The organism is Psychromarinibacter sediminicola (genome assembly GCF_029168335.1).
GTDB lineage: Bacteria > Pseudomonadota > Alphaproteobacteria > Rhodobacterales > Rhodobacteraceae > Psychromarinibacter > Psychromarinibacter sediminicola.
In genome coordinates this window covers 1-55,841 of the sequence record NZ_JARGYC010000004.1, presented here as the reverse complement: position 1 = coordinate 55,841, position 55,841 = coordinate 1, and the positions used below count along the sequence as shown (strand labels likewise).

Sequence of the window (55,841 nt, the reverse complement as noted above, 5' to 3'; positions counted from 1 at the left end):
ACATCGGGGGTGCAGCGCGCCGCCTATGTCCCGATCCTGTCCGGGTCGAGCTTCAGCTCGATCAGGAGCGGCCGCCGGCCCTCGGCGATCGCGGCCTCGACCGCCGCGAAGTCCGCCAGTTCGCGCACGGTCACGCCGCGCCCGCCCAGCGCCTCGGCCACCGGGGCGATGTCGGGCCAGGCGAACAGGCTGACCGCCGGGTCCATCTGCTTGTTGCGCAACTGCACGTGCTCGGCCCCGTAGCTGCCGTCGTTGGCGACCACGACCGTCAGGTCCAGCGCGTGCCGGACCGCCGTGTTGAACTCCGCCAGGCCGCCCAGCATGAAACCGCCGTCGCCGCAGATCAGCACCGCCGGCCGGTCGGGCGCGGCCTTGGCGGCCCCGACGGCATAGGCCATGCCCAGCCCGATGGCCCCGAACGAGGTCGTGTGGACATAGTGCTGCGGGTCGCCGGCCGTGACGTATTGCAGCGCATTGATCATGTGCCGGCCGCCATCCATCACGAAGGTCCGGGGCCGCGGCAGGAGCGCCTCCAGCCGCGACAGCGCCGCGACACAGTCCAGCCCCTCGGCCGGCGCCTCGGCCGCCGGAAAGTCGCCGAGCCCCCGGGGCGCAAGCTCTCCCCGGAAGCCCGACGGCGCGATCTCGGCCTCGTCCAGCCAGCGCAGCAGCGCCTCCACCGTCGGCGCCGCGTCGCCCAGCACCGCGACGTCGGGCCGGTGCCAGCACCCCAGGTCGGCCGCGCGCGGGCTGACCTGGACCACGCGCTTGCCCTCCACATACGCGCCGTCGGAGGTGGTGTAGCTCGACAGGCTCGCCCCGAAGGAGATCACGCAGTCGGCCTGCAGGATCGCCTCCACCGCGCCGGGCGCCGACAGGGTGCCGAAGATGCCGAGGTCCCAGTCCTCGCCGCGGAACAGCTCGCGCGCCTTCAGCGTCGTGGCCAGCGGCGCCTCCAGCCGGTCGGCCAGCCGCAGGAGCGCCGCGCGCGACTCCGCATCGCAGGCCCCCCGCCCGGCCAGCACCAGCGGGCGCTTCGCCGCCGCGAGGACTGCGACGGCCTCGTGCAGGTCGTCGCCCTCCTGCGGCACCACCGCGGGCGGCGTCGGCGCGATCCGGATCGCGCCCTGCGCCGCGGCGACGGTTTCGTGCTGCAGGTCGGTGGGCAGGTTCAGCGCATAGGGCCGCCGCTCGGCCGCCGCCGCCCGCATCGCGCGGATCAGATCGTCGCGCGCGGTCTCGGCCGAATGCACCTGCTCGAAGCCGGCGCCGGTGGACAGGACGGCCTCGCGCTGCGCGATGTTCTGCAGGTTCTGGCGGTCGGCAACGGCCGTGTCGCCGCAGATCAAGAGCGCCGGCAGGCCGGAGCGGACGCCATCGGCCAGGGCGGTCAACGTGTTGGTAACGGCGGGGCCGTGCGTGACCGTCGCCACGCCCACCCGGCCCGAGACCGAGGCATAGCCCAGCGCCGCCAGGACCGCGCCGTTCTCGTTCGCGGCCGCGACGTAGTCGCCGCCATGTGCGCGGATGAAGCAATCCACCAGATAGAGATTGGCATCCCCGACGAGCCCGAAGACGGGCCCCTGGTCCGCCGCGGCCAGGGCGCGCGCGAGTTCCTCGTATACTTTCGGCATGGTCGTTCCGCTCCTCCGTGCCCAGCTGCGCCACCGCCGGAGCGAACCTCCGGCGGCGGAGGCTATCCGCTCTGCGTGGCCGGACCCGGGCCGGCCCGGTCGCCCGTCGCGCGGGCGATCTCCTCGTCGATGATCGCCCGCCAGGTGCCGATCAGATCGTCGCTTACCTCGGGCGCATGGGCGGCGATCGAGACGGCGAAATCGGCCTGCCCGTGCGCCGTGCGCACCGCGACGCCGAGTCCGTAGGTCGAACTGTAAACCTGCCGCGCGCTTTCGGCATAGCCCCTCTCGCGCGTCGCTTGGACGGCGCGGCGGATGCGGTCCGCGCTCAGGTCGGCATACGCGTCGAGCTCGCCCTCGATCTCCGCCAGGATGCGCTCCACGGCGGCGTCGTCCAGTTCCGCCAGCAGCGCGGTCGCCCCGGCCCCGACACCCATGAACCGGCGCTGGCCCACCTCGACCGGGATCACCCGGATCACGGCGGTGCCGTCGGCCTTGTGGATGCAGACCGCCTCAATCCCGGAGCGGCGCATCAGGTAGGAGGTCGCCCCGGTCCGCGCCGCCACCCGGTCGACCGCCCGGCGCAGCGGCAGGAGGTCGAGCACCCGATCGGTGACCGCCAGGCCGAGCTCGTAGCTCAGCAGGCCGATCTCGTAGCGGCGGGTCTGCGGGTCGTAGTCGGCCAGCCCGGTCTCGGTCAGGCATTTCAGGATGCGGTGCGTCGTCGACCGCGGCAGGTCCATCGCCCGGGAAATCTCGCGCAGCGTCGGCGGCGCCGCCTCGGACACCCGCGCGATGCGCTGCAGGATGGCAGCGGCACGGCGGATGGCCTGGGTTCCGTCTTGCGCCATGGGGCTCGCCTCCGGTGCGTTGCGTTCTGACATCCCTAGACAGCGCCGCCCGGCCCGGCAAGTTCGGCGCGGGACGGGCGGGAGGACGGGCGCCGCGGTCATGCCGTCGTCCCCGTCCCGTGCATCGCGATCTCGCGCAGCTCGGCCTTCTTCACCTTGCCGACGGCGGTGACGGGCAGGCTGTCGACGATCTCCAGCCGCTCGGGAAACTTCTGCTTCGCCAGGCCGAGCGCCGTCAGGTGGGCGGTCATCGCGGCGAGGTCGAACGCCTGCCCCGCCCGCGGGACCACGAAGGCGACGACGAGTTCGCCGCGCTCGGTGTCGGGAATCCCGACGACGGCGGACTGGCGCACGGCTTCGTGCCGCGCCAGCGCGTTCTCGATCTCCAGCGGGCTGATGTTCTCGCCCTTGCGGATGATGATGTCCTTGATCCGGCCGGTGATCCGCAGGAACCGGCCCTCGATCAGCTGGCCCAGATCGCCCATGCGGACGAACCCGTCCGCGGTAAAGGCGCCCTCCTCGTCGGCCGGGTCGAGATAGCCCAGAAGCATCCGCGGCGCCCGCACCGCGATCTCTCCGGCCTCGCCCTCGGCGGCGGGCGTGCCGTCGGGGGCCAGCAGCCGCAGCTCCGCCGTGCATTCGCCGTCGGTGTCGGCCCGCCGCGCCGCCTCGTCCCGGGTCGCAATGCCGGGGCAGACCAGCGGCACCTCGGACGAGCCGTAGGCGCGCGAGACGACCGCGTTCTCGAACCGGTCCAGCCCGCGCAGCACCAGTTCCGGCGGCACGCTCGCCCCGCCGCAGATGAAGCGGCGGAGCGTCGGCAGCCGCGACCCCGCCCGTTCGGAGGCCGTCAGGAGGCCCGACAGGAACGGCGTGGCCCCGGCCATGAAGCTCGCGCCCTCCGCCTCGATCTCGCGCACCGCGCGGTCCGGATCCCATCGCTCGGCCAGCACGGCGCGGCAGCCGGTGATCCAGGGGAACTCGAACGCATAGATCGACCCGCCGATATGGCCGATGGGCGACGGCACGTAGAGCGTGTCCTGCGCGCCGATCTCCCAGAACGTCGCCACCTCGCGGATCATCGCGTCGAGGTTCGCGTGGCCGTGCAGCACGCCCTTCGGCTGCCCGGTGCTGCCGGAGGTGAAGAGCACGATCTTCGCGTCGTCGCTGTCCGGCAGCTGCGGCTCCGCCGGCGCCTCGCGCACCAGCGCGGCGAAATCCTGCGGGCCGCTGCCGCGGACCGTGAACACCTGCGCGGGCCGCCACGGCAGCCCGGCGACGAGCGAAGGATACGCCGTGTCCCCCAGCCGCTCGGGCACGAAGATCGCCGCGACCTCGCAGGCGGGCAGGATCGCGCCCAGCTCCGCCGCGCGGTAGATCGGCAAGAGCGGCACCAGCCGGAACCCGAACAGCGCCGCGGCCAGGTTGATCGCGCAGGCTTCCCACCAGTTGGGCAATTGCACCGCGACCGCCGCGCCGGGGCGCAGCCCGCGGGCCAGAAGCGCCCCGCCGAGCCGCAGCGCCATGTCCAGCATCTCGCCGCGGGTGACCGACCGCGCCGCCTCGCTGACGACCACGCGGTCGGGGTCGGCGGCCGCGCGCCGCAGCGCCAGCGTGCCCAGCCCCTCGCCCTGCGCCCGCCGCGTGCGCCCGGCCCGCCGCAACGCCGCCACCCTGTCGTCCAGCCGCGTCATCGGGACATCCTAGCCGCCCTTCTTCCGGGCGATCTCCTGCCGCATCGCGCGGACCGCGCGGGCATGGTCCTCGCTGCGCACCGACAGCGACTCGTAGGCGATCCCCGGATCCATCAGCGCATGCGCGATGCGCTTGAGCTCCAGGTTCACCACCGTCTTGGTCCAGCGGATCGCCTGCGTCGAACCGCCGAGCAGCTCGTCGCAGAACGCATCCACGCGCGCATCCAGCTCGGCGGCCGGAACGGCGTGGTTGATCAGCCCGATCTCCGCCGCCTCGGCCGCGGTCAGGAGCCGGCCGGTCATCAGGTATTCCTTGGCCCGCGCGAAGCCTATGAGCTGCGGCCAGATCACCGCGCCGCCATCGCCCGCCACCAGCCCGACCGTCACGTGCGGATCGCCGATCTTGGCGTGATCGGCGGCGAAGATCACGTCGCAGAGCAGCGCCAGCGTCGCGCCCAGCCCCACGGCCGCGCCGTTCAGCCGCGCGATCACCGGCTTTTCGATGTCGAGCAGCGTGAAGACGATCCGCTTGGCATCCTCGGCCTCGCGGTCGAACTCGGACGGGTCGGCCTGGAACTCCTCGATCCGCGCCAGGTCGCCCCCGGCCGAGAACGCCTTGCCCGCCCCGGTCAGCACGATCACGTCCGAGCCGTCGTCGCCCGCGGCGAAGCGCAGCGCGTCGACCAGTTCGGCATGCATCACCTTGCCGAAGGCGTTCATTGCCTCGGGCCGGTTCAGCGTGATGTCCAGCCGGCGCCCCCGGCGGGACAGCGTCAGCATCTCGAAGGCGGGCGGCTCGCTCATGCGGCTCTCCATTTCCGGCGCGCGACGAGCCCGAAATTGCCGCTCGGGCCGCCCAACGCGGATTTCAGCAGCCGCGCGCGATAGGTCCAGCGGTGCAACGGGTGTTCCAGGGTCAGGCCCATGGCGCCCATGAACTGGTGCAGGTCGTAGACCGCCGCCGTCGCGGCATTCTGGACATAGCCCAGCGCGACGGCGGAGTCGGCCGGATCCACGCCCTGCGCCGCGCGCAGCGTCATCCAGTAGGCCGCCTCGATCTTCGTGCCCGCGCCCGCGAGCCGGTGCTGAACCCCCTGGAAGCTGCCCAGCGGCTGGCCGAACTGGCGCCGCTCGCGCACATGCGCCAGCACGGCGTCCTGGCCGCCGCGCAGGGTGCCGCCCAGCTCGGCCGCCAGCGCGACGCGCCAGGCCTCGCGCACCGCGTTCGGGTCGGCGTCGAGCCTTTGCCAGTCGCCGATGGTCCGGGCGAACACCCCCATCGGATAGGCGAATAGGCTGTCCACCGGCCGTACGTCGCCCTCCGCCAGGACCGCCACGCGCACCGCGTCGCCCGAGAGCGACAGAACCGACGCCGCGACCGGCAGGAACCGGATCGGCGCCGCCGGGCTGTCGTCGATCACCGCGACCGGGCGCGGCAGGCCCTTGGGCAGGAACGGGCGCAGCAGGGCCGAGGCCGCGACCTCCAGCGTTACCGGCAGCCGCGCCAGCCGGTGCACCATCGCCGCCGCCGCCACGGGGCCGAGCGACTCTTCGGCCGCGCAATCGAAAAAGCCGTTCTCCTCCAGCGTCCGGTCGAGCCCTGCGGCCCACTGGAACCGCGACCAGTCGGCCGGAACCTCCCAGGCCGCGCCCGCGTCCTCGGCCATCTGGTCGAGGACCGAGAGGAACGTGGCCTGGTCTTCGTTCGGCTCGAACCGCATCAGGAGGCCACCTTCGGCAGATCGAGAAACCGGTGCGCGATCAGATTGAGCTGGATTTCCGCCGCGCCGGCCGCGATACCGGTCACGATGGCGCGCTCGTGATGCGACAAGTAGGCGGGCCGCGCCCCGCCCGAGAAGGCCTCGGGCAGGAAGTCGAGCCCGAAATCCATCACCGCGTTCTCGGCCGCCACCACCGCGACCCGCGCGACGCTGGCCTCGGCGCCCGGCGCCGCGCCGCGCGCCTTGCCGTCGACGACGCGGTAGGTCAGCATCCGCGCCGCCTCGCAATCCGCGGCCGCCGCGCCGGCGCGGCTTTGTATCACCGGGTCGTCGAAGCGCCCCTGCTGCCTGAGATCCTCCACCATCTGCTCCAGCACGCGGGCGGACAGCTCGTAGCGCGGGATGCCGACCCGCTCGTTCGCGAGCGCGAAGCGGATGATCGACCAGGCCTCGCCCTCCTCGCCCAGCCGCGCCGTCGCCGGCACGCGCATCCCGGTGAAGAACACCTCGTGGATGTCGCCGTGACCGATCAGGCTGGGAATCGCCCTGACCTCGATGCCCGGCGTGTCCATCGGGACGAGGAAGATCGCGATGCCCGCCTTGCCGCTCTCGGGCCCGCCGGTGCGCGCCAGCAAAAAGCAAGTCTCGGCCATCCCGGCATAGGAGGTCCAGATCTTGGTTCCGTCGATGACATAGTCGTCGCCGTCCCGCACCGCGCGCGTGCGCAACGCGGCCAGGTCGGAGCCGGCGTTCGGCTCCGAGAACCCCTGGCACCAGATCGCCCGGCCGGCCGCCATCGGCGGGATGTAGCGGCGTTTCTGCTCCTCGGTGCCGAAGCGCATCAGCGTCGGGCCGATCCAGTTGACGTTCATGTATTGCGCCCCGCGCGGCTCGCCGGCGGCCCACATCTCCTCGCCCAGGATGAAATGCTCCCAGGTCGGGCGGTCGGCGCCGCCCCAGTCCTCGGGCCAGTGCGGTACCAGAAGCCCGGCCTCGGCCAGCTTCGGGCAGAACTCCAGGCTGAAATCGGTCTGCGCCCTCGACCCCGGCCCGTGGCGCGCGATCTCCGGCCAGTCCGGCGGAAGCTCGCGGTGCAGGAAGTCCCGAACCCGTGCCCGATACGCGCGATCCTCCTCGGTCCAGTCGAAATGCAAGCGCGTCCTCCCCCCGCCTTATCCGATCGTTATCCCATTATTCGGGACGGCATTCCTGTCGGTGCAGTCCCCGAACCGTGCCGCGAGACCGTGCGCCTGTCAAGCTGAGCGGCGGCACATCGGAGTTGAACAATGCCGGTCAGGGCTTTACCCTTCCGGCCGGCGCTGCCGGACGGGTGGCGGCCAGCACGGTCCATATAATGGGATCGCGAACGGGAGGAAGGATTTGCGCATGTCGTCGACCACCGGCCAGCCCGGAGTCACATGCGGCGCGGGCGTCCGCGGGCGCCGCCGGGCCGCCCCGGCCGGAAGGCGCTGAGCCCGCAATGCGCCTGGACATCACCGAGGACGACGAATGCTTCCGCCGCGCCGCCCGCGACTGGCTGGCCGACAACGTGCCCGCGGCGCCTGCGCCCTACGACGGCCAGCCCGCCCGCGACTATGCGCTCGACTGGCTCGCGACCTGCCACGCGGGCGGCTGGTCCGGCCTCGGCTGGCCCCGCGAATACGGCGGCCAAGGCGCCCCGGGGGAAAAGCTGATCCTGTGGTACGAGGAATACGTCCGCGCCCGGGCGCCCTCGGTGCTCGACTGCACCTTCGTCGCGGTCAACCATGCCGGCCCCACGCTGATCGCGCTGGGCAGCGACGCGCAGAAGGCGTTTCACCTGCCCCGCATCCTGGAGGGCCGCTCCGTCTGGTGCCAGGGCTTCTCGGAACCCGGCGCCGGCTCGGACCTCGCGTCGCTCGCCGCGACCGGCCGCGTCGAGGGCGACGAGATCGTCGTCAACGGCCAGAAGATCTGGACCAGTTTCGCCGACATCGCCGACTACCAGGAACTGCTGATCCGCACCGATCCCGACCAGGACCGCCACCGCGGCCTGTCCTGGGTGATCTGCGACATGACGGCCCCCGGCATCACCGTACGTCCGATCCGCAACATGGCCGGCGTGACGCATTTCGCCGAAGTGTTCTACGACGACGTGCGCATTCCGCTGTCGAACGTCGTCGGCGGCCTCCACGACGGCTGGCGCACCGCGATGACGACCCTGGGGTTCGAGCGCCGGACCGCCGCGATGGGCGTGCAACTGGCCCTGTCGATCAAGGTCGAGGACCTGATCGCCCGGGCCGAGCCCGCCCCCGGCAGCGCCACGGCCGAGCGGCTGGCCGATCTGCGGGCCGAGGCCGCCGCGCTGCGCGCCATGACCTACCGCACCGTGTTCCGCGACTCCGCCACATCCTCCGACGGCTCGCTGATGCGCCTGGTCTTCGCCGAACTCGCCCAGCGCATCGCGCAGGCGTCGATGGACATCCTGGGGGCCGAGGCGCTGACCGACACGCCGCCGACCCACGACTACCTGGAGGCCTATTCGGAAACGATCGCCGGCGGCACCGCCGAGATCCAGCGCAACATCATCGCCGAGCGCATTCTCGGCCTGCCGCGGAGCTAGGGCCATGACCTGCGATCTGAACCGCACCGACGACCAGCGCCAGATCCTCGACGCCGCGACGGCGATGCTGGCGGCGCATTACCCGGTCGCCCGGCTTCGGGAGCCCCGCACCGACAGCATGGCGGCGCTTGCGGAGTTCGGCGGCTTCCTCCTGGCGGCGTCAGAAGAGGACGGCGGCGCGGGCTTCACGCTGGTCGAGGAGGCGCTGCTGCATGTCCGTCTCGGCCACCATCTCGTCTCGCCAAGGGCCGTCGCGGGGGCGCTGGCCTGCCGTCTGGCCGCGCGGCAGGCGGAACCGGCGCTCGCCGAGCGCATCGCCGCCGGCGCGGCCGAGGTCTGCCCCGCCCTCCCGCACGGCGACGGCCACCTGCTGATCGACGCCGAGGGCGCCGCGCTCGCGCTTGCGTTCGAGGGCCGGCGGCTGTCGCTCATCGAGCTCGGCGGCACGGCGCCCGAGCCGGTCGCGGGGCTCGGCCACGGCGGCATCGCCACCAGCCGGCTGGCCCCGGGCCGCGGCCGCAGGATCGCCGAGGGCGACGACAGGGCCTGTCTGACCGCCGACCTGCTGGTCTCCGCCCAGCTTCTGGGCATCGCCGAGGCCGCCCGCGACCTCGCCGTCGACTACGCGCAGACCCGGCGCCAGTTTGGCAAGCCGATCGGCGCGTTCCAGGCCATCAAGCACCATTGCGCGAATATGGGCCTGCAGGCCGAGATGCTGTCGGCCCAGCTCGACATGGCCGCCATAGCCGCCCGCGACGGCCGCGACGACGCCGCCTTCCAGGTCGCCGCCCTGCGCCGCCTGGCGCCGCGGGCCGCGCTGTTCAACACGCGCACCGCGATCCAGGTCCATGGCGGCATCGGTTTCTCGGCCGAGGCCGACATCCACCACTATCTGAAACAGGCCCATGTCCTGATACGGCTGGGCGAACCGGCGCCGCTGCTCGATCTGCCGGCCGCCCTCGCGCCCCGCACCAACCGGCCTAGGAGGACCCCATGCGCGTCGCCCTGATCACCGGAGCTTCCAGCGGGATCGGCCTGGCCACGGCCCGCACCTTCCTGAAGAACGGCTGCGCCGTGGTCGGCGTCGGCCGGGATCCGGAGAAACTCGACCGGATGCGGGCGGAGTGTTCCGACCTCGACGCGCCGCTGGAGACGCTCGCGGTCGACGTGACGGCCGACGACGCCCCGGAGCGGGCGGTGGCCGCGGCCACCGCGGCCTTCGGGCGGCTCGACCACCTTGTCAACAACGCCGGCATGGGCGGGCCGAAGCCCGTCCACGACACCGACGACGCGACGCTCGACCGGTTCCTCGGGCTGATGCTGCGCGCCCCGTTCCGCATGTGCCGCGCGGCGCTTAGCGCCTTCGGCGACGAGGCCACCATCGTCAACGTCTCCTCCACTTTCGCCATCCTCGGCGGGCTGCGCGGCGGCGCCTATGCCGCGGCCAAGGCGGGGCTCGACGGGCTGACCCGGCACATGGCCTGCCAGTACGGATCCGCCGGCATCCGCAGCAACTCGGTCGCGCCCGGGGTGGTGCCGACCCCGATGACGGAGGACCGGCTGCAGGTCGAGGGCTTCCGCCGGATGAACCTGGACATGACGCCCTCGCCCCGCATGGGCCGTCCCGAGGACGTGGCCGAGGCGATCTGGTTTCTCTCCTCGCCCGCCTCGGGCTGGATCAACGGGCAGACGCTGGCCGTGGACGGCGGCTGGAGCACGACGAAGTTCCTGACCGAAGAGGCGCTCGACGCCGAGCGGACCGTCAGACCCGCCGGCTGGACGCATTCGGGCCGGCCGCCGAAACCCGACCCGGACGCCTGACGGCGCGGCGGACGCGGCCGGCCCGTGGCCCGAGGCGCTCGATGCCGATCGCGGCAAAGCCGTCATCGCTTTGTCCGGGCAATCTTGTAAATCCGTGAACCAGGCTGCTATACGCGAGCTACGCCCGGTCCGGGCGTGCTTGGCGCCGTGCCATCCCCTCTGACCTGCAGTGCGGACCTGCAGCGGCTGGCTTCGAAACGCGCAGTTATCCACACACCGGCGCGACGCCGGACCCAGCAGGAGGCCGCGGCGCAGCGCCGGCGGTACAAGCGAGATGACACGGCCAGATCACGCCTCCGCGCCCGAAACTGCGCCCGACGCCGCGCCCGACAATGCGCCCGACGACCGCATGTTTCGCCGGACCGCCGCCGTCGACACCCAGAAGGGCCTGGGCGCGATCGCGCGCATCACCCGGATGTGCTTTCGCTATCCCCGGCGGGCCGGGATCGCCTTTGCCGCCACCGTGGCGGCGGTGGTGATGCAGCTGGCGATCCCCGTCATCCTGGGCGACGCGGTCGACCGGACCCAGGCAATGGCCGGCGCGGACCCGGATGTCGGGGCGCTGGTCGTCATCGCGCTGACGCTCCTGGGCGCGAGCGTGCTGCGCGGGCTGTTCACGCTGGCGCAGAACTACGCCGCGGAATCGGTGGGCCACGCGCTGGCGCAGGATCTGCGCAACGCGATCTACGACAAGGTGCAAAGGCTGCCCTTCTCGTTCCACGACCGCACCCATTCGGGCGACCTGATCACGGTGGGCATGCTCGACCTGGAGGGGGTGCGGATGTATTTCTCTACCGCGCTGGTGCGCACGCTGCTCCTGACCCTGCTGATCGGCATCGGTGCGTGGCTTTTGCTGTCCACCGACGTGGTGCTGGGGCTGCTGGCGCTGTCCTTCGTGCCCTTCGCGGCCTGGCGCAGCTCGGTCATGCAGCTGACCCTGCGGCGCACCTGGCTGATCCTGCAGGAGAAGCTGGGCGTGCTGAGCCAGAAGATGGAGGAGAACCTGGCCGGCATCCGCGTGGTCCGCGCCTTCGCCGCGCAGGATCACGAGATGGCGAAGTTCGACCGCTCGTCGAAGGACGCGCTGGAGCTCAGCCACCGCCGCATCGACGTGCGGGTGCGCAACACCTCGGCCATGACCTTTGCCTTCTTCGCCGCGATGGGGCTGGTGTTGCTGTTCGGCGGCCGGCAGGTGGCGTCGGGCGAGATCACGGTGGGCACGCTGGCGACCTTCCTGACCTTCATGACGATCCTGCAGATGCCGGTCCGCCAGCTCGGCCTGATGGTCAATGCCTATGCCCGCGCCTCCACCTGCGGGGCGCGGCTGTTCCAGCTCTTGGACATGCCGGTCGAGATCGACGACGCGCCGGGCGCGCAGGACCTGAAGATCACCGACGGCACGCTGCGGCTGGACAATGTGGGTTTCGCCTATCACGGCGCCGGCGAACAGCGCGCGATATCCGGCATCTCCTTCGAGGCGACGCGCGGCGAGACCATCGGCATCATCGGCCCGCCCGGGGCCGGCAAGACCACGCTGATGCACCTGATCCCGCGCTTCTACGACGCGACCGAGGGCGCGATCACCATCGACGGGCAGGATATCCGCGACGTGACGCTGTCCTCGGTGCGCCAGGCGGTGGCGATCGTGCAGCAGGACAGCTTCCTGTTCACCACCACCATCGAGAACAACATCGCCTATGCCGCCCCGTTCAGCGAGGATCGCCGGATCCGCGGCAGCGCGGACTCGGCGCAGCTGCACGACTACGTGCTCGGCCTGCCGCACCAGTACCGCACCGTCGTGGGCGAACGCGGCGTGTCGCTGTCGGGCGGCCAGCGCCAGCGGCTGTCCATCGCGCGGACGCTGATGATGGAGCCCGCGGTGCTGATCTTCGACGATTCCACGGCCGCGATCGACGCCGGCACCGAAACCCGCATCCGCGCCGCGTTGAAGGACTATGCCAGGGACCGCGTCACGCTGATCGTGGCGCACCGGCTGGCCAGCCTGATGCACGCCGACCGCATCCTGTTTCTGGAGAACGGCCGGATCGTCGAGCGGGGCACGCATGAGGAACTCCTGGCACTGGGCGGCCGCTACAAGGCGCTCTACGACCTGCAGATGCATCCCGAGGCCGATGTGCTGGACCAGACGGAGGACGCCCGATGAGCCCGACCCGCACAGGCGAACCGCGCGATCCGCACGATGACGGGCGGGCCCGGATGCGGGCCGTCGTCGGCTCGGACCGGATCGAGGAGGAGATCTTCGGCCGGGTCTTCGACGGGAAGGTCGTGCGCCGCATCTGGGCCTTCGTGCATCCCTACCGCCGCCGCGTGTGGATCGCCGTCGCGGCGGTGCTGGTCTTTACCGTCTCGCAGCTGACGATCCCGCTTCTGATCCGCTACGCCATCGACCACGGCATGGCGCCCGACGCGCCGCCGGGCCTGCTCGCCGGGATCGTCGCGCTGTTCGGGGTGGCGATCGCGGTCAACTACGCGGCCTCGCTGACGCAGGAGCGGGTGACCGGCTGGATGGCCGAGAACGTGCTGTTCGACATCCGCCGCAAGATGTTCGCTCACCTCCAGCACGTGTCGCTGTCCTTCATGGACAAGACCGAGGTGGGCCGCCTGATGTCGCGCCTGCAGGGCGACGTGAACTCGATGCAGGAATTCCTGGAGACCTCGGTGCAGTCGGTCGGCGACATCGCGCTGCTGGTCGGGATCGTCGGCGTGATGCTGTGGCTCGACTGGCAGCTCGCGGCAATGGTGCTGATGGTGCTGCCGGTGCTGCTGGGCGTGCGGGTGCTGTGGCTGGCCAAGGCGCGGGCGGCCTTCATGGCGGCGCACGAGGCGAATTCGGTCGCCAACGGCGCCCTGGCCGAGGCGATCCACGGCGTGCGCGCGGTGCAGGCGATGGGCCGGGCGCATCTGAACGCCGAGCTCTACGGCCAGCTGGTGGGGCGTACCTATCAGGCGCATCTCAGGGCCTCGCGGCTGGCGCAGATCATGATCCCCATCGTCGACACGCTGACCGGCATCGCCATGGCGGTGGTCGTCGTCGGCGGCGGCCTGATGGTCGTGTCGGGCCGGATCGAGGTGGGCGTGATGGTCGCCTTCCTGTTCTACATCCAGCGCTTCTTCGATCCGATCCGCTCGCTGACGATGCAATACTCGGTGATGCAGCGCGCGATGGCCTCGGGCCACCGGCTGACCGAGGTGCTCGACGTCGAGGTCGACGTGACCGACGCCCCGGACGCGGTGCCGCTGGGGCCCGAGGACGACGGCTCGGTGGAGTTCCGGGGCGTGACCTTCGGTTACGATCCGGAGCATCCGGTGCTGAAGGACGTGAGCTTCCACGTGAAGTCCGGCGAGCGGGTCGCGCTGGTCGGCCCCACCGGCTCGGGCAAGTCCAGCTCGATCTCGCTGATCCACCGGTTCTACGACGTCCAGGCGGGCGCGGTGCGGGTCGGCGGCCACGACGTGCGCGACGTCACCCAGGAAAGCCTGGGCCGCCATATCGCGATGGTGCTGCAGGAGCCGTACCTGTTCACCGGGACCGTGATGGAGAACATCCGCTATTCCTCGCACTGGGCCTCGGACGACGACGTGGTCGAGGCCGCGAAGGCCGTCGGCGCGCACGAGTTCGTCCAGGCGATGCCGCTGGGCTACGAGACCATGCTGGAAGAGCGCGGCAGCAATCTCAGCCTCGGCCAGCGCCAGCTTCTCAGCTTTGCACGGGCGCTGGTGGCGGATGCGAAGATCCTGGTGCTGGACGAGGCGACGGCGAATATCGACAGCTATACCGAGATGCAGATCCAGAAGGCGCTGCAACGGCTTCTGGAAGGCCGCACCGGGCTGGTGATCGCCCACCGGCTGGCGACCATCCGCAACGCCGACCGGATCGTCGTGCTGCAGCAGGGCCACAAGATCGAAGAGGGCGACCACGAGACGCTGATGGCGCAGAAGGGGCTCTACGCGAAGCTCTACGACCTGAACTACGCCAGCTTCGACGACCTGCCGGAGGATCTGAGCGAGGCCGACCGCGCCATCGCGACATAGGGCGCGGGGCGGGTCGCATCGCCGAGCCCGCGTTCCCTCCGGTGCCGGCCCCGCTCGTCGCCGACCGCACCCCGTGCCACGCGCCCACTCGGTGCTGTCCATCTGCCGTCGGTTCGATAGAGTGCCCGTGGGGCCGGCCGGGGCCGGCCCACCGCGGATTGGCAAGACTCGGGAGGAGCGATGCCGCGCTATCTTGGGATCGACGTTGGGACCGGCTCGGCGCGGGCCGGGATCGTCGACGGGTCGGGCGCGCTGTTGGGGACGGGCGAGGCGGCGATCGGGCTGTGGCGGCCGCGCCCCGGCTGGGCGCAGCACGCGAGCGCCGATATCTGGCAGGCGGTCTGCCGCGCGACCGCCGCGGCGCGCGCCGCCGCCGGCGTGGGCGGTGTCGACGGGATCGGCATGGACGCGACCTGCTCGCTGGTGGCGGCCGGCCCGGACGGCGCCCCGGTCTCGGTCGATCCCGACGGCGCCGAGGATCAGGACGTGATCGTCTGGATGGACCACCGAGCGCTCGACGACGCGGCGGAGATCAACGCTATCGGCGGCGACCCCCTGGCGCATGTCGGCGGGCGGATCAGCCCCGAGATGCAGATGCCCAAGCTGCGCTGGCTGCGCCGCGAGGCGCCGGACGCCTGGGCCAGGGCGGCGCGGGTCTGGGATCTGTCCGACTGGCTGGTCCACCACGCGACCGGGACCGAGGCGCGCTCGCTCTGCGCCGCCGTGTGCAAGTGGACCTATATGGGCCATCGCGGCCTGCAGGGCGAGGGCTGGGACGACGGCTTTCTCGACGCCATCGGGCTGGGCGAGCTGACGCGGGAAGGGCGCGCGCGGATCGGCAGCCGCTTTCTCGCGCCGGGAACGCCCGCCGGGGTGCTCGACGCGCGGGCGGCGGACGAGTTGGGGCTGGCCGAGGGCACGCCGGTCGGCGCCGCCCTGATCGACGCCCATGCCGGCGCGCTCGGCACGCTCGGCGCGGGCGGAGAGGGCGCGGCAGGGCGGCTGGCGGTGATCGCGGGCACCTCGACCTGCCATATCGCGCTGTCCCCCGAGCCCGCCTTCGTCCCCGGCGTCTGGGGGCCCTACTGGGGCGCGGTCACGCCCGGGACCTGGTGCAACGAGGGCGGCCAGTCCGCCGCCGGCGCGTTGCTCGACGCGGTGATCGCCCGCCACGCGGCCGCGGCCGAGCTGGCCGCCGCGCCGGGCGGCGTCCACGCCGCGCTCGCCGAGCGGCTGGCGGCGCTGGCCGGCCCCGGCGGCGAGACCGCCACGCTGACGGCGCGGCGCCACGTCCAGCCCGACTGGCACGGCAACCGCTCGCCCCTGGCCGAGCCGTGGCGGCGCGGCACCATCGACGGGCTGACGCTGGAGACCGGCGCGGACGACCTCGCGCTCGACTACCTCGCCGCGATCCAGGCGCTGGCCTACGGCACGCGCCACATCGTCGAGGAGATGCGCGCGGCCGGCCTGGCGGTCGACACGCTGGTGCCCTCGGGCGGCCTCGCCCGGTCGGAGCTGTTTCTGCGCGAGATGGCCGACGCGACCGCCTGCGCCGTCGCCTGCCCGCAGGTCGACGAACCGGTGCTTCTGGGCGCGGCGATGCTGGGCGCGGTCGCCGCCGGCCACCATGCGGACGCTGCGGCGGCGATGGCCGCGATGGCCCCCGCCGCCGAGACCCGCGCGCCGCGCCCGGCGCTGGCCGGCTACCACGACCGCAAGTACCGCGTCTTCCGCCGCATGCAGGCGGATCACGCGGCCTATGCGGAGATCATGGAAACGGCGCAATGATATTGCCGGGCGCCGCACGTCATGCCCGGGCGCACGCGGCCGCGCAGGCGCCTACCCGTCCGAAACCGGCGCTCGATTGACGCAGCCGGGGCGGAGGGCTAGGAACCGACGACCGCTCGATGTCCGCGCGCGTCAGGCGGGCGGATATCGCGGCCGGTCGGCCGCCGGGCACGGCCGGACCGGGATCGCGGCGCCCCGCGGGCGCCCGAGGACAGGGGACCGGACAGATGGACTTCACGATACCCCCGGAGGTCGAGGCCTATCGCGCCCGCATCGCGCGGTTCGTCGCCGACGAGATCCTTCCGGCCGAGGCCGAGCCGGACGCCTGGGACGCGCATGGCAACATCGCCGAGCCGCGGCTGAGCGAGCTGCGCGCGCGGGCCAGGGCCGAGGGGCTGTGGTGTCTCCAGCTGAAACCCGAGTCCGGCGGCCAGGGGCTGAGCAAGACCGACATGGCCGTCTGCTACGAGGAGATGAACCGCTCGGTCTTCGGCCCCGTCGTGTTCAACTCCGCCGCGCCCGACGACGGCAACATGATGCTGCTGGAGATGGCCGCCGACGACGCGCAGAAGGCGCGCTGGCTGGCCCCCATCGCCGCCGGCGAAGTCCGGTCCTCCTTTGCCATGACCGAGCCGCATCCCGGCGGCGGCTCCGACCCGGGCATGATCCGGACCACGGCCGAACGGGACGGCGACGACTATGTCCTGCGCGGCCGGAAATGGTTCATCACCGGGGCCGAGGACGCCGCCCATTTCATCACCATCGCCCGCACCTCCGACGACGCGCGGCGCGGGCTGACCGCCTTCCTGCATCACCGGGACGATCCCGGCTGGCGGATCGAACGGCGCATCCCGATCATGGGACCGGAAGAGCACGGCGGCCATTGCGAGATCGTCTATGACGGCCTGCGCCTGCCCGCCGACCGGGTGCTGCTGGGCGAGGGGCTGGGGCTCCGGGCGACCCAGATGCGCCTCGGCCCCGCCCGGCTGACGCATTGCATGCGCTGGCTCGGCCTCGCCAAGCGCTGCGTCGAGATCGCGCGTGCCTATGCCGAAACCCGCCACGGCTTCGGCATGCGCCTGGCCGACCGCGAGAGCGTGCAGATCATGCTGGGCGACCTGGCGATGCGGATCGAGATCGGGCGCCTGCTGGTGATGAAGGCCGCCTGGGCGCTGGACCAGGGCAGCCGGGCGCGCAAGGAGGTCTCGATGGCGAAGATCCACGTCGCCAATCTGCTGCACAAGGCGGCCGACGTGGGCATTCAGATCAACGGCGCACGCGGCTACTCCGGCGATACCGTGCTGGAATGGATCTATCGCTATGCCCGGCAGGCGCGGCTCGTCGACGGCGCCGACGAGGTGCACCAGATGGTGCTGAACCGCCACCTCGCCGACGAGGGGCGCGACTTCTGGACATGGCCCGATGCCGGCGGCTGATCCCCCGCTGCGGCCGCGCCCGTCCCACGAGACGCCCGCACATGAACGGGCTTGATCTCGACGCCCTCCGGGGCTGGCTGGCGCGCCGGTCGCCGGGCGAGTCGCTCCGCCGCGCCGAGCCCATCGCCGGCGGCCAGTCGAACCCGACCTGGAAACTCGTCACAGACCGCCGCCGCCTGGCCCTGCGCAAAAAGCCCGAAGGGCCGATCCTGAAAGGCGCCCACGCCATCGAACGCGAGTTCCGGGTGCTGCAGGCGCTCGCCGGCACCGAGGTGCCGGTCCCCGAGGCGCTGTGGCTGGAAGAGGATGCGCAGGTGCTCGGCACGCCGTTCTACGTCATGGCCTGGCTCGACGGGCGGGTCTTCACCGACAGCACCCTGCCGGGAATGACGCCGGCCGAGCGCCGCGGGATCTATTTCGCCATGGCGCGCAGCCTCGCCCGGCTTCACGCCGTCCGCCCCGAGACGGTCGGCCTGGGCGATTACGGCAAGCCGGGCAGCTATTTCGAACGCCAGTTGCGCCGCTGGTCGGGCCAGTACGACGCCTCCGAAATGCCTCGGATCGCGGCGCTGGACCGAGTGGCGGCCTGGCTCGACGCGAACATGCCCGAGGAGGACGGCGCGGCCGCCATCGCGCATGGCGATTTCCGGCTGGGCAACCTGATGGTCCACCCCGAAGAGCCCAAGGTGATCGGGATCCTCGACTGGGAGTTGTCCACGCTCGGCCACCCGCTGGCCGACCTGGGCTTCTGCGTGATGCCATGGACCACCGGCCACGACGAATACGGCGGCCTGATCGGCACCGACTGGGAGACGGCCGGCATCCCGACCCGCGCCGAATTCGTGGCCGAGTATCGCCGCCACGCGCCGCCGACACCGCCGCTGCGGCCGTTCCACATGGTCTTCGCGCTGTTCCGCTTCGCCGTCATCTTCATCGGCATCGCCGAGCGCGCCCGCGCCGGCAGCGCCGCGGCGGACAACGCGGCCTCGCTCGCGCCGCTGGCCGAGCGCTTCGCCGTCCGCGCCACCGAGATCATCGACGCCGAGGCCGACGGGGCGGGCCCAAGGCTCGGCTGACCGCGCCGACAACGCGGGCCCGGCGCTCGCCCCCGCTCAGCGGTTCGTGCGGGCCAGCAACAGGACCGCCAGCAGCCCCACCCCGACGACGAGCAACGCGGCCGGCGACGCCTCGCCGATCTTCTCGAGCGACGCCTTCTCGTGCACCCGCGTGGCCAGCGTGTTGTAGTTGAACGGGCGCAAAAGCAGCGTCGCCGGCAACTCCTTCACGCAATCCACGAAGACCAGGAGCAGCGCCGTGCCCACCGACCCCCGGATCAGCGGCACATAGACGTCGCGCAGCGCGCCGCCGGCCGACCGCCCCAGCGACCGCGCCGCCATCGGCAGGCTGGGCGACACCCGCCCCAAGGCGGCATCCGCCGCCCCCTGCGCGATGGCGAAGAACCGCACGACATAGGCATAGACGATGGCAAAGGCCGAGCCGGTCATCAGAAGCCCCAGGTCCCAGCCCGTCGCCGCCTCCACCGCGTCGGCGATCGCGTTGTCCGCCGCGGCCATCGGGATCAGCAGCCCGACCCCCAGCACCGCGCCCGGCGCGGCATAGCCGATGGTGGTGAAGGGCAAAAGCATCCGCGGCAGCGGGCTGCGCGCCAGCCGCACGCCATAGACCAGAAACAGCGCCGCCGCCACGGTCAGCACCGCCGCCGTGCCGCCCACCGTCAGCGTGTGCAGCAGCGCGCGACCCAGCCCGGGATCGACCCAGTGCTCGGGATTGTCCAGCGCATGCGCCAGGATCACGCCGCCCGGCAACAGGAAGCCCAAGGCGAAGGGAAAGGCGCAGAAGCCGAAGGCGACCCAGCCGCGCCCGCCCGACAGCCGCACCGGCTCCATCGGCCGCTGCGACCGCGACAGGCGGTAGAACTTGGCCCGGCGCCGGCCCAGCTTCTCCATCGCCACCAGCGCGAAGATCAGCACCAGGATGACGCTGGCGATCTGCGCCGCGCCGCCGGCATTGCCCGATTGCAGCCAGACGCTGAAGATGCCGGTGGTCAGCGTCTGCACCGCGAAATAGTCGACCGTGCCGAAATCGCTGACGCATTCCATCATCGCCACGGCCGTCCCCGCCGCGATCGCCGGCCGCGCCAGCGGCAGCCCGACGGCAAAGAACCGCCGCACCGGCCCCGCGCCCAGCGCCTGCGCCACCTCGTAGGAACAGCCCGACTGCTCGCGGAACGCCTGCCGCGCCAGCAGGAACACGTATGGATAAAGCGCCGCCGACAGCACCACGATCGCCGCGCCGCGCGACCGGATCTCGGGAAACCAGTAGTCCCGCGCCGACTGCCAGCCGAACAGCTCGCGCAGCGCCGTCTGCACCGGCCCCGCATATTCCAGGAAGTCGACCAGCGCATAGGCCCCGACATAGGCCGGGATCGCCAGCGGCAGCAGGTTCAGCCACTGCAGCACCCGGCTGCCGGGAAACCGGTACATCGCCATCAGCCAGGCGAGCCCCGTCCCCGTCGCCGCGCAAAGCACGCCCACCGACAGCGTCAGCAGCAGCGTGTTCCCGAAATACCGCGGCAGCGTGGTCGTGATCAGGTGCGGCCAGATATTCTCGGTCGGGTGCAACGCGATCCACACGACCGACAGGATCGGCATCAGGACCAGCGCCGCGATCGCCACGGCGCCCGCCGACCACCGGTCGATCCGCAGCCGCCGTCGCGGCGCGCTTAGTTGAGCGTTTTGCTCGGCCATGACCTGCGCCCTACTCCAGCCCCGCCGCCCTGTCCAGCGCGCGCCCGCCGCCGCCGGCACGCCCCGCAGGCTTCATCCTGGCAAAAATACGCGCATCCCGCCCGCAAAACCCGACAAGGCGGCCGGACCGGCGCGTCGCGGCGCCGATTTCGGGAAAGATCTTGCGCGGACGCGCGCCTTTCGGAACGCCCCCGCGCGCGCTCACATCCCCAGGGCGGACTTGTACATCTCCAGCACCGCCTCTTCCTCGGCGATGTCGTCGGGCTCGCGCTTGCGCAGGGCGATGACCTTGCGCATCACCTTGGTGTCGTAGCCGCGGGCCTTGGCCTCGGCCATCACCTCCTTCTGCTGGTCGGCGAGATCCTTCTTCTCGGCCTCCAGCCGCTCGAATCGCTCGATGAACTGGCGCAGCTCGTCGGCGGTCACGCGATAGCTGTCGGGGGCGTCGGTGGCGGTGTCGCTCATTCTCGGGGGGTCTCCTGCCTCTCGTCTCAGGCCCCGCGAAATACCGCCCCCGCCCGCGCCCCGCAAGGCCGGGCTTGCCCGGCGGCGGCATCCGCGCTACCCGACCGGACGCAAGACGGGAGAAAGCGGCATGGACTGGCTGATCTGGATAGGCGCGGCGGTGTCGCTGGTGGGCCTGGCGGGCCTGGTCTGGTGCATCGTGCTGGTCTGGAAGGCCCGCCGCGCGCAGCTGCCCGACGCGGAACTGCGCGAGCGGGTGCGCCGGGTGATCCCGCTGAACATGGGCGCCCTGCTCCTGTCGGTCTTCGGGCTGATCCTGGTGATCGTCGGCATCGTCCTCGGCTGACCGCCGGCCGGGCCGCGCACCCCGGCCGTCCGGCGCCACCGTTCAGACTGGCCGTTCAGAATGGCCGATCAGACCGGCATGTTGTCGAACAGGTCGTCCGCGTCCTCGTCCTCGAGCTGCGCCTCGAACCTGCGGTAGTCCTCCGGCACCGGGAGGCCCATCGACTCCAGCTCCGAGATCTTCTCGCGCAGCTGCTCCTGCAGCACGTGCCGGTCCTCGGGCCGTTTCGCGATCTCGTCGAGAAGGGCGCTGATCGCCGCCTTCATGTCCTCGAATGCCATGGCAGTCATCTCCTTGGTTCCCCCAGTCGTCCGCGCCCGTGTCAGGCCCGTGTCAGGCCCGTGTCAGGCCCGTGTCAGGCCCGTGTCAGGGCTTCGCGGTCGCTCCGGCGCAGGCGCGGCACAACGGCGTATAGGGTACCACATCCAGCCGCTCCGGCTGAATGGAATCGCCGCATCGGGCGCAGTACCCGTATTCTCCCTCGTCCATCCGCTGAAGCGCCGCCTTGATCTTGCGGATTTCCGCCTGACCGCTGGACCCGAGCCCTTCGAGCACCTCTTCGCCTTCGCGTTCGGTGGCCATCTCCTCCCAGTCGCGCGCCTGATGCGAATCGAGCTCCTCCTCGATTCCGTGCAGCCGGTTCTCCAGCTCGGCCAGCCGCGCCTCCAGATCCGCGCGGCGCTCTTCGATCGTCTTCATCGGCATGTCTGTCTCCCTTCGCGACATTTAGAGGCAAAATCCGCCCCGGCCACATTGATACAGGTCAAGCGTTGCAACACATGCAAAAAACACTATATGATGCCGAGGTTTCGGACAGAGCCCCGCCGCGGGGCGCATCGCAGTTGGCTGCAAGGACAGGAAGAATGATCGAACAGGACTGGATACACGGCTTCCTCGGAGGCTTGATGATCGGCGGGGCGGCGGCGCTGTTCCTGCTGGTGAACGGGCGCATCATGGGCGCCTCGGGGATCGTCGGCGGGCTGGTGGACGGCTCCGGCAAGTCGAACTGGCGCGAGCGCGCGGCCTTCGTCGCAGGGCTGGTGGCGGTGCCGCCGATGCTGGTGCCGCTCTATGCCGAGGTCGACACGCATATCTCGCAGAACGTCTTCGTCATCGTCGCCGCCGGCCTCTTGGTGGGCATCGGCTCGCGGCTGGCCAACGGCTGCACCTCGGGCCACGGCGTCTGCGGCATCTCGCGCTTCTCGCTGCGCGGGATCGTGGCGACGGTCTTCTATCTTCTCGCGGGCGGCATGTCCGTCCTGCTGTTCAAGCATCTGTTGGGGGTGATCTGACATGCGCCTGCTTTTCGCACTGATTTCCGGCGGCCTGTTCGGGGCCGGTCTGCTCGTCTCGGGCATGGTCGACACCACCAAGGTGCAGGGCTGGCTCGACGTGTTCGGGGCCTGGGATCCGACGCTCGCCTTCGTGCTCGGCGGCGCGATCCTGCCGATGGCCGTCGCCTGGCGCTTCACCGTGGGCCGGGCGCCGAAGCTCGGCGGCACCTTCCCGCCAAAGCCCGAGCCGCGGCTCGGCCACAACCTCGTCGTCGGCTCGCTGCTGTTCGGCGCGGGCTGGGGGCTGGCCGGGCTCTGCCCGGGGCCGGCGCTGGCCTCGGTCTCCTTCGGCGGCTGGGGCGGGCTCGTCTTCCTCGCCGCGATGCTGGCCGGCATGGCCGTCGCCCCGCCGGCGCGCCGCTGGGTAGACGCCATGGCCGCATAGTCGTACACCATGCGCATGGACATACGGCGCATCTCCCCCGACTACGCGGTCGCCCCGCAGATCGAGCCCTCGGACTTCGCCGCCCTGGCGTCCGAGGGCTTCACCACCGTCATCAACAACCGGCCCGACGACGAGGTCCCGCCCAGCCACCAGTCCGCCGCCATGCGCGACGCGGCCGAGGCGGCGGGGCTGACCTATGTCGAGAACCCGGTGGTCAACGGCGCGATGACGATGGACATGGTCGAGACGCAGGGCAAGGCGCTGGCCGAGGCGGAGGGCCCGGTCTTTGCCTGGTGCCGCTCCGGCACCCGCTGCACCATCGTCTGGGCGCTCAGCCAGGCGGGCAAGCAGCCCACCGACGCGCTGGTGAAGGCGGCGGCCGACGCCGGCTATGACCTGGCCGGCCTGCGCGGCCAGATCGACCAACTCGCCAAGGGCTGACCGCGGCTGCGTCCCGCTCACTCCGGCAGATCCAGCGGCGCGGCCATCGGCATCGGGTCCAGATCGGCCGGTGCCTCCGGAAATGCCGGCTCGGCCATCGGCGCCGGCGGCGGCGCGCTGGCGGCGGGCGCATCGGCGGCCGGCGCATCGTCTGGTGGCGTGTCCGTCGGGGTCTCCGGCGCCAGGGCCGCCTGCGGCCCGGCGCCGCCCGACGCCGCGTCGTCGCCGCCGACATGCAGCCGCACCGCACGCATCGCGCCGGAGCGTCCCAGCCGCGCCGTGATGATGCGGCGCCCGTCCACCGCGCGCAGTTCCACACCGTCCAGCGTGGCCCGCCCCAAGGGCACCACCTGCCCGGCCTCCAGCGTCGTGATCTCCGCCAAAGGCAGCCTGATCCGGCACAACACGCCCTCCAGCCGCACCGCGCTTGCAAGAACCGCCTTTTCCATGGCGGCGGACCAATCGGTTTCCGCCGCCGGCGGGTCCGGCCGGGCCGGAACCCGTGTCGGCAGGATCAGGTGCAGGCTGCCCTCCTTCGCGTCGGAGGCGAAGGTCATGTCGACCGTCAGATGCAGGTGCGGGGCGTCCTGTATCGCCATCGCGGCCACCCGCGCCTCGGGGATGCGGCCGGCGAAGCCGTAGCCGTCGATCGGCGGCAGACCGCGGCAGTCCGCCGCCAGGGCGGCGAAGGCGGCGAGGATCTGCTCCACGAAGTCGCGCACCAGCAGCGCGTCGGTGCCGGTCGGCCGCCGCTCCGCCGCCGGTGCCTTCAGGACCCGGCCCATCGTCTGCGCCTCGGTCGCCGCGGCGACGGCCTGCGGGCACAGAACCGCCAGCGCCACCGCGCCGCCCGGCCCGTCGAGCCGCAGGGTCAGGGCGCGCTCCGGCAGCGCGTCGGCCAGGCCGTCGGGCGACAGGCTGCCCTCCGTCATCCCGCGCAGCGCGACGGGCACGCACAGCGCCGCATCGCCGGCCTTGGCCAGCGCCAGGCGCATCGCCTTGGTCGGCGTCATTTCGGCCAGGCCCAGCGCGGCCCGCCGCGCCGCCGCCTTGCGCCGCAATACCGGGATGTCCTTGTCGTCGCCCATGCCTCTGCCCGATCCGCCCGTCGCCCCAGACCTGCCAGACCGGGGTTACGAAAGGGTTGAGAAACCCCCGAACACGGAAAGAAACGCGGCCGGCGCGGCCTATTCGGCCGCCTTCGCCTGCGCCAGCGGCAGGGTCACCCGAAAGGCCGCGCCCCCCTGCCCCGGCAGATAGGCGATGGACCCGCCCAGCCGGTCGACGATCTCGCGGCAGATCGCCAGCCCCAGCCCGGCGCCGCCGGCCCGGCTCTGATCCGTCAGGCGCGAGAACTTCTCGAAGATCATCGACTGGCTTTCCTTCGGAATGCCCGAGCCGTTGTCGACGAAGTCCACGCGCACGCCCTCGCCCCGCTGCGCGACGGCGATGCGCAGTTCGGGCCGCGCGGCATCGCAGTATTTCTCGGCATTCGCGATCAGGTTGATGAACACTTGCGCCAACCGGTCGGTGTCGGTCAGAAGCCGCACCTTCTCCAGCGCCGGATCCCGCCGGATCGTCAGCGCGCTGCCCTGCAGGCCCGCCGCGGCAACCGCGCGTTCGATCACCAGATGCAGGTCCGCCTCCTGCCAGTTGAGCGAGACCTGCCCGTTCTCCAGCACGCTCAGATCCAGCAGATCGTCCAGAAGCCGCGTGAGCCGGATCGCCTCGTCGTGGATGATCGTCGCAAAGCGCTGCTGATCCGCCTCGGCCATCGGCGCCTCGGCCATCATGATCTCGGAAAACGCGCGGATCGACGTCATCGGCGTGCGCAGCTCGTGGCTGATCTGGCTGAGAAAGGCGTCCTTCTGGATCGACAGCAGCGTCAGCTTCTCGTTCGCCTCGCGCAGCTGGCGGGCGGTGCGCGACAGCTCCTCGCGCTGCGCTTCCAGCTGCGTGGTGTGCTCCATGATCTGCGCCGTCTCGTCGGCCACCGCCATCAGGTCCTCGACCGAGACCGACGCGCCGCCGGTGATCTGGCCGACCATCGCATGCGCCGTCGCGGCGCCCACCGAGCCCGCAAGCTCGCGCTCCAGCGTCTCGATGAAGTCCGGCGTGGTGTCCGGCAGATAGCCGCCCCCGCCCTGCCGCGCCGCCTCGCGCTGGAACAGCGCCTGCGCCGCGTCGGACCCGAGGATGCGCTGCGACATGATCAAGAGATCCTCCGCCTCCGCCCCGCCCTGCGCCCAGCCGCGCGCGCTGCTGGAATGCTCGAAGACGTTGACGAACTGGGCGCCCTGCAGCCGCTCCAGCGGGCCGGGAAAGCTGAAAAGCGAGACCATGACGAAGGCCGCCGTGTTCAGCAGCATCGACCAGAAGACCGAATGTACGACCGGGTCCAGCCCGTCCATCCCGAACAGCGCCCGCGGCCGCAGCCAGCCGATCCCGAACGGCCCCTCGGCCACGGCGGCGCCCGACATCAGGAAGCTCTCGCCGAAGCTGGGCAAAAACAGCGTGTAGGCCCAGACGACGAAGCCCACGGCCAGCCCCACCGCCGCCCCGTTGCGCGACGCGCCGCGCCAGAACAGCCCGCCCAGCAGCGCCGGCAGCACCTGCGCCACGCCGGCGAAGGAAATCAGCCCGATCGCGGCCAGCGCCGTCGAGCCGCCGGAGAAGTGGAAATAGAGATAGCCCAAGAGCAGCACCGCGGCGATGGAGATGCGCCGCGCGGTGATCACCACGTCGCGCACGTCGCCCGACATGCTGGCCGCCTCGCGCCGAAGCGACAGCCAGATCGGCATCACGATATGGTTCGACACCATGGTCGACAGCGCGATCGCCGCGACGATCACCATCGAGGTCGCGCTGGAAAAGCCCCCCAGAAAGGACAGCATCGCCAGCCCGTCCCGGTCCTCTGCCAGCGGCACGGTCAGCACGTAGAGGTCCGCGTTCCCCTGCGGCAGCAATTCCAGCCCCACTACCGCGATGGGGATCACGAAGAGCGACATCAGGAACAGGTAGAGCGGGAAGGCCCAGGACGCGACGGCCACGTGCCGCTCGTCGGAATTCTCCACCACCATCACCTGGAACATGCGCGGCAGGCACAGGAACGCGGCCCCCGACAGAAAGATCAGCCCCGCCCAGCGCCCCGCCGCCGGCTCCCACCGGGCGATGTCGGACTGAGCGATCCGCGCCGCGATATCGGCCGGCCCGCCGGCGATCCCCCAGACCACGAAGACCCCGACCGCCAGCAGGGCGAACAGCTTCACCACCGCCTCCAGCGCGATGGCGGTGACCACGCCGTGATGCCGCTCGTTGGCGTCCAGCGTCCTTGTGCCGAACAGGATGGTGAACAGCGTCAGCCCCGCCGCCACCACCACCGCCGTGGTGTCGAGCTGCTCGAATTCCGGCACCCCACCGCCATCGGCCGAGAAGACGGCGAAGGACAGCGTGACCGACTGAAGTTGCAGCGCGATATACGGCGTGGTGCCGATCACCGCCAGCAGCGTCACGAAGACCCCCAGGAGGTTCGACTTGCCGTAGCGCGACGAGATCAGGTCGGCGATGGAGGTGATCCGCTGCGACCGGCCGATCCGCACCAGCTTGCGCAGGAGCCACCACCAGCCCACCATCACCAGCGTCGGGCCAAGGTAGATGGTCACGAATTCCAGGCCGGAATTCACCGCGTAGCCGACCGCGCCATAGAAGGTCCAGGCGGTGCAGTAGATCGACAGCGACAGCGTGTAGACCAGCGGCGAGCGCAGCCAGCCGACATCGCCCCGCTCCGCCCGCCGCTCGGCGGCGAAGGCCACGCCGAACAGCAGCGCCACATAGGCGAGGCACACCGCGACCAGCATGTTGAAGCCGATCATCCGCCCGACCCGTCCGGCCCGCCCGAGCCGTCCGTCCTGTCCGGGCCGGCCCCGGTCTCGGGCACTGCCGGCGCGTCCGGCCGGACCAGCGCCCGCGAGAATGCCCAGGCGCCGCCGATCAGCGCCGCCCAGACCGCGAAGACATAGATGCCGCCGCCCGCCGTGCCGATCACCCGCTCCGGCGCCAGCGCCCAGACCAGCGGCATCAGCCACAGGAACGCCCCCAGCACGGGCAGCATCCGCGCCCCGTCCATCATCCGGCGGCGGCGATAGCCGCGGCGCTCCAGGAAGACGGGGCGCCGGCTCATGCCGTCACCAGATCGCGCACCGCCTCCAGCACTTCGGCGTTGGAGAACGGCTTGGTCATGAAGCGGCTCGCCCCCATCCGCTCGGCCAGGTCGCGGTCGCGCGCCTGGCCGCGGGCGGTCAGCATCAGCACCGGCAGGCTCTCGGTGCCCGGATCGGCGCGCAAATCCGCCAGGATGTCGAAGCCCGAGCGATTGGGCAGCATCACGTCGAGGATGATCAGGTCCGGCCGGCGCCGGGCGACCTCGTCCATCGCGGTGCGGCCGTCGGCATGCGTGTCGACGGTCCATCCGTCGCGGGACAGGATGAAGCTGATGGCCTGGATTATGTTCGGTTCATCCTCGATCAGAAGAACACGCTTGCCCATTCGCCGAACCCCTCCCCTGGTTCCGCCCCGGTCGTCCCGCGCGTTCCGGCGACTATCGCCCAAGGCCGGGCGGGTGTCAAAAGCCAACGCGGCCCCAGAGCCTTAACGCCTCCGCCGCCTCGCGCCGGCGGGCGAGTGCGTGCGAACGGCCCGGAAGCACGCTCACGCGACCTCCGCCAGGATCGACGGCTCGCGCCGGGCCGTGCAGTCGCCGCGCGGACAGATCCGGCACGAGGTGCCGACCCGCAGCGCGCCCTCGGCGGGCACCCGCATCCGGTCGCCCGGCACGATCAGCATGACAGCCTCGAAGACCGGCGGCGCGTCGAAGCCCGGCACGCCCATCGGCTCGGCCACCGCATAGGCCATGAAGCGCCGCGGGTCGCGGCCGGCCATCTCCACCGCCGCGCGGACCGGCGCCAGCGGCCGGCTCAGCGCCTGGTAGAGCGGCCAGAGCGGGCACGCCGCCCCGAAGCGCGGCAGCGGGAAGCCGTCGACCGGCTTGCGGAAGGTCAGCGTGCCCGAGCCGTCGCAGACGACCAGCCCCAGCCGCCCTGCCCCCTCCGGCGGCGGCAGCGCCGCCAGCCGGCGCAGGACGGTGCCCATCCCGACCCCGAAGCGCGCGGCCAGCGGACCCGGGTCGTACCCGGCCTCGCGCGCGGCGGGCTCGAACGACGCCAGCGGCAGTGCCTCGGCATCCGCGCGGTAGCGGGCCAGCCATTCCTCCGCCAGCGCCCGCCCGGCGGTGGTCGTCAGCTCCGGCGCCTCCTGCACCATCGCCGCGGGCGTCGCGGGCAAGAGCCGCTCCATCTCGCGCAGGTGATAGTCGCGCGCTTCCAGCCAGGCCTCGAGTTCCTCCTGCGGCGCGCCCACCGGCTGCGCCTGCTCGCCGGTGGCGTCGAGGTAGTTCACCAGCGCCTGGCTGGTTTCGGCCAGCCGCTGGCTGTCCTCGTGGATGTTGCGGTGAAAGCGGTCGCGCCATTCCGGCGCGATCTCGCCCGGCTCCACCAGGATCGAGGCGGTGGAGTTGATCGCCGTGACCGTCGACAAAAGCTCGTGCAGCGAGGCGGCGAGATGCGGGTCGTGGGTCATCCGGTCGGACAGCCCCTCGACCACGCGCTCCAGATGCGCGATCCGCCGCCGCTGCGCCGCCACCAGCGCCGCCCAGCCCGGAAAGCGGCCGGCGAACTCCTCCGCCCGGCCCTCCTCGGCGCCGGCATCCGGGGTCACCGCCGCCGCGTCGCGCAGGCCGGCGACCAGCGACGCTTCGGCCCGGTCGGCCAGCACCGCCGGGTCCACCTCCAGGGCACGGGCGATGTCGGTCAGCAACTTGCCCGCGATTCTGCGCTTGTTGTGCTCGATAAGATTCAGATATGCCGCACTAATTCCGACTGTGCGCGCTAACACCGACTGCTTGAGTCCCAGCATCGTCCGGCGCTCGCGGATCCGGCTTCCTGTCAACGCTCCGGCGGGCATCGGCCACCCCCTTGAATCGCAACGGTTTCCGCGCCGCGCTGAAAATTCCTTTACAAATGCGGCGCGCGCACTGTGTATTTCTTTACAGATTTTCCGTTGCGTTAAAAGCCCTTGTTGCGATGTTTTCCTGCGCCACTCATTAATGATGACATCCTGTAAAAGGGTGCGGTGGGCCGTGGAGGATCGGCCCGCCAGGACGTTCACGCAACGGGAGGATTACATGTCCAAAACGAACCTGACTCGCCGCGGGGTACTGCGTACCGGTGCCGCCACCGGCGCCGGTCTTGCGCTGCCCACGATCTTCACTTCCGCCGCCTCGGCCTTCACCAACGCGCCGGGCGACAGCGAGGTGACGCTGGGCTTCAACGTGCCGCAGACCGGCCCCTATGCCGACGAGGGCGCCGACGAGCTGCGCGCCTACGAACTGGCGGTCGAGCACCTGAACGGCGGCGGCGACGGCGGCATGCTGTCGACCTTCTCGTCGAAGGCGCTGGACGGCACCGGCATCCTGGGCCGCGAGGTGAAATACGTCACCGGCGACACCCAGACCAAGTCGGACGCCGCGCGCGCCTCGGCGAAGTCGATGATCGAGAAGGACGGCGCGATCATGATCACCGGCGGCTCGTCCTCGGGCGTGGCGATCGCGGTGCAGGGCCTCTGCCAGGAGGCGGGCGTCATCTTCATGGCCGGCCTGACCCACTCCAACGACACCACTGGCAAGGACAAGAAGGCCAACGGCTTCCGCCACTTCTTCAACGCCTACATGTCGGGCGCCGCGCTGGCGCCGGTGCTGGCCCAGCGCTACGGCAAGGACCGCAAGGCCTATCACCTGACCGCCGACTACACCTGGGGCTGGACGCAGGAAGAGTCGATCGTCTCGGCCACCGAGGCGCTGGGCTGGGAGACGGTGAACACCGTCAAGACCCCGCTCGCCGCGACCGACTTCTCCTCCTATATCGCCCCCGTGCTGAACTCGGGCGCCGACGTGCTGGTGCTGAACCACTACGGCGGCAACATGGTCAACTCGCTGACCAACGCGGTGCAGTTCGGCCTGCGCGAGAAGCAGGTAAACGGCAAGAACTTCGAGATCGTCGTGCCGCTCTACTCGCGCCTGATGGCGCGCGGCGCCGGCGAGAACGTCAAGGGCATCCTGGGGTCGACCAACTGGCACTGGTCGCTGCAGGACGAGGGCAGCCAGGCCTTCGTGCGCTCCTTCGGCACCAAGTACGGTTTCCCGCCGAGCCAGGCCGCGCATACCTGCTACGTGCAGACGCTGCTCTATGCCGATGCCGTCACCCGCGCCGGGTCGTTCAACCCCTGCGCCGTGGCCGAGGCGCTGGAAGGCTACGAGTTCGACGGCCTGGGCAACGGCCCGACGCTCTACCGCGCCGCCGACCACCAGTGCTTCAAGGACGTGCTGGTCGTGCAGGGCAAGGAGAACCCGCAGTCGGAATTCGACCTCCTCGAAGTCGTCGAGGTCACCCCGGCCGAGCAGGTCACCTACGAGCCCGACCACCCGATGTTCGACGGCGGCAACCTGGGCGAGTGCAACCCGGGCGCCTGAGCGCCTTCCGGAAAATCGTTACGCAGGGCGGGGTTAACCCCCGCCCTGCCGCAAGTCGCCGCCGCGGAGACCGCCGGCGGGCGCATCCCTTATGACACAGGGTTGGGGACCATGGACGCAATCATTCTTCAGGTGCTGAACGGGCTCGACAAGGGCTCCGCCTATGCGCTCATCGCGCTGGGCCTGACACTGATCTTCGGGACGCTCGGGGTGGTGAACTTCGCCCACGGCGCGATCTTCATGCTGGGCGCCTTCTGCGCCGTCACGCTGCAGCGGATTCTGTCGCTGTCCTACACCGTGGTCGACGAGACCCGGACCGACTTTCTCGGCAACCCGCTGAAGGTGGATGTCCCCTATGTCGAGGGATGGTTCGGCGAGGCGACCGGGCAGGCGATCATCGAATGGTCGGTGCCCCTGGCGATCCTGTTCGCGATCCCGGTGATGCTGCTGATCGGCTTCATCATGGAGCGCGGCCTGATCAAGCACTTCTACAAGCGCCCGCATGCCGACCAGATCCTCGTGACCTTCGGCCTGGCCATCGTGCTGCAGGAGCTGATCAAGTACTTCTTCGGCGCCAACCCGATCCCCACCCCGGCGCCCGACGCCTTCACCGGGTCGTTCGACTTCGGCGCGATGATCGGCTTTGCCGAGAACGCGATCATCTATCCCTACTGGCGGATGATCTACTTCGTCTTCGCGCTCGTCATCATCGGCGCCGTCTTCGCCTTTTTGCAGTTCACCACCTTCGGGATGGTCGTGCGCGCCGGCATGGCCGACCGCGAGACCGTGGGGATGCTGGGCATCAACATCGACCGCAAGTTCACCATCATGTTCGGCATCGCCGCCGCCGTGGCCGGGCTTGCCGGGGTGATGTACACGCCGATCAACTCGCCCAACTACCACATGGGGATGGACTTCCTGGTGCTGTCCTTCGTCGTGGTCGTGGTGGGCGGCATGGGCTCGCTGCCCGGCGCGGTGCTGGCCGGCTTCATGCTGGGCATCCTCGAAGCCTTCGCCTCGATGAACTGGATCAAGGACATCCTGCCGGGCATCGACCAGATCATCATCTATCTCGTTGCAATCGTCATCCTGCTGACCCGGCCGCGCGGCCTGATGGGTCGCAAGGGCGTGATGGAGGAATAAGCCAATGTTCGGCCTGTCCAAGAAAGACACCACCTTCCTGCTGATCGTCTGCTTTCTGACGCTGGCGACGCCGATCCTGCTGCAGCCCTTCCCCGAGGGCTCCGCCGGGGCCACCTTCAACGCCGGCTACCCGGACCTGATGCAGCGCTTCGCGATCTTCGGGATCTTCGCCATCGGCTTCAACATCCTGTTCGGGCTGACCGGCTACCTCTCCTTCGGCCACGCGGCCTTTCTGGGGGTCGGATCGTACTCGGTGGTCTGGATGTACAAGCTTCTGGACTACAACGTCATCCCGGGCCTGTTGCTGGCGATCGTCACCTCGGCCATCTTCGCCCTGGCGATCGGCTATGTCAGCCTGCGGCGCACCGGCATCTACTTCTCGATCCTGACGCTGGCCTTCGCGCAGATGTCGTTCAACCTGGCCTACTCGGTGCTGACGCCGCTGACCAACGGCGAGACCGGCCTGCAGGTCTATACCGACGACCCGCAGATCCTGATGGGCGAGAACTCTCCCACCTCGCCGCACCTGTTCGGCCTGGTGATGCGCGACAGCGTGCAGATCGACATCGGCGGGTGGCTGTTCACCTTCAACATCGGCTACTACTTCTGCGCCGTCATCGCGATCCTCGCCTTCTACCTGAGCCTCAGGATCTTCCGCTCGCCCTTCGGCATGATGCTGCGCGCGATCAAGACCAACCAGACCCGGCTCAACTACACCGGCCTGAACTCGCGGCCCTACACCCTGGCGGCCTTCGTGATCTCGGGCATGTATGCCGGCCTGGCCGGCGGCCTGATGGCGGCGATGGACCCGCTGGCGGGCGCCGAGCGGATGCAGTGGACCGCCTCGGGCGAGGTCGTGCTGATGACGATCCTCGGCGGCGCGGGCACCCTGATGGGGCCGATCCTGGGCGCGGGCTTCATCAAGTACTTCGAGAACATCTTCTCGAAGATCAACGACAACATGCTGCACCAGTGGTTCGGCTGGATGCCCGACGGCATGGAGGACGCGCTGATCTTCATCTCGCACTTCTTCGTCGGCAAGTCCTGGCACCTGACGCTCGGCCTGCTGTTCATGCTGGTGGTGATCTTCCTGCCCGGCGGCCTCGTCGAGGGCGGCCAGCGGATCGCCCGCTGGGTCCGCGGCAGGCGCAAGAAGGGCTCGGGCGACGACCCCGAGCATCACCCGAAACCCGCGCCGCACGTGGCCGAGTAAGGAAGGGGACACCATGGGAATCCTCGAAGTCAAAGGCGTCAACAAGCGCTTCGGCGGCCTGCAGGCCCTGGGTGACGTGAACCTCAGCGTGCAGGAACGCTCGGTCCACGCCATCATCGGCCCGAACGGCGCCGGCAAGTCGACGCTCCTGAACTGCCTCGTGGGCAAGCTGATCCCCGACACCGGCAGCGTCATGTTCGACGGCAACTCGGTGCTCGGCCGCAAGCCGCACGAGATCAACCAGATGGGCATCAGCCGGGTGTTCCAGACGCCCGAGATCTTCGCCGATCTCAGCGTGATGGAGAACGTGCTGATCCCCTGCTTCGCCAAGCGCGACGGCTCGTTCCGGCTGCACGCCTTCGAGACGGTGGCCAACGAGGGCGAGCTGAACGACGAGGCCGAGAAGATGCTGGCCGACGTCAGCATGCTGGAGAAACGGCACATGCTCGCCTCGTCGCTGTCGCGCGGCGACAAGCGGCGGCTGGAGATGGCGATGTGCCTGGTGCAGCGCCCGAAGCTTCTGCTGCTGGACGAGCCGACGGCGGGCATGGCCCGCGCCGACACCAACAACACGATCGACCTGCTCAAGGAGATCAACGACCGGCGCGACATCACCATGTGCATCATCGAGCACGACATGCACGTCGTCTTCTCGCTCGCCCAGCGGATCACCGTCCTGGCCCAGGGCACGCCCCTGGTCGAGGACACGCCGGACAACATCAAGGGCCACCCGAAGGTCCGCGAAGCCTATCTCGGAGAGGCGCACTGATGACCATGATCGAAGAAACCAAATCGGGACGCTACGAACGTCCCGACTTCTCCAAGCACGGCAATCAGGCCTCCACCGCGCCGGCCTTCTTCTCGGCCTGGGATCTGCACGCCTATTACGGCGAGAGCTACATCGTGCAGGGCGTGTCGTTCAACGTCCACGAGGGCGAGATCCTCGCGCTTCTGGGCCGCAACGGCGCCGGCAAGACCTCGACCCTGCGCGCCATGGCGCGGCTGGGCAGCCCGCAGCTGACCCATGGCGAGGTCTGGCTGGACCGCCAGGCGCTGCACCCGATGGCCAGCCACGAGGCGTCCGCCAGCGGCATCCAGCTGGTGCCCGAGGACCGGCGCATCATCCCCGGCCTGACGGTCGAGGAGAACCTGCAGCTGGCGCAGATCGCGCCGCCCGCCGGCTGGTCGCTCGACCGCATCTACGAGCTGTTCCCCCGCCTCGGCGAGCGCCGCAAGCAGGAGGGCGTGACGCTCTCGGGCGGCGAGCAGCAGATGCTGGCCATCGCCCGCGCCCTCGCCCGGCGCATCAAGGTGCTGCTGCTGGACGAACCCTACGAGGGCCTCGCCCCGGTGATCGTCGACGAGATCGAGAAGACGCTGAACATCATCAAGGAGCAGGGCATCACCACGGTCATCGTGGAGCAGAACGCCATTCGCGCCCTGATGCTTGCGGACCGGGCCGTCATCCTCGACACTGGCACCGTGGTGTTCGACGGCACCGCGCAGGAAGTGCTGGACGACGAGGCGCTGCGCGCCGAATACCTGGCCATCTGACGGCCCGCGACCCCAGAGAGACACCCGCCCCGGCCCGCACCGCACTGGGCCGGCGGCGCAATGGGATGGAGGAGATCACATGCTGGATCAATCGGACAACGTCTACAAGCCCGCCGACGAGGTCGTCGCCAACGCCCATATCGGGCCGGACACCTACGAGGAGATGTACGCCGCATCCGTCAACGACCCCGAAGCCTTCTGGGCCGAACACGGCAAGCGGCTCGACTGGATCGAGCCCTACACCAAGGTGAAGAACACCGATTTCACCTTCGGCCAGGTCTCGATCAAGTGGTTCGAGGACGGCGTGCTGAACGCCTCGGCGAACTGCATCGACCGGCACCTGAAGACCCGCGGCGACCAGACGGCGATCATCTTCGAGCCGGACGAGCCCGACGGCGAGGTGCAGCACATCACCTATAACGAGCTGCACGAAAAGGTCTCGCGCATGGCCAACGTGCTGCTGAGCCAGGGCATCATGCGCGGCGACCGGGTCATCATCTACCTGCCGATGATCCCCGAGGCCGCCTATGCCATGCTGGCCTGCGCCCGGATCGGCGCGATCCACTCGGTCGTCTTCGCCGGCTTCTCGCCCGACGCGCTGGCCAACCGGATCAACGACTGCGGCGCCAAGCTCGTCATCACCGCCGACACCGCCCCGCGCGGCGGCCGCAAGACGAACCTGAAGTCGAACACCGACGCGGCGCTCCTGCACTGCTCGGACAAGGTCCGCTGCCTGGTGGTGAAGCATACCGGCGACCAGACGACCTGGATCCAGGGCCGCGACGTCGACGTGCTCTACCTGATGGACCACGCCAGCCCCGACTGCCCGCCGCGGCCGATGAACGCCGAGGATCCGCTGTTCATCCTCTACACCTCGGGCTCCACCGGCAAACCCAAGGGCGTGGTGCACACCACCGGCGGCTATCTCGTCTTCGCCTCGATGACGCAGGAATACACGTTCGACTACCACGAGGGCGACGTGTTCTGGTGCGGCGCGGATGTCGGCTGGGTGACGGGACACACCTACATCCTCTACGGCCCGCTGGCGAACGGCGCGACCACGCTGATGTTCGAGGGCGTGCCCACCTATCCCGATGCCGGCCGCTTCTGGCAGGTGATCGAGAAGCACAAGGTCGCCCAGTTCTACACCGCCCCCACCGCGATCCGCGCGCTGATGGGCCAGGGCACCGAGTACCCCAACAAGTACGACCTGTCCTCGCTGAAGGTGCTGGGCACGGTGGGCGAGCCGATCAACCCCGAGGCCTGGGCCTGGTACAACGACAATATCGGCAAGGGCAAACTGCCGATCGTCGACACCTGGTGGCAGACCGAGACCGGCGGCCACATGATCACCCCGCTGCCCGGCGCGATCTCGACCAAGCCCGGCTCGGCCACCCTGCCCTTCTTCGGCGTGCAGCCCGTCGTGCTGGAGGCCGAAAGCGGCAAGGAGATCACCGACAACCCCGCCGAGGGCGTGCTGGCGCTGAAAGACAGCTGGCCCGGCCAGATGCGCACCGTCTGGGGCGACCATGAGCGGTTCGAGGCGACCTACTTCCAGCAGTACAAGGGCTACTACTTCTCCGGCGACGGCTGCCGCCGCGACGAGGACGGCTACTACTGGATCACCGGCCGCGTCGACGACGTGATCAACGTCTCGGGCCACCGCATGGGCACGGCAGAGGTGGAATCGGCGCTCGTCGCCCATTCCAAGGTGGCCGAGGCCGCGGTGGTGGGCTACCCGCACGACATCAAGGGCCAGGGCATCTACTGCTACGTCACCCTGATGAACGACGTGGAGCCGACGGACGAGCTGAAGAAGGAGCTGGAACAGTGGGTCCGCACCGAGATCGGCCCCATCGCCAAGCCCGACCACATCCAGTGGGCCCCCGGCCTGCCCAAGACCCGTTCCGGCAAGATCATGCGCCGCATCCTGCGCAAGATCGCCGAGAACGACTACGGCGCGCTGGGCGACACCTCGACCCTGGCCGACCCCTCGGTCGTGGACGACCTGATCGAGAACCGGCAGAACAAATAGGCGGGACCGCACCGCACGTGAAAAGGGCCGGAGCGCGCGCTCCGGCCCTTTTTCGTCGCCGGGCGACAGGGCAGCAGCGCCCCTTGCCGTCACGACGGTCATGGCCCGGCTTCCTTCATGCCTCGCTTTCCTGCGCACGGGTCTCATGGCAGGTATCGGCTACTTTTTGTAAATACAAAATATACACATGATTTCGAGACAGATGCCTCGGACATCACGGCGTCCGGGACTTCCTGTTAGCGCTATCCATAGCAATATCAGCGACATAGCACCCCGTCCAACCTCGGACACTTCGGCTTGCACCCGCTTTCGCTCTCCCCCAAACTCCGCCCGTTCAACAAACCGGAGACCCCCATGAACGGCGCCGAGTCGCTCGTCAAAACCCTGCTGGCCAGCGGCGTCGACACCGTCTTCGCCAATCCCGGCACATCCGAGATGCACTTCGTCGGCGCCCTCGATTCCCATCCCGAGATGCGCTGCATCCTCTGCCTGTTCGAAGGCGGCACCTCCGGCGCCGCCGACAGCTATTTCCGCATGAAGCGCGACGTCTCGGCGACGCTCCTGCACCTCGCCCCCGGCTTCGGCAACGCCTTCGCCAACATGCACAACGGCCGCAAGGCCGGCTCCGGCATCGTGAATATCGTGGGCGAGCACGCCACCCACCACCTCGCCTACGAGTCGCCGCTGAAGGGCGATCTCGACGGCATGGTGGCGACGGTCAGCCAATGGTCCCGCCGCAGCACCGACGCCCCCTCGGTCGCGCGCGACGGGGCCGAGACTGTGCGCGCCGCCCGCGCCCTGAACGGCCAGATCGCCACGCTCGTCCTGCCCGCCGACACCGCCTGGACCCCGGCCGAGACCCACGTGACCGCCGCCGCGCCCGCACCCCTCCACCGCCCCGAGCCGGAGCGGATCGACGCCGCCGCCCGCCGCCTCTCTCAGCTCGGCGCGGTCCTGATGCTCGGCCGGCACGCGCTCTTCGGCGAGGATCTGGAGCTTGCCGCCCGCATCGCCGCCAAGACCGGGGCGCGGCTGTTCTCCGACACGGCGATCTCGCGCCTGTCGCTGGGCGCCGGCGCGCCGCGGATCACCCAGTTGCCCTATGCGGTGCCGCAGAAGGCCGCCGCGCTGGAGGGCGCCAGCTCGATCACGCTCGTCGGCCTGCACCGGCCGGTGACCTTCTTCGCCTATCCCGGCACGTCCAGCCTGCCCGAGCCGGCCGACTGCGAGATCGACGACCTCTGCCGCCCGGAGATGGACATCTCCTGGACCCTGCGCGCCCTGGCCGACGCCACCGGCGCGCAAAGCACCGCGCCGGCGGTCAACGACATGCCGCCCCCCGCGGTGCCCACCGGCCCGGCGACGGGCGAAAAGACCGGCCTCGCCCTCGCCGCGCTGCTGCCCGACAATGCGATCTTCCTGAACGAGGCGGTCTCGAACGGCCGCAACTACGCCAGCGCGCTGCGCGCCGCCCGCCCGATCGACGTGCTGGGCAGCACCGGCGGCTCCATCGGCTGGTGCCTGCCCGGCGCCGTGGGCGCGGCGACCGCCTGTCCGGACCGCAAGGTCGTGGCCGTCACCGGCGACGGCTCGGCGATGTACACGATGCAGTCGCTCTGGACCATGGCGCGCGAGGGGCTCGACGTCACCGTCGTCGTCCTCGCCAATCGCGGCTACCAGATCCTGCGCGGCGAGATGACCAATGTCGGCATCCGCGGCTACGGCGCCAACGCCTCCGCCATGCTCGATGTCGAGAACCCGACGCTCGACTTCGTGGCCCTGGCCCGCGGCCACGGCGTCCCCGCCACCCGCGCCGAGGACATGGAGACGTTCGCCCGCGCCCTGACCGACGGCATCGCGGCCGAGGGGCCCTCGCTGATCGAGCTCGTCTGCCCCTGATCCGCGGCGATCCGCCGATCGCGGCAACCTCACCCGGCGGCATGCCGCGCAAGGGCCGGCCGGGCGGAACATCGCCGCCCCCGCCGTGTTGACCCTGAGCGCAAGGGGGCGATCCACTCTGTCGTGGACGCTCCGCCAATAAACATCTTCGAGGAGAAGGCCTTTATGAAACGCACCGCGACTGCCATCGCCCTGACCGCGACCATGGCGCTCGGCGCCTGCACCGAAGGCGGTTACCTGAACCGCGACGAGGCGATCGCCGCCGGCATCGGCGCGGGCTTCGGCACGATCACCGCCAAGGCGCTCGGCGCCAACACCGAATGGACGATCATCGGCGCGCTCGCCGGCGCCGCGGCCGGCACGCTCGTGGCCCGCAACCAGGCCGCCAACGAATGCGCCTACGCGCGCGGCGACGGCACCTACTACACGGCGCCCTGCCCGTAAGGCCCGGACGCCGCCATGAAGAAAGGCCCCGCCGGAACGGGGCCTTTTTTCGTTGATCCGGCGGGCGGGATGCCTACAGCGCCTCGTCCGTGATCTCATGCGTCCAGGCCGCGTCGCCCGGATGCTCTGTGATCACCGGGTCCGAGCCGCCGGACAGCAGCGATTCCACCGTCCGCTCGAAATCGGCCGGGTCCAGCGCGCCTTCCGACCCCTGGGTCAGCTTGGCGATCTCGCCCATCATCCGCTTCTGGTGCTTTTCCGTCTGGGCGCCGGTCTCGTCGTATTCCAGCACGATCTCGGCCGCCTCGTCGGGGTTCTCCTCGGCGTATTTCCAGCCTTCCATCGAGGCGCGCACGAACCGCACCATCTTGTCCACGAAGGCCGGATCCTTCAGATCGTCCTCCATGACCCACAGGCCGTCCTCCAGCGTCGCGACGCCCTGGTCCTCGTACTTGAAGGTGATCAGTTCGTCCTCGGTGATGCCGGCGTCGATCACCTGCCAGTACTCGTTATAGGTCATGGTCGAGATGCAGTCGGCCTGCTTGTTCAAGAGCGGATCGACGTTGAAGCCCTGCTTGAGCACCTCGACCCCGTCCTCGCCGCCGTCGGTCGGGATCTCCAGCTGGCTCATCCAGCTCAGGAACGGGTACTCGTTGCCGAAGAACCACACGCCCAGCGTGCGGCCGGGGAAGTCCTCGGGCCCCTCGATGCCGGTCTCCTTCAGGCAGGTCAGCATCATGCCCGACGACTTGAACGGCTGCGCGATATTGACCAGCGGCAAGCCCCGCTCGCGCGCGGCCAGCGCCGCGGGCATCCATTCCACGATCACGTCGGCGCCGCCGCCGGCGATCACCTGGGTCGGCGCGATGTCGGGGCCGCCCGGCTTGATCGTGACGTCGAGATTCTCGTCCTCGTAGAACCCCTTCTCCTTGGCCACGTAGTAGCCCGCGAACTGCGCCTGGGTGACCCATTTCAGCTGCAGCGTCACCTCGTCCTGGGCCTGGGCCCCGGTGGCCGCCAGGCCCAGCGCCAGCGCCCCCATCATCCGTTTCATCATGGTCGTTACCTCCTTGTTGTCGTTGCGACCTGTCTCAGGTCCGTTGCGAGGGATGCCAAAAGGTCAGCCCCCGTTCGATCGCCGCCACCAGCCCGTAAAAGACCGAGCCCGCGATGGCGGCGACCGTGATTTCCGCCCAGACCATATCAATGCCCAGGCGGCCCACCTCCGTCGAGATGCGAAACCCCATGCCGCGCGTCGGCGAGCCGAAATACTCCGCCACGATCGCCCCGATCAGCGCCAGCGTCGTCGAGATCTTCAGCCCGTTGAAGATGAACGGCATCGCGGCCGGCAGGCGCAGTTTCCACAAGGTCTGCCAATAGCTTGCCGAATAGGTCTTCATCAGGTCGCGCTGCATCGGCCCGGTATCGGCCAGCCCCGAGACGGTGTTGACCAGCATCGGGAAGAACACCATCACCACCACGACCGCCGCCTTCGACTGCCAGTCGAAGCCGAACCAGCCCACCAGAATCGGCGCGATCCCCACGATCGGCAGCGCCGCCACGAAGTTCCCGATCGGCAGCAGCCCGCGCTGCAGGAACGGCACCCGGTCCACCAAGAGCGACGCCGCGAAGGCCGCCGCGCAACCGATGACGAAGCCCGACAGCGCGCCCTTCATCACCGTCTGCCGGAAATCGCCCCAGAGCGTTTCGGTCTCGGCCGCGAAGGTGGCGGCGATGGCGGTGGGCGCCGGCAGGATGACGGGCGACACCTCCAGCCCGCGCACCATGAGTTCCCACATCACGATCACGGTGATCCCGAAGACCACGGGCACCGCGATCTTCCCCGCGAGCGTGTCGGACCGGCGCGAATTGGCCACGGCCACGTTCAGGCCCCAGCCCACGCCCCAGACGATCAGCGCGGCGATCACCAGTCCCATGCCGTCCCCCGCTTCATCTTGGCAAGAATACGCCCGCCGGAGGCATGAAATCTCGACCGACCCCGGATCATCGCGCGAACCCCATCCGCTTCATCGCCACGCCCTGCATCACGGCCACCAGGCTCACCAGCACGCCGGCCAGCACCGCCGCGGCGATCAGCGCCGACCAGATCATGATCGGGTTGCCGAACTGGTCGCCGATCAGGATGCGCGCGCCCAGCCCGCGGATCGCGCCGGTCGGCAGCTCGCCCACGATGGTGCCCACCAGCGCCGCCGCGATCCCGACCTTCAGCGAGGTGAACAGGTAGGGCACCGACGAGGGCAGCCGCAGCTTCCAGAACGCCTGCGACGCGCTCGCATTGTAGGTGCGCATCAGGTCCAGCTGCATCGCGTCGGGCGAGCGCAGGCCCTTCACCATGCCCACGAGCACCGGGAAATAGCACAGATAGGCCGAGATGATCGCCTTCGGCACCGCGCGCCCCTCGACGCCGATGGAGGCCAGCAGCACGATGATCATCGGCGCGATGGCGACGATGGGGATGGTCTGGCTGATGATCGCCCACGGCATCAGCGTCATGCTCGCCGTGCGCGAATAGACCACCGCGACCGCCATGAGGATGCCCATGATCGTGCCCAGCGCGAAGCCCGTCAGCGTCGAGCGCAGCGTCACCCAGCCGTGGAACACGAGGCTCCGTTTCGAGGTGACAGCCTTGTCGATCACCGTGTCGTAGAGCTCGGCGCCGATCTGGTGCGGCGCCGGCAGCCGCGGGCGGTCCTGGCTCATCGTGTCGCGCACGACCTCGCCGAAGCTCAGCGGCCCGTCCGCGCGGTCCAGCGTCCAGGCGCTGTTCATCCACACCGCCCCCGCGTACCACAGAAGCACGATGGCCGCGACGACGGTCAGGATCGGAAAGACGTTACGCATCCCGCTTCTCCCGCCGCTTGCGCAGCCAGGCCTGGAACAGGGTCATGATCTCGTTGGCCAGAAGCAGCGGCAGCACCACGATCGCGATGCCCAGCGCGGTCGACAGGGCGCCCTCCTCGGGCGGCTCGCCCAGCACCCAGACGCCGAGCAGCACCAGCCACAGCACCAGCCCGATCGCCATCAGCCAGCGGCGCACGCTCATCTCCGGCCCTCACTCGTCATAGGCGTGCCCCGCGCGCAGGCCCTCGCGCACCCGGTGCGCCACCTCCAGGAACTCCGTCGAGTCGCGGATGTCCAGCGGCCGCTCCTTCGGCAGCGGGCTTTCGATCACGTCGGTGATCCGGCCCGGCCGCGGGCTCATCACCACGATCCGGGTCGAGAGATACACCGCCTCGGGGATCGAGTGGGTCACGAAGGCGATGGTCTTCTCGGTCCGGTCCCAGAGCTTCAGGAGCTGCTCGTTCAGGTGGTCGCGCACGATCTCGTCCAGCGCGCCGAAGGGCTCGTCCATCAGCAGGATGTCGGCGTCGAAGGCCAGCGCCCGAGCGATCGAGGCGCGCTGCTGCATCCCGCCCGACAATTGCCAGGGATACTTCTTCTCGAAGCCCGCCAGGTCGACGAGGTCCAGCACCCGCTTGACCCTTTCCGACATTTCGGCCTTGGAATACCCCATGATTTCCAGCGGAAGCCGCACATTTCCCGCAATCGTCCGCCACGGGTACAGCCCTGCCGCCTGAAACACGTAGCCGTAGGCCCGGTTGCGCCGCGCCTCGTCGGCGGTCATCCCGTTCACCGTCAGCGTGCCCTCGGTCGGCGTCTCCAGCGCCGCGATGCAGCGCAGGAAGGTGGTCTTGCCGCAGCCCGACGGCCCGATGAACGAGACGAAGTCGCCCTTCTCCACGGTCAGGCCGATCTTCGACAGGGCATGCACCGGCCCGTCATTCGTCTGGAAGGTCAGTCCCAGGTCGCTTGCCTCGATGACGCTCAAGCGTATCCGTCCCCCATCTCGATGTTCCACAGCCGCGGCTCGGCGAATTCTACCGAGTTTCCCGCCGGATCGCGCACGTAGATCGACCGCGCCCCGTTCGGCCATTCGAAATCCGCCTCGATCCCCACGCCGGCAGCCTCCAGCCGCCCGCGCCATTCGTCAAGCTCCGCGCCCGCGACGGCGAAGCAGATATGCCCCGCGCCGTCGGCCCCGTGCGGCGGCACCGGCAGCCTGGCGTTGTCGGTCGGCACCCGTGTCGCTTCGGCGATGAAGCACAGCACGACCGTCGTGCCGCAGCGGAAGAACACGTGCCGCCCCTCGACCCGCAGGATCTCCTCAAGCCCCAGCAGGCCCGCGTAGAAGCCCGCCGCCGCGTCCAGGTCCTCCACATAGACCGCCGCTTCGAGCACCCCGCGCAGCGCCGCCATCACGCCTCTCCCCAGTGATAGACGCACCAGAACACCAGGCCGGCGACCCCGCCCCCGGCGAAGAGCGCCGCCAGGAAACCGGGGCTGTCGAACAGGTGCTCGGTCAGCGACACGCCCATCATCGCGCGCAGCGCGACGAGCGAGACAAGCGGCAGGAAGGCCACGCCCACCGCATAGGGGACCGGTCCCTTCGGCCCGCGCCGCCCGATGAAGACCACCAGCAGGGCGCCGATCCCCAGGGCCAGAAGGCCCAGCGGCAGCATCAGCTGGAACGGCAGCCGCAGCACGTCCACCAGCCCCGCCCCCGACGGCCCGGCGGCGAGAAACCCGATCACCCAGGTTCCCGTCACATAGGCCGCGATCAGGCCCGTCAGCGTGCGCAGCCGCAACATCACCGGACCCCGTCAGGCATCGGCCTTGCTCCAGCTTTCCGCCAGCCGCTCCGTGCCGGTGAACAGCCCGTGGTTGCGCGTGCCGAGCCGTTCTCCGGCCACGAAATTCTCCAGCCGCGCCCAGTCGCGCAGCAGCGTGCCGCGCCAGTAGTCGCGATAGAGCCCTTCGTCGATCGCGCCGCTCTCCACCATCCGGGCCAGCAGGGTGTAGACCGCCAGGATGAACCGCGCCCGGCGTTTCTCGACATCCGACAGGTCGTCATAGGCGCGCTGATGCGGGCCGGCAAAGAACTCCGCCCGCGCATCCCGGAACTTCTCGTCCTGCAGCGCCTCGTGGATGGTCGCCAGCGATTCCCGCTGCAGCCGCCGCACCTCGGTGTCCACGTCGGTGCGCTGCAGCCCGACCTGCCGCCACACGAAGACCGTGGTGACGATCACCGCCAGCGCGGCGGCGACCGTCGAGATATCGGCGATCAGGTCGATCCATTGCACGCCCCGGCCTCCGGCTCAGACCCCGCTGGCCGGAATGCCCGTCCGCTCCACCTTGCGCGGCGCGGTCAGCTCCTTCCAGGTCGACAGCGCCTTGTTCACCGGGTTCACCGGCTCGCGCTTGACGAATTCCCCGTGCCCGGGCTCGTGCTTCATGTCGCCGTCCAGCACCGCGACCTTGCCGCGGGTCAGGACATAGCGCGGCAGGCCCTTCACGTGCTTGCCCTCGAAGACGTTGTAGTCGATGGCCGACTGCTGGGTCTTGGCACTGATCGTCTTTTCCTTCTCCGGGTCCAGCACCATGATATCGGCATCCGCGCCCACCAGAATCGCGCCCTTTTTCGGGTAGCAATTCAGGATCTTGGCGCTGTTCGTCGAGGTGACCGCGACGAACTCGTTCGGGGTCAGCCGCCCGGTCGACACGCCATAGGTCCACAGCATCGGGATCCGGTCTTCCAACCCGCCGGTGCCGTTGGGGATCTTGGTGAAGTCGCCCACGCCGTAGCGCTTCTGCTCGGTGGTGAAGGCGCAGTGGTCCGTCGCCACCACCGACAGCGAGCCCGACTGCAGCCCCGCCCAGAGCGACTCCTGGTGCTGCTTGTTGCGGAAGGGCGGCGACATCACGCGGCGGGCGGAATGGTCCCAGTCCTTGTCGAAATACTCGCCTTCGTCCAGCGTCAGGTGCTGGATCAGCGGCTCGCCATAGACCCGCTTGCCCTGCATCCGCGCCCGGCGGATCGCCTCGTGCGCCTCCTCGCAGGAGACATGCACCACGTAAAGCGGCACGCCCGCCATGTCGGCGATCATGATCGCGCGGTTCGCGGCCTCGCCCTCGACGGCCGGCGGCCGGGAATAGGCATGCGCCTCGGGGCCGTTATTGCCCTCGGCCATCAGCTTGGCCTGCAGGTCGGCCACCACGTCGCCGTTCTCGGCATGGACCAGCGGCAGCGCGCCCAGTTCGCCGCAGCGCTGGAACGACGCGAACAGCTCGTCGTCATTGACCATCAGCGCGCCCTTGTAGGCCATGAAGTGCTTGAAGGTGGTGATGCCGCGGTCCTTCACCACCGTTTCCATCTCGTTGAACACCTGCTCGCCCCACCAGGTGATCGCCATGTGGAAGGAATAGTCGCAGGCGGCGCGCGTCGACTTGTTGTCCCACATCTGGATCGCGTCCAGCAGGCCCTGCCCGTCCGGGCTGGGGATCGCGAAGTCCACCACCATCGTGGTCCCGCCGGCCAGCGCCGCGCGCGTGCCGCTCTCGAAATCGTCGGTGGAGTAGGTCCCCATGAACGGCATCTCCAGATGCGTGTGCGGGTCGATCCCGCCGGGCATCACGTAGCAGCCCGTCGCGTCCAGCTCCTCGTCGCCCTTCAGGTTCGGCCCGATCTCGACGATCTTGCCGCCGTCGACCGCGACATCCGCCTTGTAGGTCAGGTCGGCGGTCACGACGGTTCCGTTCTTGATGACTGTGGTCATGTCAGTCCCCTGTTGTGTTGGGGCCGTGTTGCCGGCCCTCGGTTCGGTGTTTCGCGCGCCGTGTCAGCCGACGCAGTCGAGCAAGAAGTACTGTCCGTCCTTGCGGTAATAGTAGCAGCCGTCCTCGCTGACGAAGACGTCCGCGGGCGTGACACCGGCCGGAAGCTGTTCGGCGAAGCCCAGCGGCAGCGCGTGGTCCAGCGGGGTCACCTCTACGGTCTGGCGATGCTCGGCCGCCCCGGCGGGCAGCGCGAAGATCAGCGCGGCGACGGCGACAAATCCCGGCCCCCTCATTCCACGATCTCCGCCGTCTCGACGACCGCGTGGAACAGCACCTCGGCGCCCGCGCGCGCCCATTCGGGCGAGATCTCCTCGGCCTCGTTATGCGACAGCCCGTCGACGCAGGGGCACATCACCATCGCCGTCGGCGCCACCCGGTTGATCCAGCAGGCATCGTGCCCGGCGCCCGAGACGATGTTTCTGTGCGAGTATCCCAGGCGTTCCGCCGCGTTCCGCACCGCCTCGACGCAGGATTTGTCGAATTCCACCGGATCGAAGCCGCCGACCTTCTCGAACTTCACCTTCAGCCCCATGTCGTCGCAGATCTCCTCGGCCTCCTGCCGCATCCGCGTCTCCATCTTCTTAATCACCTCCAGGTCGGGCGAGCGGAAATCCACCGTGAACACCGCCTTGCCCGGGATCACGTTGCGCGAGTTGGGATAGATGTCGATATGCCCCGCCGCGCCCACGGCATGCGGCTTGTGCGAGCGGGCGATGTCGTCCACCAGCTCCAGCACCCGCGCCATGCCCAGCCCGGCGTTGCGCCGCATCGGCATCGGGGTGGAGCCGGTATGCGCCTCTTTCCCGGTGATCGTCACCTGCGTCCAGGACAGTCCCTGGCCGTGGGTGACCACGCCGATATCCTTGCCCTCGGCCTCCAGGATCGGGCCCTGTTCGATATGCAATTCGAAGAAGGCATGCATCTTGCGCTGGCCCACCTCTTCGTCGCCCTTCCAGCCGATCCGCACCAACTCGTCGCCGAACCGCTTGCCCTCGGCATCCTCGCGATCATAGGCCCAGTCCTGCTCGTGAACGCCGGCGAACACGCCCGAGGACAGCATCGCGGGGGCGAACCGCGTGCCTTCCTCGTTGGTCCAGTTGGTCACCACGATCGGGTGCTTCGTCTTGATGTCCAGGTCATTCAGCGACCGGATGATCTCCAGCCCGCCCAGCACGCCCAGCACGCCGTCATACTTGCCGCCGGTCGGCTGGGTGTCGAGATGCGAGCCCACATAGACCGGCAGCGCGTCCGGGTCGGTGCCCTCGCGCCGGGCGAACATGTTGCCCATCGTGTCCAGCCCCATCGACAGGCCCGCCGCCTCGCACCAGCTCTGGAACAGCGCGCGCCCCTCGGCATCCGCATCGGTCAGCGTCTGGCGATTGTTGCCGCCCGCCACGCCGGGGCCGATCCTGGCCATCTCCATGATCGACTCCCACAGCCGATCGCCGTTGATCCGAAGGTTCTCGCCGGGTGCCGCCATGGTATCTCCTCTCCGATTCGCGCCTCTTGTGCGGCTCCGTTCCGCCAGGCCGCCGCCGCTGGCCGCAAAGAGTTTGACCAAATGGTCAGAAGGACGCTACCACGGCATGGTAGCACGTCAAGCACTCTCGCCGGAGGCCCGCGCGGGTCGCGATCCTGCCCGGAAAAAAGGACAAAAATGGACGCATCCGCGCCCCGAACACGCATCCAGGAAAGAAACCGCGCCGCCATTCTGGAGGCGGCGCTGGACGTGTTCTCGCAGGCCGGCTTCCGCGGCGCGACGCTGGACCGGATCGCCAAGACCGCCGGTCTGTCGAAGCCCAACCTGCTGTACTACTTCCCCGGCAAGGAGGCGATCCACGTCGCGCTTCTGGCCGGTCTGCTGGACCTCTGGCTCGACCCGCTGCGCGCGCTGGACGACAGCGGCGAGCCGGTCGAGGAGATTGTCGGATATGTGCTACGAAAGCTGGAAATGGCGCGTGAATTTCCGCGCGAAAGTCGGCTTTTTGCAAACGAGATCGTTCAGGGCGCCCCCCGCATCGCCGACATCATCGAAGGCCCGCTGAAGACGCTGGTGGACGAGAAGGCGGCGCTGATCGGGCACTGGGCCGACGCGGGCCGCATCGCGCGGGTCGACCCGCATCACCTGATCTTCTCGATCTGGGCCACCACCCAGCACTACGCCGATTTCGACGCCCAGGTCCGCGGCATCCTCGGGCCGGGCGAGGCGCATTTCACGGACGCCGCGGAGTTCCTCGAACAGCTCTACCGGCGCGCGCTGCGCCCCGGTTAACCACGAGATCGGATTCCGCTTTCCGTTAACACTTCGTGCCGTCCGCCTGCGCTATGCTGCAGCCCAGAGAAGTCCGAGTGCAGGAGTTGACGAAGATGGATGCATTGGCCCCAATTCCACAATTGGGCGCGGGTGTCATACCGATCCGGGCGCAGGCCGATGCCGGCGCGGTGGCGCTGACCCCGGTCGAGGCGTCCGCCGGCGGGCGCGGCCCGCAGGCCCGGATGGACACCGCGCCGCAATCGACCGGCCGGATCCCGGTGCGCGACCGGCGCGACGGGGACGGCGACAGCGGCCCGGCCTATCGCGACCGGCCCAAGATCGACGACAACACGCTGCTGGGCCCCTCGCCCGCGTTCCAGGCCAATATCCTGGAGCTGGAGCGCGACCTCCGCCGCGCCATCGAACGGCTGGAGGGCGAGCGCAGCCGCGCCGAGGCCGAGGCGGCGATCAAGGTCGAGAAGGCCGAAGCGGCGCTCGAACGGGCCGAGATGGCCAGGCAGAGCGCCGAGGCCGCGGTCTCGGCCGATCTGCCGGACGCGCCCGAGGCGCCCGAAAAGACGACGCCCACCACGCCCGAAACGGCAAACGCCTCCCCGGCCCCGACCGGTGACGCCGAGGTGCCCGAAGACACCGGCACCGAGGTGGCAGAACCCGCCGCCTGACCTCAGTCGCAATTCACGACATCCGGCGCGGCAGGACGCCGCCAACCGACGGGGCCCGGCCCGAGGCCAGCGCCCCGAGGCGCCAGCTATTCCGCGGCTTCCTTGGCCGCCGGGTTGTTCGGATGCGTCGTCCAGTTGGCATAGTCCGACTCCACCACCCGGCCCGTCCGCTCGTCCAGCGTGCCCGGCGTCAGCCGCTCCATGGTGATGCAGTCCTCCACCGGGCAGACATTGACGCACAGGTTGCAGGCGACGCATTCGTCGTCCTTCACCTCGAACACCCGCCCCGGCTTCATCGCGATGGCCTGGTGGCTGGTATCCTCGCAGGCCGCGTAGCAGCGGCCGCACTTGATGCACAGATCCTGGTCGATCCGCGCCTTGGTCACGTAGTTCAGGTTCAGGTACTGCCAGTCGGTCACGTTCGGCACCGCCCGGCCTACCAGGTCGTCCAGCGCCATGCCCTTCTCGTCCAGGTACTGCGACAGGCCCGAGATCATCTCCTGCACCACCTTGAACCCGTAGGTCATCGCCGCCGTGCAGACCTGCACGTTGCCGGCGCCCAGCGCCAGGAACTCCGCCGCGTCGCGCCAGGTCGTCACCCCGCCGATGCCGGAGATCGGCAGCCCGTGCGTCTCGGGATCGCGCGCGATCTCCGACACCATCGACAGCGCGATGGGCTTGACCGCCGGCCCGCAATAGCCGCCATGCGACCCCTTGCCGTCGATCGTCGGCTCCGGGCAGAAATCGTCGAGGTCCACCGCGGTGATCGAATTGATCGTGTTGATCAGGCTGACCGCATCGGCGCCGCCGTCCTTCGCCGCCTTCGCCGGCTTGCGGATATCGGTGATGTTCGGCGTCAGCTTCACGATCACCGGCTTGTCGTAATACGTCTTGCACCACCGCGTGACCATCTCGATGTATTCCGGCACCTGCCCCACGGCGCTGCCCATGCCGCGCTCGGACATCCCGTGCGGGCAGCCGAAGTTCAGCTCGATCCCGTCCACGCCGGTCTCCGCCACCCGCTCCAGGATCTCGCGCCAGGCGTCCTCTTCGCAGGGCACCATGATCGAGGCGACGATCGCGCGGTCGGGATAGTTCGCCTTGACCCGCGCCATCTCCTCCAGGTTCGCCTGCAAAGGCCGGTCGGTGATCAGCTCGATATTGTTCAGCCCCAGCAATCGCCGATCCGCCCCCCAGATCGCGCCATAGCGCGGGCCGTTCACGTTCACCACCGGCGGCCCCTCGGAGCCCAGCGTCTTCCACACGACGCCGCCCCAGCCCGCCTCGAAGGCGCGGCGGACGTTGTATTCCTTGTCCGTCGGCGGGGCAGAGGCCAGCCAGAACGGATTCGGGGACTTGATCCCCACGAAGTCGCTGGAAAGGTCGGCCATTGGTCGTCTCCTTCTGGCTGCGCCGGCGCGGCCGGCTAGCTCTTCACGGTCTGGATCAGCACGAGGTTGCCCTCGCTGTCATGGATCATCGCCCAGCGGATGCCGGGCTCCCAGGGCGCATCGTCCGGCCCCATGTGGATCGGCACGCCGCGACGCTCCAACTCGTCGCAGGCCACGTCCACATTGCCGGTCACCAGCACCAGCGCCGGCGTGTCCTGCGGCGCGATCTCGTCGACATCGTTGAAATGCAGCAGGGTCTCGGCGTCCGGGATCTCGACGAATATCCACCGGCTGTCGCCATAGGGCGCGTCGCGCTCGACCCGGAAGCCCAGCTTTTCGACGTAGAAGTCGCGCGCACGCTCCACGTCGGTCGCGTCGATCGACTGGAAGTGGATGCGCTCGAACAGCGAGCGGCTACTCTGCGGCGAGTCTTGCATGGATGTCCTCCGCGGCGTCGCGCCCCTCGGCCACCGCCGTCACGGTCAGGTCGTCACCGCCCGCGGCACAGTCGCCGCCGGCCCAGACGCCCGCCACCGAGGTCCGCCCGGCGCCGGAGACGGCGATCTTGCCGCCCTCCAGCGTGATCCCGTCCGGCGCGCCCTCCAGCCGTTGGCCGATGGCGCGGAACACCTGGTCGGCGGGCAGCCGGAAGGTCTCGCCCGCGGGCTCCAGCCCGTTGGGGCCGTCCTGGGTATACTCGAACTCCACCTCGCGCACCGCGCCGTTGCCGATCACGCGGACCGGCATCGCGTGATGCACGATCCGCACCCCCTGCGACGCCGCCAGTTCCTGTTCGTACTCCGAGGCCGACATCCGCTCCTGCCCGCGCCGGTAGACCAGCGTGACTGCCTCCGCGCCCAGAAGCTTCGACTGCACCGCCGCGTCGATGGCGGTCATTCCGCCGCCGATCACCACCACGTTGCGACCGATGGCCAGCTTCGACAGATCGCCCGCCTGCCGCAGATCGGCGATGAAATCGACCGCGTCGGCGACGTTCCCGGTCTCCTCGCCCTCGGCGCGCAGCGCGTTCACGCCCGCCAGCCCCATCCCGAGGAACACCGCGTCGCAGTCCTCGCGCAAGGCCTCCAGCGTCACCGCCTCGCCCAGCGCCTGGCCGGCGCGCAGCTCGATCCCGCCGATCTGCATCAGCCAGTCGACCTCTTTCTGCGCGAACCCGTCCACCGTCTTGTAGGAGGCGATCCCGTATTCGTTCAGCCCGCCGGGCTTCGGCCGGGCATCGTAGATCACCACGTCATGCCCCTTCATCGCCAGCCGATGCGCGCAGGCCAGCCCCGCCGGCCCCGCGCCGACAACGGCCACGCGCTTGCCGGTGGCCGCGGCACGCTCATAGGGATGCGAGTTCTTCGCCATCACCGTATCGGTGGCATAGCGCTGCAGCCGGCCGATCTCGACCGGCTTGCCCTCGGCCACCTCGCGCACGCAGACCTCCTCGCACAGGGTCTCGGTCGGGCAGACCCGGGCGCACATGCCGCCCAGGATGTTCTGGTCGAAGATCGTCTCCGCCGCCGCCTCGGGCGTGCCGGTCGCGATCTGGCGGATGAACAGCGGGATGTCGATCGAGGTCGGGCACGCCTCGACGCAGGGCGCGTCGTAGCAGAAATAGCAGCGATCCGCGGCCACGGCGGCCTCGTGCGGGTCGAGCGGCGGATGCAGGTCGCCGAAGTTGTCGTCCAGCACGTCGCCCGGAAGCCGCCCGGCCACCACGCCGGGGGTGAACTGCGTATTGCCCATCGCGCGTCTCCCTGTCGCGTCTTTTGTCGGGAAACTGTGCCACAGGCTGATCTTTTATCAAACGGTAAAATTTCGGCGCGGCACGGGCCGGCCGGTCTCGGAGCCGTTCTGCCCGATTCAGCGCCAGATGCCGTAGGTCTTGCGCAGATACTCAATGGCCGCGCGGTTCTGCGCCGCCCGGTCCGTGCCGCCCACGTCGCTGCGGCACAGCGGGTCGACCGCTTCGGCCTCGGTATCCGTGGGGTCGCGATAGCCGCCCTGCACCCAGATCGGCACCCCCTGCAGCGCGACGCAGGCCGACAGCCAGACGTCGTCCACCGTCCAGCAGGGCGCGGGCACGTCGAACACGTCGTCGGGAAAGAACGCGGGCCGCACCAGCACGCCGCCGCGCCCCTCGAAGATGTCGGCATAGCCCGACCGCTTGACCACCCGCCGCCCCGGCGAAGGCAGGCCGCGCCCGCGCGTCAGGTCCTGCCAGAGAAAGCGCAGCTGGAACTCCAGATCCGTCACCCGCCAGCGCCGCGTGGCCCGGGGCTGCAACGCCCGTTCCCGGCTGCCCCCGGCCGCGTCATAGGCCTGCATCCCCAGCAGCGCCAGCGCCGCGTTCGGCCGGTCCCGCTCCAGCGCCAGGAAGCGCGCGGCCCAGTCGGGCGGGTAATGCTGATCGTCGTCGCAGAACAGGATCCGCGCGTCCTCCGCCCGCCCGGCCAGCGCGCCCAGAAGCTTCGTCGCCGGGCCCCAGTCCTCCTCGACCCGCCGGATCGTCACCCCGTCGGGCACTTCCGGCAGCGTCCCGTCCCAGTCGGGAAACCTGCGGTAGCGGCGCGGCACCTGCAGCTCGACCGAGACCGGCACCTCCTGCGCCACCAGCGAGCGCAGCGTCGCCCCGATCCGCCCGAACCGCGGCGGGATCGAGGACAGCGACACGACAAGCTCTTCGCGGCTCATGGCCAGATCCCGTAGGTCTCCCGGAAATAGGCGATGCAGCGCTTGTTCGCCGCGTCCCGGTCGGCGCCCTCGATCTCGGAGAGATACAGCGCGTCGGAGATTCCGGCCGGCGTGTGCTGCGTGTCGAACTGGTCGGCGATGATCCAGATCGGCACGCCGCGCCGCGCCAAGTGCCCCGAGAGCCACACGTCGTCCACCGTCCAGACCACGGGCGGGATGTCGAAGGCCAGGTCGTCGAAGAAGTCGGGCTTGACCATCGCCCCCGCGAAGCCCTCGAAACAGTCGGCATAGCCCGACTGCCGGAACAGCCGCCGCACCGGCTCGCGCAGGTATTTCCGTTCGACCGGCGGGAACAGGTATTCCCAGACCATCTGCGCCTTGAACTTCAGATCCCAGAACCGGCTGCGCTTTTTCGCGCGCGGCTTCGGGCGGTCCTTCATCGCCGACTGCCCGTAGCGGTCCGCCTCGAACCCGGCGATCGCCAGGCATGCCTCGGGATGCGCCTTGCGCGCCTCGACATAGGTCTGCGCCCAATGCGGCTTGTAGCGCCGGTCGTCGTCGCACAGCAGGATGTCCACGTCGTCCTGCCCGCGGTACTTCTTCGCCGCATACAGCACCTTGGTCGCCGGCCCCAGATCGTCGTCGCAGCGGACGATATCCACGCCGCCGGGCACCTCCGGCAACGTGCCGTCCCAGTCCGGGAACCGGCGATAGCGCTTCGGGATATAGAGCTCGATCCGCTCCACCCGCGCCTCCTGGCGCAACAGGCCGTTCAGCGTCGGCCCCAGCTTGTCGAACCGCGACGGGATCGACGACAGCGAGATGATCAGCCGCCGCTCGCCGCCGCCCGGCCCCGACCGGGGCGCCTGACCGTTCGTTGCCATCGCCTGCCTGCTCCGTTACATCCGGCGAACGGCTTGTCGATGCGCGCGCCCCTTGTCAAGCGGGCGGCCGAAACGGCTTTTATGTGGCTGGCCGGTCGCGTATAAGCGCCGAACACCGCCCCCGGCGGCAGAAACGGCTTCGGGAACGAGACACTGATGGCGAATCCGACGAACGACGACGACGACGTGGCCTTCGTGCAGGCGATGGCGGAAATCCTGCGCTCGAACGACCTCGCCGAGCTGGAGGTCGAGCGCGGCAGCAAGGAGACCGGCAAGCTGACCCTGCGCCTGTCCAAGGTCGCCCGGCAGTCCGCCGCGCCCGCCGCGGCGCCCGCGCCTCCGGCGGCGCCGGACACCCCCGCCACGCCGACCCCGCCCGAGACCCCGGCGGTCGAGGATCCCGCCGACCTGCCCGGCGCCGTGACCTCGCCGATGGTCGGCACCGCCTATCTGTCGCCCGAACCGGGCGCGGCCGCCTTCGTCAAGGTCGGCGACGCCGTGGCCGAGGGCCAGACCCTGCTCATCGTCGAGGCGATGAAGACCATGAACCACATCCCCTCGCCCCGCGCCGGAACGGTCAAGCGCGTGCTGGTCGAAGACTCGACGCCCGTGGAGTTCGGCGCCCCGCTGATGGTCATCGAATAGATGTTCGACAAGATCCTGATCGCGAACCGGGGCGAGATCGCCCTCCGCGTCGTCCGCGCCTGCCGCGAGATGGGGATTTCCTCGGTCGCCGTGCATTCCACCGCCGACGCCGACGCGATGCATGTGAGGATGGCCGACGAGGCGATCTGCATCGGCCCGCCCTCGGCCACGCAGAGCTATCTTTCGGTGCCCTCGATCATCGCCGCCTGCGAGATATCGGGCGCCCAGGCGATCCACCCGGGCTACGGCTTCCTGTCGGAAAACGCCTCCTTCGTGCAGATCGTCGAGGATCACGAGATCACCTTCATCGGCCCCTCGGCGGAACATATCCGCCTGATGGGCGACAAGATCACCGCCAAGGAGACGATGAAGAACCTGGGCGTGCCCTGCGTGCCCGGCTCCGAGGGCGGCGTGCCGGACCTGGACGCGGCCAGGCGGATCGGCGCCGAATTCGGCTATCCGGTCATCGTCAAGGCCACGGCCGGCGGCGGCGGCCGCGGCATGAAGCTCGCCCGCTCCGAGGAGGAGATGGGCCACGCCTTCCCCACCGCGCGCGCCGAGGCCAGGGCCGCCTTCGGCAATGACGAGGTCTATATCGAGAAATATCTCGGCAACCCGCGGCATATCGAGATCCAGGTCTTCGGCGACGGCAAGGGCAACGCCGTGCATCTGGGCGAACGCGACTGCTCGCTGCAGCGCCGCCACCAGAAGGTGTTCGAAGAGGCGCCCGGCCCGGCGATCGACGCCGAGACCCGCGCCCGCATCGGCAAGACCTGTGCCGACGCGGTGGCCGAGATCGGCTATGCCGGCGCCGGCACCATCGAGTTCCTCTACGAGGACGGCGAATTCTACTTCATCGAGATGAACACCCGCCTGCAGGTGGAGCACCCGGTGACCGAGGCGGTGTTCGGCGTCGACCTGGTGCAGGAGCAGATCCGCGTGGCCGCCGGCGCGCCGCTGTCCTTCCGCCAGGAGGATCTGACGGTCAACGGCCACGCCATCGAGGTGCGTATCAACGCCGAGAAACTGCCCAGCTTCTCGCCGTCCCCCGGCCGGATCACCCAGTATCACGCGCCCGGCGGGCTCGGCGTGCGGATGGATTCGGCGCTCTATGACGGCTACCGCATCCCGCCCTATTACGACAGCCTGATCGGCAAGCTGATCGTCCACGCCCAGGACCGCCCCGCCGCGCTGGCCCGCCTGAACCGGGCGCTGGGCGAGCTGATCGTCGACGGCATCGACACGACGGTGCCGCTGTTCCGCGACCTCCTGGAGGCGCCGGCGGTGCAGACCGGCGACTACACGATCCACTGGCTGGAGAAGTGGCTGGCCGAGACGCTCGGGTAGCGTGGTTTCGGACCGCTTGCGCGGTCCGATCC

General features: G+C 69.8%; 55 protein-coding genes. 24 read left to right on the top strand and 31 right to left on the bottom strand.

Annotated features, from left to right (window positions below; genetic code table 11):
- Positions 1-23 precede the first annotated feature (23 nt).
- From P1J78_RS02585 to P1J78_RS02560, 6 genes are all read right to left on the bottom strand, one after another.
- Positions 24-1,634: a thiamine pyrophosphate-binding protein gene (locus P1J78_RS02585; RefSeq protein ID WP_275565753.1), complete on the bottom strand. Its 1,611-nt coding sequence runs from the start codon at positions 1,632-1,634 to the stop codon at positions 24-26.
- A gap of 62 nt (positions 1,635-1,696) precedes the next feature.
- Positions 1,697-2,485 (bottom strand): IclR family transcriptional regulator, encoded by a 789-nt coding sequence (locus P1J78_RS02580; protein ID WP_275565752.1) that lies wholly within the window; start codon positions 2,483-2,485, stop codon positions 1,697-1,699.
- 98 nt (positions 2,486-2,583) lie between these two features.
- Complete coding sequence (locus P1J78_RS02575) at positions 2,584-4,179, bottom strand: AMP-binding protein (RefSeq protein ID WP_275565751.1); 1,596 nt, start codon at positions 4,177-4,179, stop codon at positions 2,584-2,586.
- Positions 4,180-4,188: 9 nt separating this feature from the next.
- Positions 4,189-4,983 carry an enoyl-CoA hydratase/isomerase family protein gene (locus P1J78_RS02570; protein WP_275565750.1) on the bottom strand — a complete coding sequence of 265 codons (795 nt, stop codon included), beginning with the start codon at positions 4,981-4,983 and terminating at the stop codon, positions 4,189-4,191.
- Complete coding sequence (locus tag P1J78_RS02565; RefSeq protein ID WP_275565749.1) at positions 4,980-5,900, bottom strand: acyl-CoA dehydrogenase family protein; 921 nt, start codon at positions 5,898-5,900, stop codon at positions 4,980-4,982. Before P1J78_RS02565 ends, P1J78_RS02570 begins: the two co-directional genes overlap by 4 nt.
- On the bottom strand, positions 5,900-7,054 hold the full coding sequence (locus P1J78_RS02560) for an acyl-CoA dehydrogenase family protein (RefSeq protein ID WP_275565748.1): 1,155 nt from the start codon (positions 7,052-7,054) through the stop codon (positions 5,900-5,902). Before P1J78_RS02560 ends, P1J78_RS02565 begins: the two co-directional genes overlap by 1 nt.
- A gap of 326 nt (positions 7,055-7,380) precedes the next feature.
- Here P1J78_RS02560 and P1J78_RS02555 point away from each other — a divergent pair, with 326 nt between their 5' ends.
- The 8 genes from P1J78_RS02555 to P1J78_RS02520 all read left to right on the top strand — a co-directional run bounded on the left by P1J78_RS02555 (position 7,381) and on the right by P1J78_RS02520 (position 18,676).
- Positions 7,381-8,502: an acyl-CoA dehydrogenase family protein gene (locus P1J78_RS02555; RefSeq protein ID WP_275565747.1), complete on the top strand. Its 1,122-nt coding sequence runs from the start codon at positions 7,381-7,383 to the stop codon at positions 8,500-8,502.
- Positions 8,503-8,506: 4 nt separating this feature from the next.
- Positions 8,507-9,511, top strand: coding sequence for an acyl-CoA dehydrogenase family protein (locus tag P1J78_RS02550; RefSeq protein WP_275565746.1), 1,005 nt, complete (start codon positions 8,507-8,509; stop codon positions 9,509-9,511).
- The gene (locus tag P1J78_RS02545) at positions 9,496-10,323 is read left to right on the top strand and encodes an SDR family NAD(P)-dependent oxidoreductase (RefSeq protein WP_275565745.1); all 828 of its coding nucleotides are present in this window, start codon (positions 9,496-9,498) and stop codon (positions 10,321-10,323) included. The genes P1J78_RS02550 and P1J78_RS02545 overlap by 16 nt, the downstream gene beginning before the upstream one ends.
- A 274-nt stretch (positions 10,324-10,597) precedes the next feature.
- Positions 10,598-12,487: an ABC transporter ATP-binding protein gene (locus P1J78_RS02540; RefSeq protein ID WP_275565744.1), complete on the top strand. Its 1,890-nt coding sequence runs from the start codon at positions 10,598-10,600 to the stop codon at positions 12,485-12,487.
- Positions 12,484-14,376 carry an ABC transporter ATP-binding protein gene (locus P1J78_RS02535; RefSeq protein ID WP_275565743.1) on the top strand — a complete coding sequence of 631 codons (1,893 nt, stop codon included), beginning with the start codon at positions 12,484-12,486 and terminating at the stop codon, positions 14,374-14,376. The genes P1J78_RS02540 and P1J78_RS02535 overlap by 4 nt, the downstream gene beginning before the upstream one ends.
- Before the next feature lie 180 nt (positions 14,377-14,556).
- The gene (locus tag P1J78_RS02530) at positions 14,557-16,164 is read left to right on the top strand and encodes an FGGY-family carbohydrate kinase (protein WP_275565742.1); all 1,608 of its coding nucleotides are present in this window, start codon (positions 14,557-14,559) and stop codon (positions 16,162-16,164) included.
- Positions 16,165-16,391: 227 nt separating this feature from the next.
- Complete coding sequence (locus P1J78_RS02525) at positions 16,392-17,600, top strand: acyl-CoA dehydrogenase family protein (protein ID WP_275565741.1); 1,209 nt, start codon at positions 16,392-16,394, stop codon at positions 17,598-17,600.
- A gap of 41 nt (positions 17,601-17,641) precedes the next feature.
- Positions 17,642-18,676: a phosphotransferase family protein gene (locus P1J78_RS02520; RefSeq protein WP_275565740.1), complete on the top strand. Its 1,035-nt coding sequence runs from the start codon at positions 17,642-17,644 to the stop codon at positions 18,674-18,676.
- Between the two features lie 36 nt (positions 18,677-18,712).
- Here P1J78_RS02520 and P1J78_RS02515 read toward each other — a convergent pair whose 3' ends face one another.
- Positions 18,713-20,368 (bottom strand): ABC transporter permease, encoded by a 1,656-nt coding sequence (locus P1J78_RS02515; RefSeq protein ID WP_275565739.1) that lies wholly within the window; start codon positions 20,366-20,368, stop codon positions 18,713-18,715.
- A gap of 201 nt (positions 20,369-20,569) precedes the next feature.
- Positions 20,570-20,833, bottom strand: coding sequence for a DUF2312 domain-containing protein (locus tag P1J78_RS02510; protein WP_275565738.1), 264 nt, complete (start codon positions 20,831-20,833; stop codon positions 20,570-20,572).
- On the opposite strand from P1J78_RS02510, the gene P1J78_RS02505 reads away from it, so the two are divergent.
- Positions 20,817-21,179, top strand: coding sequence for an LPXTG cell wall anchor domain-containing protein (locus tag P1J78_RS02505; protein WP_309568085.1), 363 nt, complete (start codon positions 20,817-20,819; stop codon positions 21,177-21,179). The genes P1J78_RS02510 and P1J78_RS02505 overlap by 17 nt on opposite strands.
- Positions 21,180-21,247: 68 nt before the next feature.
- Here P1J78_RS02505 and P1J78_RS02500 read toward each other — a convergent pair whose 3' ends face one another.
- Positions 21,248-21,460, bottom strand: a complete 213-nt coding sequence (locus P1J78_RS02500) for a hypothetical protein (RefSeq protein ID WP_275565736.1) — start codon at positions 21,458-21,460, stop codon at positions 21,248-21,250.
- Positions 21,461-21,545: 85 nt separating this feature from the next.
- Complete coding sequence (locus tag P1J78_RS02495) at positions 21,546-21,878, bottom strand: TraR/DksA family transcriptional regulator (protein ID WP_275565822.1); 333 nt, start codon at positions 21,876-21,878, stop codon at positions 21,546-21,548.
- 167 nt (positions 21,879-22,045) lie between these two features.
- Between P1J78_RS02495 and P1J78_RS02490 the strand changes: the two genes are divergently transcribed.
- From P1J78_RS02490 to P1J78_RS02480, 3 genes are read left to right on the top strand one after another with little or no spacing between them, the layout of a single operon-like run.
- A complete protein-coding gene (locus P1J78_RS02490) occupies positions 22,046-22,471 on the top strand; it encodes a YeeE/YedE family protein (protein WP_275565821.1) in 426 nt (141 codons plus the stop codon).
- Between the two features lies 1 nt (position 22,472).
- Positions 22,473-22,898 (top strand): DUF6691 family protein, encoded by a 426-nt coding sequence (locus tag P1J78_RS02485; protein ID WP_275565735.1) that lies wholly within the window; start codon positions 22,473-22,475, stop codon positions 22,896-22,898.
- A gap of 9 nt (positions 22,899-22,907) precedes the next feature.
- Positions 22,908-23,339, top strand: coding sequence for a protein tyrosine phosphatase family protein (locus P1J78_RS02480; RefSeq protein WP_309568083.1), 432 nt, complete (start codon positions 22,908-22,910; stop codon positions 23,337-23,339).
- Between the two features lie 17 nt (positions 23,340-23,356).
- On the opposite strand, the gene P1J78_RS02475 is transcribed toward P1J78_RS02480, so the two are convergent.
- The 5 genes from P1J78_RS02475 to P1J78_RS02455 form a co-directional block, all read right to left on the bottom strand.
- Positions 23,357-24,427, bottom strand: coding sequence for a FliM/FliN family flagellar motor switch protein (locus P1J78_RS02475; protein ID WP_275565734.1), 1,071 nt, complete (start codon positions 24,425-24,427; stop codon positions 23,357-23,359).
- 99 nt (positions 24,428-24,526) lie between these two features.
- Positions 24,527-27,211, bottom strand: coding sequence for an ATP-binding protein (locus P1J78_RS02470; RefSeq protein WP_275565733.1), 2,685 nt, complete (start codon positions 27,209-27,211; stop codon positions 24,527-24,529).
- Positions 27,208-27,519, bottom strand: a complete 312-nt coding sequence (locus P1J78_RS02465; protein ID WP_275565732.1) for a hypothetical protein — start codon at positions 27,517-27,519, stop codon at positions 27,208-27,210. Before P1J78_RS02465 ends, P1J78_RS02470 begins: the two co-directional genes overlap by 4 nt.
- Complete coding sequence (locus P1J78_RS02460; protein ID WP_275565731.1) at positions 27,516-27,884, bottom strand: response regulator transcription factor; 369 nt, start codon at positions 27,882-27,884, stop codon at positions 27,516-27,518. Before P1J78_RS02460 ends, P1J78_RS02465 begins: the two co-directional genes overlap by 4 nt.
- A gap of 162 nt (positions 27,885-28,046) precedes the next feature.
- Positions 28,047-29,357 (bottom strand): helix-turn-helix transcriptional regulator, encoded by a 1,311-nt coding sequence (locus tag P1J78_RS02455; RefSeq protein WP_275565730.1) that lies wholly within the window; start codon positions 29,355-29,357, stop codon positions 28,047-28,049.
- A 220-nt stretch (positions 29,358-29,577) separates the two neighbouring features.
- On the opposite strand from P1J78_RS02455, the gene P1J78_RS02450 reads away from it, so the two are divergent.
- The 8 genes from P1J78_RS02450 (at position 29,578) to P1J78_RS02415 (ending at position 39,209) form a co-directional block, all read left to right on the top strand.
- Positions 29,578-30,921: a substrate-binding protein gene (locus P1J78_RS02450; protein ID WP_275565729.1), complete on the top strand. Its 1,344-nt coding sequence runs from the start codon at positions 29,578-29,580 to the stop codon at positions 30,919-30,921.
- A gap of 111 nt (positions 30,922-31,032) precedes the next feature.
- Positions 31,033-32,064 carry a branched-chain amino acid ABC transporter permease gene (locus tag P1J78_RS02445; protein WP_275565728.1) on the top strand — a complete coding sequence of 344 codons (1,032 nt, stop codon included), beginning with the start codon at positions 31,033-31,035 and terminating at the stop codon, positions 32,062-32,064.
- A gap of 4 nt (positions 32,065-32,068) precedes the next feature.
- Complete coding sequence (locus P1J78_RS02440; RefSeq protein ID WP_275565727.1) at positions 32,069-33,277, top strand: branched-chain amino acid ABC transporter permease; 1,209 nt, start codon at positions 32,069-32,071, stop codon at positions 33,275-33,277.
- A 13-nt stretch (positions 33,278-33,290) separates the two neighbouring features.
- Positions 33,291-34,046: an ABC transporter ATP-binding protein gene (locus tag P1J78_RS02435; protein ID WP_275565726.1), complete on the top strand. Its 756-nt coding sequence runs from the start codon at positions 33,291-33,293 to the stop codon at positions 34,044-34,046.
- 5 nt (positions 34,047-34,051) lie between these two features.
- Positions 34,052-34,831, top strand: coding sequence for an ABC transporter ATP-binding protein (locus P1J78_RS02430; RefSeq protein WP_275565819.1), 780 nt, complete (start codon positions 34,052-34,054; stop codon positions 34,829-34,831).
- A gap of 79 nt (positions 34,832-34,910) precedes the next feature.
- The gene (gene acs, locus P1J78_RS02425) at positions 34,911-36,866 is read left to right on the top strand and encodes an acetate--CoA ligase (RefSeq protein ID WP_275565725.1); all 1,956 of its coding nucleotides are present in this window, start codon (positions 34,911-34,913) and stop codon (positions 36,864-36,866) included.
- A 354-nt stretch (positions 36,867-37,220) separates the two neighbouring features.
- Positions 37,221-38,765, top strand: a complete 1,545-nt coding sequence (locus P1J78_RS02420; RefSeq protein WP_275565724.1) for an acetolactate synthase large subunit — start codon at positions 37,221-37,223, stop codon at positions 38,763-38,765.
- A gap of 165 nt (positions 38,766-38,930) precedes the next feature.
- Entirely contained in the window at positions 38,931-39,209 is a 279-nt protein-coding gene (locus tag P1J78_RS02415; protein ID WP_275565723.1) for a YMGG-like glycine zipper-containing protein, read from the top strand.
- A 73-nt stretch (positions 39,210-39,282) separates the two neighbouring features.
- Here P1J78_RS02415 and P1J78_RS02410 read toward each other — a convergent pair whose 3' ends face one another.
- The 11 genes from P1J78_RS02410 to P1J78_RS02360 all read right to left on the bottom strand — a co-directional run bounded on the left by P1J78_RS02410 (position 39,283) and on the right by P1J78_RS02360 (position 47,385).
- Positions 39,283-40,266, bottom strand: coding sequence for an ABC transporter substrate-binding protein (locus P1J78_RS02410; RefSeq protein WP_374213142.1), 984 nt, complete (start codon positions 40,264-40,266; stop codon positions 39,283-39,285).
- Positions 40,267-40,300: 34 nt separating this feature from the next.
- Positions 40,301-41,146: an ABC transporter permease gene (locus tag P1J78_RS02405; protein WP_275565722.1), complete on the bottom strand. Its 846-nt coding sequence runs from the start codon at positions 41,144-41,146 to the stop codon at positions 40,301-40,303.
- A 67-nt stretch (positions 41,147-41,213) separates the two neighbouring features.
- Positions 41,214-42,071, bottom strand: coding sequence for an ABC transporter permease (locus P1J78_RS02400; protein WP_275565721.1), 858 nt, complete (start codon positions 42,069-42,071; stop codon positions 41,214-41,216).
- On the bottom strand, positions 42,064-42,273 hold the full coding sequence (locus P1J78_RS02395) for a hypothetical protein (protein WP_275565720.1): 210 nt from the start codon (positions 42,271-42,273) through the stop codon (positions 42,064-42,066). The genes P1J78_RS02400 and P1J78_RS02395 overlap by 8 nt, the downstream gene beginning before the upstream one ends.
- Positions 42,274-42,282: 9 nt before the next feature.
- Positions 42,283-43,059 (bottom strand): ABC transporter ATP-binding protein, encoded by a 777-nt coding sequence (locus tag P1J78_RS02390; RefSeq protein ID WP_374213141.1) that lies wholly within the window; start codon positions 43,057-43,059, stop codon positions 42,283-42,285.
- Positions 43,056-43,487, bottom strand: a complete 432-nt coding sequence (locus P1J78_RS02385) for a VOC family protein (RefSeq protein ID WP_275565719.1) — start codon at positions 43,485-43,487, stop codon at positions 43,056-43,058. Before P1J78_RS02385 ends, P1J78_RS02390 begins: the two co-directional genes overlap by 4 nt.
- Positions 43,487-43,879, bottom strand: coding sequence for a hypothetical protein (locus P1J78_RS02380; protein WP_275565718.1), 393 nt, complete (start codon positions 43,877-43,879; stop codon positions 43,487-43,489). The genes P1J78_RS02385 and P1J78_RS02380 overlap by 1 nt, the downstream gene beginning before the upstream one ends.
- Before the next feature lie 12 nt (positions 43,880-43,891).
- Positions 43,892-44,371, bottom strand: coding sequence for a DUF4760 domain-containing protein (locus P1J78_RS02375; protein ID WP_275565717.1), 480 nt, complete (start codon positions 44,369-44,371; stop codon positions 43,892-43,894).
- A 15-nt stretch (positions 44,372-44,386) separates the two neighbouring features.
- Positions 44,387-45,844, bottom strand: coding sequence for a dihydropyrimidinase (gene hydA, locus P1J78_RS02370; protein WP_275565716.1), 1,458 nt, complete (start codon positions 45,842-45,844; stop codon positions 44,387-44,389).
- Positions 45,845-45,907: 63 nt separating this feature from the next.
- A complete protein-coding gene (locus P1J78_RS02365) occupies positions 45,908-46,138 on the bottom strand; it encodes a hypothetical protein (RefSeq protein WP_275565715.1) in 231 nt (76 codons plus the stop codon).
- Positions 46,135-47,385 (bottom strand): Zn-dependent hydrolase, encoded by a 1,251-nt coding sequence (locus P1J78_RS02360; protein WP_275565714.1) that lies wholly within the window; start codon positions 47,383-47,385, stop codon positions 46,135-46,137. Before P1J78_RS02360 ends, P1J78_RS02365 begins: the two co-directional genes overlap by 4 nt.
- A gap of 177 nt (positions 47,386-47,562) precedes the next feature.
- On the opposite strand from P1J78_RS02360, the gene P1J78_RS02355 reads away from it, so the two are divergent.
- Together P1J78_RS02355 and P1J78_RS02350 are read left to right on the top strand one after the other, a co-directional pair.
- Positions 47,563-48,177 carry a TetR family transcriptional regulator C-terminal domain-containing protein gene (locus P1J78_RS02355; protein WP_275565713.1) on the top strand — a complete coding sequence of 205 codons (615 nt, stop codon included), beginning with the start codon at positions 47,563-47,565 and terminating at the stop codon, positions 48,175-48,177.
- Positions 48,178-48,272: 95 nt separating this feature from the next.
- A complete protein-coding gene (locus P1J78_RS02350; RefSeq protein WP_275565712.1) occupies positions 48,273-48,842 on the top strand; it encodes a prolipoprotein diacylglyceryl transferase in 570 nt (189 codons plus the stop codon).
- A gap of 86 nt (positions 48,843-48,928) precedes the next feature.
- On the opposite strand, the gene preA is transcribed toward P1J78_RS02350, so the two are convergent.
- From preA to P1J78_RS02325, 5 genes are all read right to left on the bottom strand, one after another.
- Entirely contained in the window at positions 48,929-50,233 is a 1,305-nt protein-coding gene (gene preA / locus P1J78_RS02345) for an NAD-dependent dihydropyrimidine dehydrogenase subunit PreA (protein ID WP_275565711.1), read from the bottom strand.
- A 35-nt stretch (positions 50,234-50,268) separates the two neighbouring features.
- Positions 50,269-50,670: a VOC family protein gene (locus P1J78_RS02340; RefSeq protein WP_275565710.1), complete on the bottom strand. Its 402-nt coding sequence runs from the start codon at positions 50,668-50,670 to the stop codon at positions 50,269-50,271.
- Positions 50,648-51,985 (bottom strand): NAD(P)-dependent oxidoreductase, encoded by a 1,338-nt coding sequence (locus P1J78_RS02335; protein ID WP_275565709.1) that lies wholly within the window; start codon positions 51,983-51,985, stop codon positions 50,648-50,650. The genes P1J78_RS02340 and P1J78_RS02335 overlap by 23 nt, the downstream gene beginning before the upstream one ends.
- A 117-nt stretch (positions 51,986-52,102) precedes the next feature.
- The gene (locus P1J78_RS02330) at positions 52,103-52,933 is read right to left on the bottom strand and encodes a glycosyltransferase family 2 protein (protein ID WP_275565708.1); all 831 of its coding nucleotides are present in this window, start codon (positions 52,931-52,933) and stop codon (positions 52,103-52,105) included.
- The gene (locus P1J78_RS02325; RefSeq protein WP_275565707.1) at positions 52,930-53,817 is read right to left on the bottom strand and encodes a glycosyltransferase family 2 protein; all 888 of its coding nucleotides are present in this window, start codon (positions 53,815-53,817) and stop codon (positions 52,930-52,932) included. Before P1J78_RS02325 ends, P1J78_RS02330 begins: the two co-directional genes overlap by 4 nt.
- A gap of 156 nt (positions 53,818-53,973) precedes the next feature.
- On the opposite strand from P1J78_RS02325, the gene accB reads away from it, so the two are divergent.
- Together accB and accC are read left to right on the top strand one after the other, a co-directional pair.
- Positions 53,974-54,462, top strand: coding sequence for an acetyl-CoA carboxylase biotin carboxyl carrier protein (accB, locus tag P1J78_RS02320; RefSeq protein ID WP_275565706.1), 489 nt, complete (start codon positions 53,974-53,976; stop codon positions 54,460-54,462).
- On the top strand, positions 54,463-55,809 hold the full coding sequence (accC, locus tag P1J78_RS02315; RefSeq protein WP_275565705.1) for an acetyl-CoA carboxylase biotin carboxylase subunit: 1,347 nt from the start codon (positions 54,463-54,465) through the stop codon (positions 55,807-55,809).
- Positions 55,810-55,841: the final 32 nt, after the last annotated feature.

Bases quoted from the DNA above. Each gene is read 5' to 3' on its own strand.
- P1J78_RS02585 (WP_275565753.1), bottom strand. From the start codon at position 1,634: ATGCCGAAAGTATACGAGGAACTCGCGCGCGCCCTGGCCGCGGCGGAC.
- P1J78_RS02580 (WP_275565752.1), bottom strand. From the start codon at position 2,485: ATGGCGCAAGACGGAACCCAGGCCATCCGCCGTGCCGCTGCCATCCTG.
- P1J78_RS02575 (WP_275565751.1), bottom strand. From the start codon at position 4,179: ATGACGCGGCTGGACGACAGGGTGGCGGCGTTGCGGCGGGCCGGGCGC.
- P1J78_RS02570 (WP_275565750.1), bottom strand. From the start codon at position 4,983: ATGAGCGAGCCGCCCGCCTTCGAGATGCTGACGCTGTCCCGCCGGGGG.
- P1J78_RS02565 (WP_275565749.1), bottom strand. From the start codon at position 5,900: ATGCGGTTCGAGCCGAACGAAGACCAGGCCACGTTCCTCTCGGTCCTC.
- P1J78_RS02555 (WP_275565747.1), top strand. From the start codon at position 7,381: ATGCGCCTGGACATCACCGAGGACGACGAATGCTTCCGCCGCGCCGCC.
- P1J78_RS02550 (WP_275565746.1), top strand. From the start codon at position 8,507: ATGACCTGCGATCTGAACCGCACCGACGACCAGCGCCAGATCCTCGAC.
- P1J78_RS02545 (WP_275565745.1), top strand. From the start codon at position 9,496: ATGCGCGTCGCCCTGATCACCGGAGCTTCCAGCGGGATCGGCCTGGCC.
- P1J78_RS02540 (WP_275565744.1), top strand. From the start codon at position 10,598: ATGACACGGCCAGATCACGCCTCCGCGCCCGAAACTGCGCCCGACGCC.
- P1J78_RS02535 (WP_275565743.1), top strand. From the start codon at position 12,484: ATGAGCCCGACCCGCACAGGCGAACCGCGCGATCCGCACGATGACGGG.
- P1J78_RS02530 (WP_275565742.1), top strand. From the start codon at position 14,557: ATGCCGCGCTATCTTGGGATCGACGTTGGGACCGGCTCGGCGCGGGCC.
- P1J78_RS02525 (WP_275565741.1), top strand. From the start codon at position 16,392: ATGGACTTCACGATACCCCCGGAGGTCGAGGCCTATCGCGCCCGCATC.
- P1J78_RS02520 (WP_275565740.1), top strand. From the start codon at position 17,642: ATGAACGGGCTTGATCTCGACGCCCTCCGGGGCTGGCTGGCGCGCCGG.
- P1J78_RS02515 (WP_275565739.1), bottom strand. From the start codon at position 20,368: ATGGCCGAGCAAAACGCTCAACTAAGCGCGCCGCGACGGCGGCTGCGG.
- P1J78_RS02510 (WP_275565738.1), bottom strand. From the start codon at position 20,833: ATGAGCGACACCGCCACCGACGCCCCCGACAGCTATCGCGTGACCGCC.
- P1J78_RS02500 (WP_275565736.1), bottom strand. From the start codon at position 21,460: ATGGCATTCGAGGACATGAAGGCGGCGATCAGCGCCCTTCTCGACGAG.
- P1J78_RS02495 (WP_275565822.1), bottom strand. From the start codon at position 21,878: ATGAAGACGATCGAAGAGCGCCGCGCGGATCTGGAGGCGCGGCTGGCC.
- P1J78_RS02485 (WP_275565735.1), top strand. From the start codon at position 22,473: ATGCGCCTGCTTTTCGCACTGATTTCCGGCGGCCTGTTCGGGGCCGGT.
- P1J78_RS02480 (WP_309568083.1), top strand. From the start codon at position 22,908: ATGCGCATGGACATACGGCGCATCTCCCCCGACTACGCGGTCGCCCCG.
- P1J78_RS02475 (WP_275565734.1), bottom strand. From the start codon at position 24,427: ATGGGCGACGACAAGGACATCCCGGTATTGCGGCGCAAGGCGGCGGCG.
- P1J78_RS02470 (WP_275565733.1), bottom strand. From the start codon at position 27,211: ATGATCGGCTTCAACATGCTGGTCGCGGTGTGCCTCGCCTATGTGGCG.
- P1J78_RS02465 (WP_275565732.1), bottom strand. From the start codon at position 27,519: ATGAGCCGGCGCCCCGTCTTCCTGGAGCGCCGCGGCTATCGCCGCCGC.
- P1J78_RS02460 (WP_275565731.1), bottom strand. From the start codon at position 27,884: ATGGGCAAGCGTGTTCTTCTGATCGAGGATGAACCGAACATAATCCAG.
- P1J78_RS02455 (WP_275565730.1), bottom strand. From the start codon at position 29,357: ATGCCCGCCGGAGCGTTGACAGGAAGCCGGATCCGCGAGCGCCGGACG.
- P1J78_RS02450 (WP_275565729.1), top strand. From the start codon at position 29,578: ATGTCCAAAACGAACCTGACTCGCCGCGGGGTACTGCGTACCGGTGCC.
- P1J78_RS02445 (WP_275565728.1), top strand. From the start codon at position 31,033: ATGGACGCAATCATTCTTCAGGTGCTGAACGGGCTCGACAAGGGCTCC.
- P1J78_RS02440 (WP_275565727.1), top strand. From the start codon at position 32,069: ATGTTCGGCCTGTCCAAGAAAGACACCACCTTCCTGCTGATCGTCTGC.
- P1J78_RS02435 (WP_275565726.1), top strand. From the start codon at position 33,291: ATGGGAATCCTCGAAGTCAAAGGCGTCAACAAGCGCTTCGGCGGCCTG.
- P1J78_RS02430 (WP_275565819.1), top strand. From the start codon at position 34,052: ATGATCGAAGAAACCAAATCGGGACGCTACGAACGTCCCGACTTCTCC.
- acs (WP_275565725.1), top strand. From the start codon at position 34,911: ATGCTGGATCAATCGGACAACGTCTACAAGCCCGCCGACGAGGTCGTC.
- P1J78_RS02420 (WP_275565724.1), top strand. From the start codon at position 37,221: ATGAACGGCGCCGAGTCGCTCGTCAAAACCCTGCTGGCCAGCGGCGTC.
- P1J78_RS02415 (WP_275565723.1), top strand. From the start codon at position 38,931: ATGAAACGCACCGCGACTGCCATCGCCCTGACCGCGACCATGGCGCTC.
- P1J78_RS02410 (WP_374213142.1), bottom strand. From the start codon at position 40,266: ATGATGAAACGGATGATGGGGGCGCTGGCGCTGGGCCTGGCGGCCACC.
- P1J78_RS02405 (WP_275565722.1), bottom strand. From the start codon at position 41,146: ATGGGACTGGTGATCGCCGCGCTGATCGTCTGGGGCGTGGGCTGGGGC.
- P1J78_RS02400 (WP_275565721.1), bottom strand. From the start codon at position 42,071: ATGCGTAACGTCTTTCCGATCCTGACCGTCGTCGCGGCCATCGTGCTT.
- P1J78_RS02395 (WP_275565720.1), bottom strand. From the start codon at position 42,273: ATGAGCGTGCGCCGCTGGCTGATGGCGATCGGGCTGGTGCTGTGGCTG.
- P1J78_RS02385 (WP_275565719.1), bottom strand. From the start codon at position 43,487: ATGGCGGCGCTGCGCGGGGTGCTCGAAGCGGCGGTCTATGTGGAGGAC.
- P1J78_RS02380 (WP_275565718.1), bottom strand. From the start codon at position 43,879: ATGTTGCGGCTGCGCACGCTGACGGGCCTGATCGCGGCCTATGTGACG.
- hydA (WP_275565716.1), bottom strand. From the start codon at position 45,844: ATGACCACAGTCATCAAGAACGGAACCGTCGTGACCGCCGACCTGACC.
- P1J78_RS02365 (WP_275565715.1), bottom strand. From the start codon at position 46,138: ATGAGGGGGCCGGGATTTGTCGCCGTCGCCGCGCTGATCTTCGCGCTG.
- P1J78_RS02360 (WP_275565714.1), bottom strand. From the start codon at position 47,385: ATGGCGGCACCCGGCGAGAACCTTCGGATCAACGGCGATCGGCTGTGG.
- P1J78_RS02355 (WP_275565713.1), top strand. From the start codon at position 47,563: ATGGACGCATCCGCGCCCCGAACACGCATCCAGGAAAGAAACCGCGCC.
- P1J78_RS02350 (WP_275565712.1), top strand. From the start codon at position 48,273: ATGGATGCATTGGCCCCAATTCCACAATTGGGCGCGGGTGTCATACCG.
- preA (WP_275565711.1), bottom strand. From the start codon at position 50,233: ATGGCCGACCTTTCCAGCGACTTCGTGGGGATCAAGTCCCCGAATCCG.
- P1J78_RS02340 (WP_275565710.1), bottom strand. From the start codon at position 50,670: ATGCAAGACTCGCCGCAGAGTAGCCGCTCGCTGTTCGAGCGCATCCAC.
- P1J78_RS02335 (WP_275565709.1), bottom strand. From the start codon at position 51,985: ATGGGCAATACGCAGTTCACCCCCGGCGTGGTGGCCGGGCGGCTTCCG.
- P1J78_RS02330 (WP_275565708.1), bottom strand. From the start codon at position 52,933: ATGAGCCGCGAAGAGCTTGTCGTGTCGCTGTCCTCGATCCCGCCGCGG.
- P1J78_RS02325 (WP_275565707.1), bottom strand. From the start codon at position 53,817: ATGGCAACGAACGGTCAGGCGCCCCGGTCGGGGCCGGGCGGCGGCGAG.
- accB (WP_275565706.1), top strand. From the start codon at position 53,974: ATGGCGAATCCGACGAACGACGACGACGACGTGGCCTTCGTGCAGGCG.
- accC (WP_275565705.1), top strand. From the start codon at position 54,463: ATGTTCGACAAGATCCTGATCGCGAACCGGGGCGAGATCGCCCTCCGC.